Origin of the sequence: Kitasatospora sp. NPDC057015, assembly GCF_042673745.1 — a bacterium.
Taxonomy (GTDB): Bacteria; Actinomycetota; Actinomycetes; order Streptomycetales; family Streptomycetaceae; genus Kitasatospora.
Genome location: NZ_JBHUSG010000002.1, coordinates 1 through 56684 on the forward strand (window position 1 = coordinate 1; position 56684 = coordinate 56684).

Consider the following 56684-nt stretch of genomic DNA (forward strand, 5'->3'; position numbering starts at 1 on the left):
GCGACACCCCGGTGACGCAGGCCGTGGCCACCCTCGGCTGAGCCCTCAACACACGTGTCCGGAACGGCCGCGGGCCCCCCCCCCCCCCGGGGGCGGGGGGGCGGGCCCCCGGGGCCGGGGGCGGCCGGCGGGGCGGCGGTGCGGGGCGGACCGGCCGAACGGAGCCGGTCGGCGGTACTGGACGGGTCGGCGGTACTGGACGGGCTTGGACATGGGCCCTCCCTCTGCACTCGGACACTGTTGCGGGTGCCCTCGGACGCTGTTCCGGGCCTGGTGCCCGGGCCGTGCCACCGCGCCCCGGACCGGCGGCACGGCGGACGGCACCGACGACCCGGAGGACCCGGGTGACCGGCGGTCGAGAACCTACACAGCGTCACTGACAATCGACCGAGAGCGACCGGCGCAGGTGCGTCGGGAGGCCGGCGGGCCGGCCGGGGTGCCCGAAGCGCCCCGAGTTGTCGGTGCCGGGGGTTAGGGTCGTGGACCATGCGACTCCTGCATACCTCCGACTGGCACCTCGGGCGCTCCTTCCACCGGGAGAGCCTGCACGACGCCCAGCGCGCCTTCCTCGACCACCTGGTGGCGGTGGTCGAGGCCGAGCGCGTCCAGGCCGTGCTGGTGGCCGGCGACGTCTACGACCGCGCGCTGCCCGGGCTGGAGGCGGTCGCCCTGTTCGACGAGGTCCTGCACCGGCTGGCCGCGCTCGGCGTCCCCACCGTCTTCATCAGCGGCAACCACGACTCGGCCCGCCGGCTCGGGGTCGGCGCCGGCCTGATCGACCGCGCCGGCATCCACCTGCGGACGGACCCGGACGGCTGCGCGACGCCCGTCCTGCTCGCCGACGAGCACGGCCCGGTTGCCGTCTACGGCCTCCCCTACCTGGAGCCGGCCCTGGTGCGCGAGCGCTTCGGCCTGGACCGCGGCGGCCACGCGGCCGTCCTGGGGGCCGCGATGGAGCGGGTCCGGGCCGATCTGGCCGGGCGCCCGGCGGGCACCCGCGCGGTGGTGCTGGCCCACGCCTTCGTGACCGGTGGCGCGGCCAGCGACAGCGAGCGCGACATCGCGGTCGGCGGGGTCGCGAGCGTGCCGCTGTCGGTCTTCGACGGCGTGCACTACGCCGCCCTCGGCCACCTGCACGGCTGCCAGACCCTGGCGCCGCACGTGCGGTACAGCGGTTCCCCGCTCGCCTACTCCTTCTCCGAGGCGGACCACCGCAAGTCCCTGTGGCTGGTCGACCTGGCCGCCGACGGCTCGGTCGCCGCCGAGCGGATCGACACCCCGGAACCGCGGCCGCTGGCCCGCCTGCGCGGCCGGCTGGAGGAGCTGCTCGACGATCCCCGGCACGCCCGCCACGAGCAGTCCTGGGTGCAGGTCACGCTGACCGACCCGGGCCGCCCGGCCGAGCCGATGGAGCGGCTGCGCCGGCGCTTCCCGCACACCCTGCAGCTGCTCTTCGAGCCGGACGAGACGGAGGCCGGCCCGGCGCACTCCTACGCGGCCCGGGTGCGCGGGCGCACCGATCTGGAGATCGCCGAGAGCTTCGTCCGGCACGTCCGCCCCGGCAGCGCGCCGGACCGGACGGAGCTGGACTGGCTGCGCGAGGGCTTCGAGACCACCCGCGAGAGCGCCGACCGACGGGCGGAGCAGCCGTGACCGCTCCCGCATCCCCGCCCGCGGCGCACCGGGCGGCCACCCGCGCCGGGGCCGACCCGGCCCGGTGCCGGCGCTCCGCACCCCACCGTCGGCAGGAGCCGCCCCGATGAGACTGCACCAGCTGACGGTCACCGCCTTCGGCCCGTTCGCCGGTACCGAGCGGGTCGACTTCGACGCGCTCTCCGCCGGCGGCCTCTTCCTGCTGCGCGGCGCCACCGGCGCCGGCAAGAGCAGCGTGCTGGACGCGGTCTGCTTCGCCCTCTACGGGGAGGTGCCGGGGGCCCGCACCGCGAACCGGCTGCGCAGTGACCACGCCGATCCGCAGCAGCTGACCGAGGTCCGGTTGGAGCTGACCCTCGGCGGGCGCCGGCTGGAGATCACCCGCCTGCCCGAGCAGCTCCGCCCGAAGAAGACCAGGGCCGGCGGCCTCACCAGGGAGCGCGCCCAGACGCTGCTGCGCGAGTGGGTGGCCGACACCGGCGACGGCACCCCCGGCTGGCGGGCGGGCAGCAGGTCGCACCAGGAGACGGGCGAGGAGATCCACCGCCTGATCGGGATGAGCCGCGAGCAGTTCTGCCAGGTGGTGCTGCTGCCGCAGGGCGACTTCGCCCGGTTCCTGCGGGCGGACGCCGCCCAGCGCGCCGAGCTGCTCGGGCGGCTGTTCGACACCCGCCGGTTCGGTCAGGTCGAGAGCTGGCTGGCCGAGCGCAGGCGGGCCCAGGAGGCCGCCGTCCAGGACGGCCGGCGCCGGCTGCGGGACCTGGTCAGCAAGGCCGAGCAGGCCGCCGGCCCAACGGCCGAGCCGGCCGCCGGCTGGGTGCCCGAGGACGACGAGTCCCCGGGCGCGTCGGCGGACCTCGTCTCCGGTGTGCTGGCCTGGGCCGCGATCCTGCGCGGCGGGGCCGCCGAGCAGCTGGCCGTCGCCGACGCGGCGCTCGCCGGGGCCGAGGCCGGCCACCGCGAGGCCCAGGGCGCGCAGGAGGCGGCGGACGAGCTCGCCGAGCGCCAGCGGCGCCACCGCGAGACCGTGCTGCGCACCGCCCGGTTGACCGAGCAGGAGTCCGCGCTCGCGGGTGACCGGGCCCGGCTCACGGCCGCGCAGGCGGCCGTCGGCGTCGAGGCCGTACTGCGACTGCGGGAGGCTGCCGCGCAGGCCCACGAGGCCGCCCGCCGGGAGGAGCACCGCCACCGCGGGGAGCTCGGCCGGTTCCCCGCCGGCCGGGGCCCGGCACCGGCCGATCCGGCCGCGGTGCCCGACTCCGGCCCCGCGCTGGCCGGGGCGGAGGCCGAGGAGCTGGCGCGCTCCGAGCTCCGGCTGCGCGCCGAGGTGGTACGCCTGGAGGCCGCCGGCGCCCAGGAGCGGCGCTGCGCCGACCTGGTCCGGGAGCGGGCCGGGCTGGCCGCCGAGCGCCGGCAGGCCGAGGAACTGGCGGAGGAGGCCGCCGACTGGCTGGCCGGCTTCGACGCGCGGTTCGCCGGGCTACAGGAGGAGCAGGCCGCCGCCCGGGCGGCCGGGGCGAGGGTCGAGCAGTTGGACGTCCGCAGGGCGGAGATCACCGGTCGGCTCACCGCCGCCCGCCGCCGGGACGCGCTGCGCGAGGAGATCGGCGGCGCCGAGGAGCGGCGGTCGGGGTTGCACGGCCGGTTCCTGGACGCCCGCGAGCACAGCCAGGACGTCCGCGAGCGACGGCTGGCCGGGATGGCCGCGGAGCTCGCCGCCGGGCTGCGGGCCGGCGACCCCTGCCGGGTCTGCGGCTCGCCGGAGCACCCGGCACCGGCCCGACCGGCCGGCGGCCAGGTCCGGCCCGAGGACGAGGAGCGGGCCCGGGCCGCGCAGGGCGAGGCCGAGCAGGCGCTCGCCCTCGCCGACCAGGCCCTCACGGCGCTGCGGGTGCAGCAGGCGGCCGCGGCCGGCGCGGCCGGCGAGGAGAGCGCCGAGACCCTGCGCGCCGCCCTGACGGCCCTGGAGGAGGAGCACCGCGGCGCCCTGCGCGCGGCGGACGCCCTGGGGCAGGTGACCGGGCGGATCGAGCGGCTCTCCCGCCAGCAGGCGCAGCAGCAGGCGCAGCTGCGCGAGGCCGGTGAGCGCGGCGCCGTCCGGACGGCCCGGCTGCAGGCCCTGTGGAGCGAGCAGCAGGAGCTGGAACACCTGGTGGCCGCCGCCCGGGGCGACGCCGCCTCGGTGGCCGAGCGGTCCGCCGCGCTGGCCGGCCTGGCCCGCGCGGTGTCCGGCCTGCTGGGCGCCGCCCGGTCCGCGGCCCAGGCCGCGACCCGCCTGAAGGAGGCGGAGGAGGAGCTGGCCGGCGCCGCCGCCGCGGCCGGCTTCCCCAGCGCGCGGGAGGCCGCCGCGGTGCTGCTGCCGGCCGCCGAGCGGGAGGCGCTGCGGGCCCGGCTGGAGCGGCACCGCGACGAGCTGGCGGCCGTCCGGGAGCAGCTCGCCGCCCCGGAGCTGGTGGCCGCGGCGGCCCGGCCGCCGGCGGATCCGGCGGGTGCCCGGGCGGCGATGCGGGCGGCGACGGACCGGCTGGCCCGTGCCACCGCGGCCCGGCACGCCGCCGGTGAGCGCTGCGCGGACCTGGCCCGGATCGGGCTGCTGCTGGGCGCGCTGGCCACCTCGCTGGCACCGGTGCTGGCGGGCTACGCCCGGATCAGCAGGCTGGCGGCGCTGACGGCCGGCACCTCGACCGAGAACCGGCTGCGGATGCGCCTGGAGTCGTACGTGCTGGCGGCCCGGCTGGAGCAGGTGGCGGCGGCGGCCAGTGACCGGCTGGTCCGGATGTCGGGCGGGCGGTACACCCTGGTGCACAGCGACGACCGGACGGCCGGCGGCAAGCGCTCGGGCCTGTCCCTGCGGGTGGTGGACGCCTGGACGGGCACCGAGCGCGACACCGCGACGCTCTCCGGCGGCGAGAGCTTCTTCGCCTCGCTCGCCCTCGCCCTCGGCCTGGCCGACGTGGTGACGGACGAGGCGGGCGGGATGCCGCTGGACACCCTCTTCATCGACGAGGGCTTCGGCACGCTGGACGAACAGGCGCTGGAGGAGGTGATGGACGTGCTGGACGGCCTGCGCGAGCGCGACCGGGCCGTGGGCATCGTCAGCCACGTCGCCGACCTGCGCGCCCGGATCCCCGCGCAGCTGCTGGTCCGCAAGAGCCGGCACGGGTCGACGCTGGCCCTGGTCGGCCGCGCCGACTCCTGACGCCGCCCCCGTCGGCCGGCCCGGTGGTCAGCCCGGCGGCCGGCCCGGCGGTCAGCCCGAGCAGGCGATCCGCTGGGCCTCCTGCCAGGCGCAGACCGGGCACAGCGTGACACCGGGCCGGTCGGCCGGCAGCTCGGTGGGCTCGCCGCACAGGACGCAGTCGGCGCGCCCGCCGACCAGGTCGGGGTCGTGGGTCAGCGCCTGCAGGGTGTCGATCGGCGGCACGGCGCAGATCTGCTCGGTCTCGTCGCTCATGCCGCCTTCCTACTCCGGGCGGTCGGCCGGTGGCAAGCAGGCGCCGAGCGGCCACCGGGCACCCCGGCCGGGCCGGCTCCGCACCGGGCCGCGGCGGCCGGCCTCCCGGCGGGGCCACGGGCCACCGCGGGGCGCCGGGAGGCTCCGGGTTAGCGTGGCGCCATGCCCGTCGACCTCCACGACCGCCTGCGGGCGGCCCGCGCCGCCTCCCCCAGCTATCCGGAGGTCGGCGCGACCCGGCACGCCGCCCTGCCGCCCGGCTACGCCCACCTGCGGCGCCGGGTGCACCTGGGGCACGGCAGCGAGGTGCTGGAGCGGGCCGGCCGCTACGTCCTCGCCTGGGGCAGCCAGCTCGGCACGGGCTTCGCGGTGCATCCGGCCGCTCCGGCGGAGCCCGGCGCGACCGTCCTGATCCGGCTCGGCCTGCCGGGCCTGCGCCGGCCCCGGCTGGTGATCCCCTGCCGGGTGGTCTGGACGGTGCGGGAGGCGAACCGGATCGGCTTCGCGTACGGGACGCTGCCCGGCCACCCCGAGCGGGGCGAGGAGTCCTTCGTGGTCTCGCTGGACGAGCACGGCGAGGTCTGGTTCGAGGTGACCGCGTTCTCCCGGCTCAGTGCCTGGTACGCCCGGCTGGGCCGCCCGGTGGCCCTGCTGCTCCAGCACCTGGCGATCGAGCGCTACCTGCTCGCGGTGGCCTCGGCGGCGCGGGCCCGCTGAGCGGGTCCGCCCGGACGGGCCCGGGGCGGTACCCGGACACCGGACCCGGGGCCGGACCGCGCCCGGACCGCGCCCGGACCGAAGGAGCCGGAACCCCGCCGCACCGGCACCGGCAGGGAACGGCCGGTCGGGAGCCGCCGGTCGGGAACAGTCGGCCCGGAGCAGTCGGCGGGGACCGTCCGGCGGGCTCAGCCCAGGTAGGAGAGCCGCACGGTGCGCCGAGGGTTGTCGCCGTTGGTGTCGACCAGCACCACGGACTGCCAGACCCCGAGGGCGAGCTGCCCGCCGATCACCGGCAGGGTCGCGTGCGGTGCGACCAGACCCGGCAGCACGTGGTCGCGGCCGTGGCCGGCGCTGCCGTGCCGGTGGCGCCAGCGGTCGTCGGCCGGGAGCAGCTCGCGCAGGGTGGCCAGCAGGTCGTCGTCGCTGCCGGCGCCGGTCTCCAGGACGGCGATGCCGGCGGTGGCGTGCGGGACGAAGACGTTGAGCAGGCCGTCCCGGCCCGCCGCGTGCTCGTTAAGGAACACCGCGCAGTGCTCGGTGATGTCGAGGGCGACCTCGCGGTTGCCGGTGGTGATCTCGAAGGTCAGCGTGTGGAAGGTGTCCGCCATGGCGCCATCCTCACCCACCGCGGGCGGCCGGCCCGCACGCCGGGCGTCCGGTCGGGGAACCTTCACGCTCTTCACTCCCGGCGGGCGGACCGTCGACTACCCTTGCGCCCCGCCCGCAGCCGGGCGGGGTACCGCCCTCACCGTCCCGGGCCCGTCTCACCGGCCGGTTCCCCGGGCCGGTGCCCGGGCACGCCGAAGACCCGACGGACCAACTGGTCCATCGGGTCGGTTCCGAAGGGCGCGGGCTAGCCGCGTCCGCCGAAGAGGCTCCGTCGCAGCCGGCGCAGGGGCGCCAGCAGCGACACCCGCGCGGTGCGCCGCGGCGCGGTCGGGGTGCTGACACCGCGGGGTGCCAGCTCCCTTATCAACCCGAGCGCCTCGGCGGCGTCTGCCACCGGGAGTGCGGGCGCGCCGAGCACGGTCAGGTGGTGGTCGATCCGACGGCCGGTCGCGCCGACACCGCACTGGATCGCCGGCACCCGGGGCCGAGTCCGCACTTGCATGTGTTCCATCAGTTTCCCACCCCTACGAGGCGCCAGGGCCGTGAGGCGAAGACTATCCGTGACAGACGGCCTTCGCGCAACCGTCCCGGTGTTCCGCCACCGTATCGTGCGACGACAACTGACGCCTCACCAGGGGCTGTCGCCCCGGTCACGACTGCGCATCGATGGTGGTGCACGACCTGAACACGGGTCCGCCCGGAGCGGGGGCCCCGGCGCCCGGGCCGACGGCCGTACGCCCGGCGCGCGACCCCGGGGTCGGGGCGGGCCGGAGGGGATCGTGCCAGGCCCGACGGGGGTCCGCGGCACCGCGGCGGGGTGTCCCGGCGGACGGTCGGGCGGCGACGCGGCGCACCGGTGGCCGTCCTCGCAGTCTGTGTTTCCGACAATAGCTTCGGAAAGTGAACGCATCAGGGGGATTGACGTGGCCGAAACCTACAAGCAATATCTCTATCGGTAGGGCCGGTGAGAGATGCGCCACCCCGCCCCGTCGATTGAGTTCGACAGGTGAAGAACTTCCGACACCCGCAGTGAGTCACTGTCCGGCCGCCTCGACGCTGCGGCGGCCCGGCTCGGCGCGGTGTACGGATTGGCGGTCGGCCGCTGAGGGTCGGCCGGACCGCCACCAGGCCGCCGGTGCCGCCCTCGCACGGGCGCGGCACCGGCGGCCGCTTCTCTCCCCTCCGCTCCCCTCCGATCCGCCCGCCCCGAAACTCCTGGCCATCGCCCTGTACTGGGTAGAGTGTGCTCGCCGGGTGGCCGGCGCCGGACCCGCCCGCACCTCCCCCAGGCCGTGTCTGACACGGCCCAGCAACCCCCGGTCCGGCCGGAGCGCCGGGCCCTCTCGCGGAGCGCGGAGCCAACGAGCGTGACAGTCCTCCTCAGCATCGTGCTGCCAGTCCACGGCGTGGAGCGGTTCCTCCCGCGCTGCCTCGACTCGATCCTCGGCGGCCCCGACGACGGACGCCTCGAGGTGATCGCGGTGGACGACAGGTCCCCCGACCGCTGCGGCGAGATCCTCGACGAGTACGCGGCCCTGGACTCCCGGCTGCGCGTCCTGCACCTCGCCGAGAACCAGGGCCTCGGCGGCGCCCGCGAGGCGGCCCTCCCCGAGGTCCGGGGCCGCTACGTCTGGTTCGTGGACAGCGACGACTGGCTGCCGGAGGGCTCCCTCGACGCGATCACCGCCGAACTGGAACGGGAGCTGGAGCGCGAGGAGCAGCACCGGGCGCCGGCCGACATCCTGCTCACCGGCTTCACCCACGTCTATCCGGACGACTCCACCGAGCCCAACCCGTGGCGCCACCTGCTGGCCGGCTCGCCCCTGGTGGACGGCGCGACCCTGCGCGAGCACCCGGCGCTGCTGCGCGCGGTGATGTCGGTCTGGAACAAGGTCTTCCGCCGGGAGTTCCTGGAGGGCCTCGGCGTGGCCTTCGGGCGCGGCTTCTACGAGGACATCTCGGTCACCTACCCGGCCCTGCTGGCGGCCGGGCGGATGCGCTACCTGGACCGCTCGTGCTACTACTACCGCCGCGGCCGGCCGGGGGCGATCACCAGCACCGCCTCGCCCAAGCACGCGGACGCCTTCGCCCAGTACGACGCGATCTTCGCCTTCCTGGACCGGCACGGGCTCGACGCGGCCGACCCGCTGCGCACCCTGGTCTTCGAGCGGACGGTCAAGCAGGCGCTGACCGTCTACGACTCCCCCGGGCTGGTCCCCACCTCGATGCGCAAGGAGTTCTTCCGGCGCACCACCGAGCACTTCGCGCGCCACCGCCCGGCCGGCTACCGGTTCCCCGGCGGGGCGACCGGCCTGCAGTACCGGCTGGCCGCCCGGGGCTCGCGCCTCGCCTACGACGAGCTGCGCCGCACCGGCCGGCTGCCGCGCGAGCTGAAGCGCGGGGCCAGGGCGGTGGCCCCGGCGGTGCGCCGCACGGTGCGCAGCAGCGCCCGCTTCACGGCGTACAACGCCTTCCGCCGGCTGCCGCTGGACGAGCACCTGGCGGTGTACGCGGCGTACTGGCACCGCGGGTACGGCTGCAACCCGGCCGCGATCTACGAGAAGGCCCGGGAGCTGGCGCCGGAGATCCGGGGCGTCTGGGTGGTGGAGACCCGGGCGCAGGCGGCCACGCTGCCCGCCGGGGTGCCGTACGTGCTGCTGAACACGCCCGCGTACCTGAAGGCGATGGCGACCGCCAAGTACTTCGTGAACAACGTCAACTTCCCGCACACGATGGTCAAGCGGCCCGGCACGGTGCACGTGCAGACCCAGCACGGGACCCCGCTGAAGATGATGGGCATGGACCTGCGGGACCACCCGGTCGCCGCCGACGGGATGGACTTCGACCGGCTGCGCGAGGCGGTCGGGCGGTGGGACTACCTGGTCTCCCCCAACCCGCACACCACCGAGCACTTCGCCCGGGCGTTCCCGGGCCGCTACGAGATGCTCGACACCGGGTACCCGCGCAACGACCGGCTGGCCACCACCACGCCCGCCGAGGTCGCCGCGATGCGCGAGCGCTTCGGCCTGACCGAGGACCGTACGGCGGTGCTGTACGCCCCGACGCACCGGGAGGGCCGGGGATCGTTCCTGCCGCTGGACGTGGCCGAACTGGCGCGGCGGCTCGGCCCCGAGTTCACGCTGCTGGTGCGGGCCCACTACTTCCTCACCGGCGGGGCGGGCGACCTGGCCGCCGGCGAGGACGCCGCGACGATCGTGGACGTCTCCGGCCACCCGGCGGTGGAGGACCTCTACCTGGCGGCGGACGTGCTGGTCACCGACTACTCGTCGATGATGTTCGACTTCGCCGTGCTGGACCGGCCGCTGGTCGTCTTCGCCCCGGACTGGGAGCAGTACCGGCAGGTGCGCGGGGTGTACTTCGACCTGTTCGCCGAGCGCCCGGGCGCGGTGACCACGGACCTGGACGGGCTGACCCGGGCGATCCTCTCGGGTGACTCGGAGCCGGACTCGCGGGCGCGGTTCCGGGAGCGGTTCTGCCCCTGGGACGACGGCGGCGCGGCCGAGCGGGTGGTGCGCCGGGTGTTCCCGGTCCGCGGGGCCTGACCGGCCCGCCGCGGCGGCGCACCGACGACGCGAGGGCCGGCCCCGGGGCTCCGGGGCCGGCCCTCGCGCGCGGACTCAGCGCTGACGCGAGGCCCAGAACTCCTCGAAGGTGAGCAGGCCGTCGTTGTTGGCGTCGGCGGCCTTGATCACGGACTCGGCGACCGCGACGGAGACGTGCGGGTCGCCGAGCTCCGCCATGACGCGGGAGTACTCGGTGGCCGAGATGAGGCCGTCGCCGTTGATGTCGAAACGCTCGAAGGCCTGACGGGCCGCCTCGATGTCTGCCATGGGATGTGTCCCCTCCTGTGGGTGGTGCTGACTGGCGTACAGTACCGGCCCGCCCGCGCGGCCCCGCCCCGCCCCCTGGTGCACCCTCCCGGGCACCCCCGCGCGCACCGCGCAGGGTGCTCCGGCCGCCGGTCAGCGGCCCTGCGGCGCGACAGGCCGGGGGCGGCGGGAGTGGACGGGCCACGGGGTTGATGTCGTACTCTGCGATCTGATCTCGGCCCGCCGACGAGCCGATCTCCGCCACGCTCACTCCCGGGTGCACGGCCCGGTCATTCGTCCAGGGAGGGACCATGATCAACCTACTCACCAAGCTGGTGCTGAAACCCCTCGCACGTGCGGTCTACCGCCCGGTGATCGAGGGCCTGGAGAACGTCCCGCGCAAGGGCGGGGTGATCCTGGCGAGCAACCACCTGTCGTTCATCGACAGCGTGGTCATCCCGCTGACCGCGCCGCGCCGGGTGCACTTCCTGGCCAAGGCCGAGTACTTCACCGGCACCGGCCTCAAGGGCGCGCTCTCCCGCGGCTTCTTCGAGGCGATCGGCGCCGTCGCGGTCGAGCGCGGCACCTACCGCTCGGCCCAGGCCTCGCTGCAGTCGGCGCTGGAGATCCTGGAGGCGGACAAGGCCTTCGGCATCTACCCCGAGGGCACCCGCTCGCTGGACGGCCGGCTGTACCGCGGCAAGACCGGTGTCGCCTGGCTGGCGCTGACCGCCGGGGTGCCCGTCGTCCCGGTGGCCCTGGAGGGCCCGGAGGAGATCCTGCCGGTCGGCCGGCGCATCCCCCGCGTCCGCAAGGTGACCGTCCGCTTCGGCGAGCCGCTGAGCTTCACCGAGCTGCACGGCCAGGCCCGCTCGGCCCAGGCCCGCCGACAGGTCACCGACGAGGTGATGCGGGCGATCCAGGAGCTGTCCGGCCAGGAGGTCGCGGCGGCCTACAACGAGCTGCCCAAGGCCGCCTGAGCCGGCGTCCTCCCCACCGGCCCGGCGCCGCGCGCCCAGCCGTCCTCCCCTCCCGGGACGGCCGGCGCCGCGGGGTCGGGCCTCAGCGGCGACCGGCCGCGCTGGGCTCCCGGACCCCCACCGGGGCCTCCCGCCGCAGCAGTGCGGCGTAGTGGCCGCCGGCCTCCACCAGCTGGTCGTGCGTCCCCAGCTCGACGACCTCCCCACGGTCGAGCACCACGATCTGGTCCGCCGAGCGGACGGTGGAGAGCCGGTGGGCGACGGTGATGGTGGTCCGCCCGGCCGCCAGCGCGTCGATCGCCTGCTGGACGGCCAGCTCGGTGCGGTTGTCGAGGGCGCTGGTCGCCTCGTCCAGGATCAGCACCGGCGGGTTGCGCAGGATCGTCCGGGCCAGCGCGAGGCGCTGCTTCTCGCCGCCGGAGAACCGGTAGCCGCGCTCCCCCACCAGCGTGTCGTAGCCGTCGGGCAGACCGGCGATCATGTCGTGGATCTGCGCCGCCGCGGCGGCCGCCACCAGCTGCTCGTCGGTGGCGTCCGGCTTGGCGAAGCGCAGGTTGTCGGCCACCGAGGCGTGGAACAGGTAGGTCTCCTGGGAGACCACCCCGACCGCACGGGACAGCGAGTCGAAGGACAGCTCGCGCACGTCGGTGCCGTCGATGGTGACCCGGCCGCCGGTGACGTCGTAGAGCCTCGGCACCAGGTAGCTGAGCGTGCTCTTGCCGGAGCCGGTCTCGCCGACCACCGCCAGCGAGCCGCCGGCCGGCACCCTGAGCTCGATCCCGGCCAGCGTGGGCCGCTCCTGCGCCGGGTCGTACCGGAAGTCGACGCCCTCGAAGTGCACCTCCCCGGCGATCCGCTCCAGGTGGACGGGGGTCGCCGGTTCGGCGATCTCCACCGGCAGGTCGAGGTACTCGAAGATGCGCTGGAACAGCGCCAGTGAGGTCTGCACCTGGACACCGGTGGAGAGCAGGCTCACGGTCGGGCGGAACAGGCCCTGCTGGAGCGAGACGAAGGCGACCAGGGTGCCGATCGAGACGATCGGGGCGCCGCCCGCCGCGGCCATGCCGGCGGCCCAGTAGATCACCGCCGGCATCGCGGCCATCACGATCTGGATGGTGTTCATCCGCCAGCGCCCGGCCATGCTGGCGCGGACCTCCAGGTCGGCGAGCCGGTCGGACTGCTCGGTGAACTCCTGCGAGAGCGATCCGGAGCGCCCCATGGTGCGGCCGAGCAGGATCCCGCTCACCGAGAGCGACTCCTGGACGGCCGAGGACATCAGCGCGAGCTGCTTCTGCCGCTCGGTGGTGATCTTCTTGCGCTCGCCGCCGACCCGCCGGCTGATCCAGACGAAGAGCGGGAGCAGCAGCAGCGAGACCAGGGTGAGGCGCCAGTCCAGCGCCGCCATCGCCACCACGGAGGCGACCACGGCGGTGAAGTTGGAGACCAGGGAGGTGGCCGTGGAGGTGACGGTGGACTGCATGCCGCCGATGTCGTTGGCGATCCTGGACTGCACCTCGCCCGTCCTGGTCCGGGTGAAGAAGGCCAGCGACATCCGCTGCAGGTGCGAGTAGACCGCGGTGCGCAGGTCGTGCATGACGCGCTGGCCGACGGTGGTGGAGAGCAGGGTCTGCAGGACGTTGAAGATGCTGTTGACCACGGCCGCCGCGATCATGCCCAGGACCAGCAGGCTGAGCAGGCCGGTCCGGCCCTGCGGTATCGCGGTGTCGAGCACCGCGCGCAGCAGGAAGGGCGAGACCACCGAGACCACGGCGGAGGCGCCCACCAGCAGGCCGACGACGCCGAGCCGGCCCCGGTACGGGCGGAACAGCGCGAGGATGCGGCGCAGCTGCGCGGGCGGTCGCGGCTCGCCCTCGGGGCGGGCGGGCGGGGTCCAGCCGGTGGTGTCGGGCCTCAAGCGTCGGCCTCCTGGGGGCGCGGGCAGGGTCACGGGGCGATCCGGGACTCAGCATACAGAGAAGAGCTCATAGTTAGCCCAGCTAATAATGAGCCTCGATCTATTCCTGCCGATCCGGCTACCGGTCCGCCTGCCGTCCTACCCGCCCTACCCCCGCCCCGCCCTCGCCGTCACTCCTTGCCGTAGGTCCGCGCCGCCTTCGAGGACACCCCGCCGAGCGCGCCGGACGGCAGCATCCGGGCCAGCGCCACCGCCACCTTGTAGCGCTTGCCGGGGACGGACAGCGACCGCCCGCGGGCGAAGTCGCGCATCGCCTCGTTGACCACCCGCTCGGCGGACAGCCAACCCCAGGACGGGATGTCCGAGGTGCCCATCCCGGCCCGCTGGTGGAACTCCGTCCGGGTGAACCCGGGGCAGAGCGCCAGCATCCGCACCCCGGAGTCGCCGAGGTCACGGGCCACGCCCTGGGTGAAGCTCACCACCCAGGCCTTGCTCGCCCCGTAGGTGCCGCGCGGCAGGAAGGCCGCGACCGAGGCCACGTTGATCACCCCGCCGCGACGGCGCTCGCGCATGCCCGGCAGCGCGGCCGCGGTCAGTCGCAGGACGGCCTCGACGTGCACCTTCAGCATGTCCAGGTCGCCCTGGAGCGGCACGGTCAGGAAGGCGCCCTTGTTGCCGAAGCCCGCGTTGTTGACCAGCAGGTCCACCGGTCGGGAGGCATCGGAGAGGCGCTCCTCGACGGCGCCGATCCCCGCCTCGGTGGCGAGGTCGGCGGTCAGCGCCTCGGCCTCGACGCCGTACTCGGCGGACAGCTTCTCGGCGTACTCCGCCAGCCGCGGGGCGTCCCGGGCGACCAGGACGACGTTGTGTCCGGCGCGGGCGAGCTTGACGGCGAACGCCGCGCCGATGCCGGCGGTGGCGCCGGTGATGAGGGCAGTGGTCATGACCCCGACGGTACCGACTCGGCGGCTCGAAGACACCGACATCCGACCGTGGTCGCCGCTCCCGGGCAGGTCGCCGACTCCGCCGGCCGCCCGGCACGGCGTACCGGACGGCCCGTCAGACGTGCGGCGGCTCCGGACGGGCGCCCTCTCCCGGCGCCGTCCGGAGCCGCAGCCCGACCGCTACTCCGCCGTGCCCGACCCCGCCGACCGGGCTGCCGAGTCGGCCTCCCCGCCGGCCCCGACCGGCCGCAGCCTGGTGTTCGCGGTCGCCCTCAACTGCGGTGCCAGCCTGGCGATGTCGCGCGAGCCGACGGCCGCGATCAGACCCGGCAGGACGGAGCGGACCGGCTGCATGGCGCGCAGCCAGGCCTGGGCGTAGACGTGCGCCGAGCGGCGGGCGATCCCGGCCACCAGGCGGTCGACCGCCGGTTCGAGCGGGTAGGTCTTGTTCGCCGGCCAGGGCAGCCGGGAGCGCATCTGCCGCAGGACGAGGTCCTGGTCGGCCCCCCGCACCATGTCGGTGTCCGTCCAACTCAGGTACCCGACACCGACCCTGACCCCCTGGTGGGCGACCTCGGCCCGCAGCGCGTGGGCGAAGGCCTCCACCCCGGACTTGCTGGCGCAGTAGGCGCTCATCAGCGGCGCCGGCGTCATCGCCGCCAGCGAGGCGATCTGCAGCAGGTAGCCGCCGCTCTCGGCGAGTGCGGGCAGGAAGGCCCGCGCGGTGGCCACGCTGCCCAGCAGGTTGACCTCGATCACCCGGGTGAACGCCCGGTGGTCGCTGTCCAGCAGCGGCCCGCCGATCGCGATCCCGGCGTTGGCGACCACCGTGTCGATCCGGCCGTAGCGGTCCTGGATCGCCCTGGCCGTCGCGGTCATCGCCTCGATGTCGGTGACGTCGGCCTCCCAGGAGGAGGCGTGCGGACCGCAGAGCTCGGCGGCGGCCTTGAGCTCGGCGGGCTCCAGCCCGACCAGGGCCACCTTCGCCCCCCGGGCGGCCAGCTTGCGGGCCAGGGTGGCGCCGACTCCCCGGGCGGCTCCGGTGACGACGACCACCTGGGCGGCGAGCGGCGGTGCGGTGCTCATGCGGCGGTACTCCTCTCGACGGGGGTGATCCGGTGGGTGGTGGCCAGGCGGCGGATCTCGGCCGCGACCTCGGCCGGCCGCTCGACCGGCGCCATGTGGCCGACGCCGGGCAGCAGCAGCAGGCCCTGCGGGTCGCGGAGTCCGGCCACGATCCGGTGCGCGAGCACCGGCGGTGTCAGCCGGTCGTCGGTGCCGACGATCACGGCGGTCGGCGCGGCCAGCGCGGCCAGTCCCTCGCGGACGTCCAACTCGCCGAGCACTCCCGCCCAGCCGGCGCGTACGGGGGTCGGGCAGGCGTGCACGATCCGGGCCGTGGCCTCGACCCGGCCGGCGGGCGTGGCGGGGCCCATGGTGGCGTACCTCAGCACCGAGCGGCCGACCGCGGTGACCGGACCGAGCGGCAGCCGGGAGCTCAGGATCCGCTGGTGCAGGAAGCGCCGCAGCCCGGGGCTGCGGACGGCGTCCGGCGCGACCCGCAGCTCCGCGACCAGGTCGGCCGCGCCGGTGCTGACCAGCAGGGCGGCGGCCGTGCGGTCCGCCACCTCGGCCCGGCCGCCGGCCGCCATGATGGTCATGCCGCCCATGCTGTGCCCGGCGAGCACCGCCCGCCCGCCCGCCGGAACCACCCGGGTGAGCACGGCCTCCAGGTCGTCGGCCAGGGCCCGGGTGCTGTACCCGGCCCGGTCGCGCGGGACGGCGCTGCGCCCGTGCCCGCGCTGGTCGTAGGCCACCAGCCGGTACTCGCCGGCGAGCCGGCGGATGACCGGGGCCCAGAAGGCGATCGAGCAGGTCCAGCCGTGGGCGAGCAGGACGGTCGGCGCGCCGGGCTCGCCGTGCACCTCGGCGTGCAGCTCCGTTCCGTCCGCCGAGCGGATCCGCAGCACCTCCACGGGGGTGGGCGGCACGCAGTCGTCGGGGATCGCGGGGCTCATGCGAGGACCTCCTGCGCTCGGGTGGCGGGCTCGGGGGCGGTGCGCTTGATCAGCTCGTACTCCGCCAGGTCGACCCGGCGGGTGGCCCGGCGGAAACCGGTGGTGGAGCCCGGCCACAGCACGGTGTTCTTGCCGCCCTCGTCCAGGTACCAGCTGTTGCAGCCGCCGGTGGACCAGACGGTGCGCGACATCCGGTGCTGGAGGGTGAGGTTCCACTGCCGCTGGGCGCGGGCGGTGGGCTGCATCGCGGTGGCGCCGACGGACTCCAGGGTGGTGAGCGCGTCGATCAGGTAGTTCAGCTGGGACTCGATCATCAGGATCATCGAGCTGTTGCCCAGGCCGGTGTTCGGCCCGATCACGAAGAACAGGTTGGGGAAGCCCCGGACGGTTGAGCCGCGCAGCGCCTCCATCCCCTCCTTCCACTCCTCGGCGAGGCTGCGGCCGTCGGCACCGAACACCCGGGCGCCGATGGGCATGTCGGTGACGTGGAAGCCGGTGCCGAAGACGATCGCATCCACCTCGTGCTCGCTGCCGTCGGCGGCGACCAGGGTGGAGCCGCGCACCTCGGACAGACCCGCGGCGACCACCTCGGTGTTGGCCGCGGCCAGCGCCGGATAGTAGGTGTTGCTGAGCAGGATGCGCTTGCAGCCGATCCGGTAGTCGGGCGTCAGCCGGGCCCGCAGCTCCGGGTCGGGGACGCCGGCGGCGAGGTGCCAGGCGGCGAGTCGCTGGATCACCCGCAGTGCGCCGGGCCGCCGGACGAAGGCGTCCACCTGGAGCTCGCGCAGGGCGAACAGGGCGCCCCGGCGGAGCCGGGCGGTGACGGGCAGGCGGTCGTGCAGCCACTTCTCGGCGGCGGTGATCTCGCGGTCGCGGCGCGGCAGGACCCAGGCGGGGGTGCGCTGGAACACCGTCAGCCGGCCGACCCGGGGCTGGATGTTGGGGACGATCTGGGCGGCCGAGGCGCCGGTGCCGACCATCGCGACCCGCTTGCCGTCCAGCTCGTAGTCGTGGTCCCAGCGGGAGGAGTGGAAGATCTTGCCGGGGAAGGCGTCCAGACCGGGCAGGTCGGGGATCTGCGGGTCGGCGAGCGGTCCGGCGGCGGAGACCACGGCGTCCGCGGTCCACTCGCCGGCGGTGGTGGTGATCCGCCAGTGGGCGGCCTCGTTCACCCAGCGGGCCTCCGTCACCTCGGCGTTGAAGCGCAGGTGCGGTCGCAGGCCGAAGACGTCGGTGACCTTCTCCAGGTAGGCCCGGATGTCCGGCTGGCCGGAGAAGCTGCGCGGCCAGTCGGGGTTGGGGGCGAAGGAGAAGGAGTAGAGGTGCGAGGGCACGTCGCAGGCGCAGCCCGGGTAGCTGTTGTCCCGCCAGGTGCCGCCGACCGAGTCCGCGCGTTCCAGGATGACGAAGTCGGTGATCCCGGCCCGGCGCAGCCGAACGCCGGCGCCGAGGCCGCCGAAGCCGGAGCCGATCACGGCGACCCGCACGTGGGGGGCGGCGGGGGCCGGCGGCTCGGCGCGCTTGGGGGTGGATGCCATGCGGCGTCCCTCCTGAGGGTGGGGGGTGGAAGTGCGCACGTCCATTAAATCCGCGCCAGTAATCACTGGCACGATTGGCAGGGTAGCTCTTGTTGACAGTTGATGGAAGAAGCCCGGCAGCACCGGTTACCCGTGCCGCGCGCCTATGCTGAGCGCCGTGGAGAAGCTCCGGTCAGCACCAGCGGCGACAGCGCAGCGCGAGTACCGGGTGGAGGAGCTGGCCGAGGCGGCCGGGATCACCACCCGCACCCTGCGGTTCTACCGCGAGCGCAAGCTGCTCCAGCCCCCGCGCAAGGAGGGCAGGATCGCCTGGTACGGCGAGGCGCACCTGGCCAGGCTGCGGGTGATCGCCGAACTCCTGGAGCGCGGCCACGCCCTGGGCGGGATCGCCGAACTCATCGGCGCCGGCGAGAGCGGGCGCGACGTGGCCGAGCTGATCGGCCTGGAGGCCGCGATCGTGGCCCCGTGGTCCGACGAGACCCCCGTCGACCTCGACTGGGACGAGCTCAGGGCCGCCTTCGGCGACCAGCTGACCGAGGCCAACACCGCCGAGTCCGTCGCCCAGGGCTACATCACCGTGCGCCCGGACGGCATCACCCACATCAGCCGGCGCCTGATGGACGCCACCACCGCACTCGTCGCCGAAGGGGTCCCGCTCGCCGTGGTGCTGGAGGCCAGCCGCCGCACCCAGGAGCACGTGGACGCGATGGCCGAGGTGTTCGTCGGCCTGGTCCGTGAGCACCTGCTGGGCGCCCTCGCCGACGACCGGCCGCTGCCCCCGGGCGAGGCCGCCCATCTGACCGAGCAGATCCAGCGGGTCCGGCCGCTGGCCCGTACGGTGGCCGACGCCCAGTTCGCCCTGGCCATGGACCGCCGGGTGCACGCCGAGTACGACGAGGTGCTGCGCCAGCGCAGACAGGACGGCGCCGAGGAGCCGCCCGGCCGGCGCGACCCGGGCCCCGCCGCCTGACGCGGACGGCCCCGCCACCCCGCCACGGATGCTCCAAGTCCGGTGCGCCGGCGCGGGTCCGGCCCTCCACCGGACCGGGCCCGGCCTCCCCCGCCCGACCGCCCGCCGGCCCCCGCGACGCCGTCGCCCGCACCCGGCTTGGCCGGTCCTCCAAGCCCGTCGGCGACCGCCGGGCGAGCGCGCTGGGTGATCGCACGGTTACCCGTTCGTAGCACCGGACCGTACGGTCGAGACTCACCCGCAGGTCCGTTTCCTGGTTGGGCCGGCGGAGGGAGGCGGGCGCCCGGACCGGCCCGGTAGGGTGCGACCGTGGCCTTGGTGGAGAAGTTCCGTTCGACGATGGAGTTGACGGGGCGTTCGGTACTGCTCTGGTCCCTGCTGGGGCGGCTGCCGCACGCGATGTGTTCGATCGGCTCCCTGCTGCTGGTGACCGAGAACACCGGCAGCGTCTGGCGCGGTTCGGCCGCCACCGGGGCGCTGGCGATCGGCCTGGGCATCGGCGGCCCGCTGGTCGGCCGGCTCGCCGACCGGCGCGGTCAGCGCCAGGTCGGGCTGACGGCGGCCGCGGTGAACACGGTGGCGATCCTCGCCCTGGTGCTCGCCTCCGAACAGGACGCGCCGATCGGCTGGCAGATCGCGCCGGCCGCGCTGATCGGCCTCTCGGCCCCGCTGGTGGGGCCGCTGTCCCGCAGCCGGTGGATCCGACTGGCCGACGGCAAGCCCGAGTTGACGTCCTCGATGATGTCGCTGGACGGGATCGTCGACGAGATCAGCTTCACCACCGGCCCGGCCCTGGTCGGGCTGCTGGCCACCCTGGTCGATCCGGCCGCCGGCCTGCTGCTCGCCGCCGCGCTGGTCGGCGTCTGCGCCACCCTGTTCGCGCTGCACCCGAGCGCCCCGCCCGGCACGGGAACCCGCAGGACCCGCTCGGCCGAACCGCTGCTCACCACCCCGTACGTGCTGCTACTCGCCGGGATGGCCCTGCTCGGGGCGTTCTTCGGCTCCGTCCAGGTCGGTGTCACGGCGAGCACCGAGGCGCTCGGACAGCCGGGCGCCGCCGGGCTGTTGTACGGGTTCCTCGGGTTCACCAGTGCCTTCGCCGGAGTGGCCACGGCCGCGCTGCCGGCCCGGCTGGGCCTGCCGCTGCGTCTGCGGGCGGGCACCGCGCTGCTGTTCGCCGGCTCGCTGCTGCTGCTCTTCGCGGGGGGCACGATGGCCGCGCTGACGGCGGCGATCGGATGCGTCGGGGTGGCCATCGCCCCGCAGATGATCACGATGTTCGGCCTGGTCGAGCGGACCGTCCCGGCCGGCCGGCTGGGCGAGGCGATGGCCGCGCTGGTCAGCAGCATCACGCTGGCGCAGTCCGCCGGGACGCTCGCCAGCGGCTGGGCCGCCGAACGGTACGGGCCGGGCGCGCCGTTCCGGGTGACGGCGCTGGCCGCCGGCGCCGCCCTGCTGCTGGCCGCCCTCACCGCCACCGACCGGCGCTACCGCCGCCGCGCCGCGGCCACCGCGCCGGCCGTCGAACTGGAGCCGGCCGGCACCTGAGCGGCGCCCGCCGGGGCCGCGCCGCTCAGGCCGGCGGCAGTTCCAGCCGGCGCACCCGCTCGGCGTCGGCGGTGCGCGGGCAGGTGAGGCAGGCCTCGGCGGGCCGCACCGCGTAGTACAGGCAGCAGCCGAGCCGGGTGCGGGTCAGGTGCTCGCGCCCCGCGCTGCCGGGCAGGGTGCGGAACCCGGCGGCGCCGGGGAACGGCGCGGTGTCGCCGGGCAGCACGGCGCCCGCCGCGTCGACGGCGGCCTGCTCCTCCCCGAGCATCCGCCCCAGGTACCAGATCCCGGACACCAGGTCGTCGGTGACCATGCCCCACAGGGCGCGCGGGCCGCGCTTCAGCGGGCCCTGGAACGCCGCGAGCACGGGGGCGACGTGCTCGGCGACGACCGCCCTCAGCTCGGCCCGGAGCTCGTCCTCGCCGGCGATCACCCGGGCGCCGGGCCGCCCGGCGGCGGGGTCGTCGGGCAGGCAGGCGAAGTCGCCGGGGCGCAGCGCCAGGTCGCCGGTGGCGGAGTCGATCCAGACGTCCTCGGGCCGGATCCCCGGCACCCGGCGGTCCAGGTACCAGGGGCCGCTGACGAGCAGGCAGAGGGACCACAGGTAGTGGTGCAGCAGGCGGGAGGCGGCGACGTGCTCGCGCGGTGCGCAGTCGTGGGCGGCCAGGATGCGGGCGCTCTCGCCGGCGATCAGCCGGTCGCGGTGCTCGCCGAACGCGGCCGCCCCGACCCAGTCGCGGCCGGCCGCCGGGGCCGGGCCCGCGGGGGCCGTCAGGGTGAGGCTGAGCGTCGGGCAGAGTCCGGTGAGGCGCCGGTACGTCCCGTCGAGCAGCTCCGCGGCACTCGGCCGGATCACCCGCGTGTCGGGCATGAGGGCTCCAAACATCCACCGCTACGAACTGAGGTTAGGCTCACCTTATAGCCACGGACGGGGAGCTGCCGCCACGTCAACTTCGGCACGAGGGCTCGATTTGACGGAGTTAGGTAGACCTAACCTAGCATGACGCCTCGTGTGGAAACCCGACCGTGCGTACGCGCCACGCCCCCGCCGCCCGCGACCGCCCGGTGCCCGTGCCGGGGCGGCCGACCGACCTTCACCCGGACGGCCCACCCCCGAACGGCCCACCGCGCGCGGCCCGGCCCGCCCCTGACCCCGGCCCGGGCTGAGCCGCGGAGCGGCACGGCCTCCGGCCTTCGCCCGGTACCGCCGTCCGGCCGCGGTGTTCAATGGACGGAGGAACCGACCCTCCGCCACCGGCCCCGACCCTCCGCCACCGGCCGCCGGCCGGCCGCCCGGCAGTGCCCGCAGCCCGCCGCGCCGGGCCACACCACCAGCACGCCCACGACCACCGGGGAGGACCCTCCACCATGCGGCTGTACCTGCTCGCGCTCAACACCACCGACTCCGTCACCGAGGGCTTCCTCCCGGCCGCCGCACGGCTCGGCCTGGAGGTCACCGTCCTGACGGACGCCGCCGAGCAGCACCGCCTCGCCTACGCCGGGTCCGCCGCCGCCCCCGAGGTCCTGGCGTGCGACGTCCGGGACTTCCGCGAGGTGGTCGGCCTGATCTCCCGTCACCACCCGGCGGACGCGGTCTTCACCAACAGCGACCACCTGCAGACCCAGGCCGCCCTCGCGGCCGACTACTTCGGGCTGCCCGCGAAGGACTGGCGGGCCACCCTGCGAGCCAAGAACAAGGCCGAGATGCGCCGCCACCTCGCCGCCGCCGGAGCGGACACCGTGTGGTCGGCCGAACTGCCGCCCGAGAGCCACCCCGGCGGGCCGGAACAGGCCGGCATCCCGTTCCCCTGCGTCGTCAAACCCCGTGAGGGCGTGGCCAGCGAGGACGTCGCGCTGGCCGAGGACCTGCCCGGGCTGATCCGGCTCTGCGAGCAGATCCGGCTGCGGCGCCCCGGCGCGGCCCTCGTCCTGGAGGAGTTCCTGGGCGGCGAGCTGCGGACCCTCGAGACGCTCGGCGACGGGACCACCCGGCACGTGCTCGGCGGATTCCGCACCCGGCTCGCGCCGCCGCCCGGATTCGTCGAGCAGGCCCTGGACTTCGTCCACGCCCACGACCGGCCGGTGGTGGACCAGGTACTCGCCCAGCTGGACGCGCTGGGGGTGGGACTCGGCGCCTGCCACACCGAGTTCGTCGTCCAGCCGGACGGCCGCGCCCGGATCATCGAGGTCAACTACCGCGCCATCGGGGACCGCGCCGACCTGGCCCTGGCCCGGATCCTCGACATCCCGTACTTCGAGCACGTCCTGCGCACCCACCTGGGCGTGCCGCTGCCGGCCGAACTCGGCGCCCGGACGGACGTGTTCGGCCACAACCTGGCCGTCTGCGCGGACCGCCCCGGCACCCTCGTCGCGGCTCCCGGGCCGTGCGACCTGGTCACCGACGGCGTCGAGCTCTGCTACCGCCCGCTGCGCGGGGTGGGCGAACGCCACCCGCACTACCGGACCAACCGCGACTACCTCGGCCTGATCTGGGCCTTCGGCCCGGACCCGGAGGCGGCCCGGCAGGCGTCGCAGCGGTTCGCCGCGGCCAACCGCTGGGAGATCGCCCAGTGAGCGCGGGACGCCCCCGGGGCGCCCGCGCGGCCGGACCGGACGCCCCGGACGCCCCGGTCAACGCCATCCGTGCCGGGGCCGAGCGGCGGCTGACGCTGCGCGTGCTCTCCGCGCTGCTGCGCGAGGACGTGCTCGGCCTGCGCACCCGCGGCGTCCCGGAGCAGCGCCCGGACGGACCCTGGCTGGGCCGACGGATCGGGGCCACCGAACTGCTGCTCCCGGTCGCCCCGGACGGCTTCCAGTGCGAGTACCGCGCCCGGCTCCCGCTGGTCGAGGCCGACGGGCGGGCCCTCACCCGGCTCGACCGGATCGTCGGCGCCCTGCGCGCCCTGGCCGACCCCGAGGACCGGGCCGGCTACGACGCCTTCGCCGAGGAGTGCCGGCAGACCCTGCTCACCATGGCGCTGCACGACACCGCGCAACCCGGCGTGCTGGCCGCCCTGGCCCGGCGGTACGGCGCCGATCCCGCGCACTGGACCGGCCCGGCGGGCGCCCTCGCCCAGGACACCCTGGCGGCCTACCTGGACCACCCGGTCTACCCGACCGCCCGCGGCCGGGCCGGCCTGGACGAGGACCAGATCATCGGCTGCGCACCGGAGTTCCACCCGTCCTTCGCCCTGCACTGGGTGGCCGTGCCCGAGCGGCTGGTGGCCGGGCACGCCCTCGCGCCGCTGCCGCACTGGTGGCCCCGCCCCGAGGACGTCGACCTGCCCGAGCTCGGCCCGGGCCACCTCCTGCTGCCCGTCCACCCGTTGACCGCCGGCGCGCCGCTCGTGGAGGCGCTGGCGTCGGCCGGCCTGACCGGGCTCGCCGTGCCGGGCCGCCGCCGCTACCTGGAGGTCGTGCCCACCCTGTCGACCCGCACCGTGGCCGTCGTCCGCGACCCGCGCCACCACCTCAAACTCCCGCTGGCCACCGCCACCCTGGGCCTGCGCAACCGGCGCACCATCAAGGCCGGCGTGCTGCCGGACGGCGCCGCCGCCGAGCGCCTGCTGAAGGCGGTGATCCGCCGCGAGCCCCGCTTCGCCGCCGCCGTGCTGCCGGCCGGTGAACAGCGGTACGCCGAAGGCGGGCACGAGCTGCTGGCCTTCCTGCTGCGCGAACTCCCCGAGGGGCTGGACGAGGCGGTGACCCTGCCGCTGGCCGCGCTCACCGCCACCGCGCCGGGCGGCCGGCTGGTCGTCGACCACCTCTCCGACCGCTTCTACGGCGGCGATCCGCTGGCGCTCTACGACGCGTTCCTGACCCTGCTGCTGGACTGGCAGTGCACCCTGCTGCGGTACGGGATCGCGCTGGAGTCGCACCAGCAGAACATCTCACTGGTGCTCGACCGGGCCGACGGCGCCACCCGGCTCCGCCTGTTGCTCAAGGACAACGACGGGCTGCGGATCAACGGTCCGCGGCTCGGCGCGGCGCTCGGTGAACAGGCCCGGCAGGAGGCCCGGTTCGACGACCCCAGGATCGTCGGTACCGGCGACCGCGCCCTGACGGACCTGTTCACCACCATCACCGTGCACCTCTGCGCCGCCTCGCCGGCGTTCGACCTGGCCGCCCACGGCCGGGTGCCGCTGGAGACCTCGCTCGGTGTGCTCCGCGCGCGGCTGACCGAGGCGGCCGGCCGGCTCGGCCCGGACGGCTCCCTGCTGCGCGCCGCCCTGCTGGAGGCGGACCGGCTCCCGGTGAAGGCCATGGTCACCGCGGGAACGCTGCTCAGCAAGGAGCGTTCCGGCGCCGCGGACGTCAACAAGCACTACACCAGCGGTCCCAACTACCTCCGTCGGGCGAGAATGGTCTGATGACCGCCGACACCCCGACGGACGACGGGCGACGGCCCGTCACCCGGGGTGCCGCAGCCCGCGCCGGGCGCCGGCGGCCGGCGGCCTCCGCGCCCCGGCCGACACCCGCAGACCCGCCGCCGCACCGCGCGCCGCCGCCACCTCCGCGGCCACAACCCTCGCCCCCGCACCCCGTTGGAGTCGTCGATGCCCCTACCCGCCCCGGAGTCACCCCCACCGGCCGACGGCCTGCCGTGCGCCGAGCACGCCGTGGCGCACACCCTGCTCAACTGCCTGCTGCGCGAGGTGTCCGGCCCCGAGCGCCAGAGCGCGGTCGCCGACGGCCGGCTGCTGATCCGGCTGCCCCGGCGCGGCGTGCTGCTGCGGGTCGCCCTGCGGCGCACCTCGCTGATCGGCGCGCACCGGTTCGTCGGCCCGGTCAGCGAGGAACGCGCGGGCGGCTGGGCCGAGTTGGGCTGGCGGGAGCTGGCCGAGCACGTCGAGCAGGAGTTGACGCTGCGCAGCGGGGTGGGCAACGAGGAGTTCCTCGACCAGCTGGCCTCCAGCCACGAGGGCGTCCGCGGCGCACTGTCCGCCCGGGGTGCGGCCGGCGGCGACCGCTACCTGGAGTCCGAGCAGGCCCTGCTGTTCGGCCACCGGTTCCACCCCGCCCCGAAGTCCCGCTCGGAGGACCCGGCCGCCTGGTCCGCGTACGCCCCGGAGGCCCGCGCCGCGTTCCGGTTGCGCCACCTGGCGGTGCGGGCGGAGCTGCTCGCCGAGGAGAGCCTCGACCCGGCGGCCACCGAACTGCTCGACGCGATGCGCGAAGTACCGCCCGGGTACCGGCTGTTGCCCGCGCACCCGTGGCAGTACGAGCTGCTGCGCGAGAACCCCGCACTGCGGGCGGCGCTCGGGCGCGGCGACGTGCTGGACCTCGGCCGCGGCGGCGAGGCGTTCACCGCCACCGCCTCGGTGCGCACCCTGCACGGCGCCGGTGCCTTCCTGAAGTTCAGCCTCAACGTGCGGATCACCAACTGCCTGCGCAAGAACGCCGCGTACGAGCTGGCCGGCGCGGTCGCCCTGACCCGGCTGCTGGCCCCCGCGCTCGGCGAGCTGGCCGGGCGGTTCCCGGACGCCGCCGTGCTGCGCGAGCCCGCCTTCCGCACGCTGGCGGTGCCCGGCCCGGACGGCAGCCCCGACCTCGGCCTGTTCGAGGGCCTCGGGCTGATCGTCCGGGACGGCCTGGAGGGCGCGTTGCGTCCCGGGGTCACCCCGCTGCTGGCGGCGGCCGTGGCCGACGAGTACCCCACCAGCTCCGCGCACGTCTCCCGGCTGCTCGCCGGAGCCGGACCGGCCGCGGCCCTGGACTGGTGGCGGGCGTACCTGCGGCTGCTGCTGCCGCCGGTGCTGGCCGCCTACTTCGACCACGGCCTGGTGCTGGAACCGCACCTGCAGAACGTGCTGATCGGCGTGGACGGCGAGGGCCGCCCCGTCCAGGTGCTCTTCCGCGACCTGGAGGGCGCCAAGCTCGTCCCCGAGCAGAACGCCGGGCTGCTGGCCCGGTTGCCGCCCGAGGTCGCCGCCCCGATGGCCTACGACGCGCAGCGCGGCTGGGACCGGGTGGTCTACTGCCTGCTGGTCAACCACTGCTCCGAGCTGCTCGCCGCGCTGGCCGACCTGCATCCGGAGCTGGAGGGGGCGCTCTGGGAGGCCGTCCGGGACACCCTGCGCTCCTACGCCGACGAGTACGGCTGCCCGCCCCGGCTGAGCGCGCTGCTGGCGGGCGTACCGCTGCCCGCCAAGGCGAACCTGCTCACCCGCTGGGAGCGCAGGGCGGACCGCGAGGCCGGGTACGTCCGGCTGGCGTCCCCGCTCGGCGAGGCCGTGCTCACCGAGGCCGCCCGGGCGTCCGCCGCCATGGCCGCCCTCGCCCCGCCCGGGCCGGCGCCCGCCACGGCCGGCGGCCCCGAAGCCGTCCGTTCGCCCGTCCTCGTCCCCGCCCGGAGCACCCGATGACCGCCACCCCCCTGGTCCGCGACCACGTCTCGGCCCTGACCCCGGACGAGCTGCCGGCGTACGTGTACGACCTCGCGCTCCTGCGCGGTCACGCGGCGGCCGTCCGGGCCGCCCTGCCGGACCGGGTGGAGCTGTACTACGCGGCCAAGGCCAACCCGGAGCCGGCCGTGCTGGCCGCGCTGCGCGACGCGGTGGACGGCTACGAGGTCTCCAGCGGCGGCGAGTCGGAGCACGTCCGGGCGGCCGTACCGGGAGCGGCGCTGGCCTTCGGCGGCCCGGGCAAGACGCCGGCCGAGATCGCCGCGGCCGTCCGGCTCGGCGTGCACCGCTGGCACGTCGAGAGCGAGCAGGAGCTGTACCGGCTGGCCGACGCCCTGGCCGGCGCGCCGGACGCGGTGGTCGACGTCCTGCTGCGGGTGAACCTGCCGGTCGCCCCGGGTGCGCTGGACTCGGTCGCGCTGGCGATGGGCGGGCGCCCCACGCCGTTCGGGCTCGACCCGGAGCGGGCCGAGGAGTGCCTGGCCCTGCTCGCCGGGCCGCTCGGGCGGCGGATCCGGCTGCGCGGCGTGCACGCCCACCTGGCCAGCGGCCTGGACGCGCCGGCCCAGCTGGTGCTCGCCGAGCAGGTGGTGGCGTGGTCGGTGCGACTCGCCCGGCGGCACGGGATCGCCCTGGACGAGGTCAACGTCGGCGGCGGCATGGCCGTGGACTACGCGGACCCGGCCGCCCGCTTCGACTGGGGCGCGTTCGGCACCGGCCTGGAGAAGCTGCTCGGCCGTCATCCCGGACTGACCCTGCGGATCGAGCCCGGGCGGGCACTGACCGCGTACTGCGGCTGGTACGCCACCGAGGTGCTCGACGTGAAGCAGAGCCACGGCGAGGACTTCGCCGTCGTCCGCGGCGGCACCCACCACCTGCGCACCCCCGCCACCCGGGGCCACGACCAGCCGTTCGACGTCCTGCCCGTGGCGGGGTGGGAGCACCCCTGGCCGCGTCCGGCCACGACCACCGGGCGGGCCACCCTGGCCGGGCAGCTCTGCACCCCGAAGGACGTCCTGGCGCACCGGGCCCCGGTGGACGGGCTGCGCGCCGGCGACCGGGTGCTCTTCGCGATGGCCGGCGCCTACGCCTGGAACATCTCGCACCACGAGTTCCTGATGCACCCTCGCCCGGGGTTCCACTTCTTGGGCGGCGGGCCCGCCGCCTGACCCCCGGGGCGGCGGCGGGGTAGCGGGCCCGGCGCCGCACCGTCGCCACCGACGACCGGCCGCCACCGGGCGCCGGCGAGGGGGCTGCCGCAGGTCCGAGTGGCACAGGCGTGCGAGAGTGGTGTCAGCGAAGGGAGCGGCACGTGCTGATGGAGAAGGTGGCGGAGATCCTCGCGGAGGCCTCCGCCGAGGTGGTCCTGCCGCGCTTCCGGGCGCTGGCCGCCGGCGAGGTGATGGAGAAGGCCCCGGGCGAGGTGGTCACCGTCGCCGACCGAGAGGCCGAGGTGATCATCGCCCGGCGACTGCGCGAGCTGCTGCCCGTCCCGGTGGTCGGCGAGGAGGCCGTGTCCGCCGACCCGGAGCTGGCCCACGCCCTCACCACCGAGCCCGCCGTCTGGCTGGTCGACCCGGTGGACGGCACCTCCAACTTCATCGCCGGCCGTCCGGACTTCGCCGTGATGGCCTCGCTGGTCCGTTCCGGGCAGACCGTCGCGGCCTGGATCTGGCAGCCGATGACCGCGACCGCGTACGCCGCCGAGCTGGGCGCCGGCGCGTGGCGCAACGGCGAGCGCCTCACCCGCACCCCCGCCTCCGACCGACCGGGCGACTGGCGCGGCTCGGTCAAGAGCCGGTTCGTCGACCCCGCGGAACGGATCCGGCTGCGGGCCAACGCCGCCGCCTTCGGCGAGGTCACCCCCGGCCGGCACGCCGCCGGCGTGGAGTACCCCCAGATCGTCGACGGCGAGCAGGAGTTCGTCTACTACTGGCGCACCCTGCCGTGGGACCACGCCCCCGGCTCGCTCCTGGTCACCGAGGCCGGCGGGGTCTCCGCCCGGCTGGACGGCTCCACCTACCGGCCCGACCCGCCCGGTGGCGAGGACGGCCTGCTGGTCGCCTCCGACCCCGCCACCTGGGAGCGGACCCGCGAGCTGCTGATCGGCACCCGGGCCTGACCCCTGCCCGGACCGGGGGCCGGCCCCGGCCCGGACCGCCGCGGGCCGCCGAGCGGCCGGGAGCGGCCCGGGCCGGCCGGCGGCTACCAGATCACCGGCAGCCGCTCCGGCAGCCGCTTGATGAACCCCGGGCGCCAGGCGAGCTGCTCCACCGGCAGCGCCAGCCGCAGCCCCGGCAGCCGCTCCACCAGCGCCGTCAGCGCGATCTCGGCATGGGTGCGGCCGAGCGCGGACGCCGGGCAGAAGTGCCGGCCGGCACCGAAGGAGAGGTGCGGGTTGCTCTCCCGGTCGAAGTCGATCCGCTCCGGGTGCGGGAACACCTCCGGGTCGAAGTTGGCGCCCTCCACCAGGACGAGGACCAGCTCCCCCGCCTTCACCAGCACCTCGCCCAGCCGGACGTCCGCCGTCGCCAGCCGCGGCAGCGCGTCGCCGATCGAGAGGTTGACCCGGAGCAGCTCGTCGACGGCGCGGCCGATCACGGCCGGCTCGGCACGCAGCCGCTCGGCCAGCTCCGGCTGCCCGGCCAGCGCGATGATCGCGTGCAGCAGGAAGGCCGAGGTGGACACCGCACCCGCGCCGAACAGCGAGAGCGCCACCGTGGCCAGCAGCTCGTCACCGACCCGGTCCGAGACGTCCGGCGAGCGGCGCAGCTCGGCGAACCGCCCGAGCAGCCCCTCGGTCGGCGCGGGGTCGGCGTTGAGCTGCGCCGTCATGTAGCCGAGGTCCTTGTACCAGTTCGGCGCCGAGCCCTCGAACGGCGCCGGGCTGGTGACGAAGGCGAGGTCGATGCCGGACATCAGCCGGCGCCAGTCCGCGGCCGGTATGCCCAGCAGCCGGCAGTGCAGGGCCGCCGAGTAGGGCTCGGTGAAGCCGTCCCGCAGCTCGCCCGGCGCGCCGTGGGCGACCAGGGTGTCGAGCAGCCGGTGCGCCTCGGCCTCCAACCAGCCGTCCAACTGCCGGTCCGCGCGCGGCGAGAGGGTCTTCATCACGGCGTTGCGCAGGCCCGCGCTGTTGATGTTGCCCATGTTGTTGACCACCTCCGGCGGGATGGTCAGCGCGTACTGCCGGGGCACGCCCGGGTTGGCGGTGTCCTTGAGGCTGAAGCGCTCGTCCTCCAGCACCTGCCTGGCCAGCGCGTGGCTGCTGACCAGCCAGGCCTCGTCGCCGGTCATGGTGCGGACCTTCGCGACCGGCTGCTCCTCGCGCAACCGGATCGCCTCCTCGGGCAGCACGTCACCGCGCCTGGAGAGGGGGAAGACGGCTTCGCGCCGGGCACTCGTGGTCATGGCGGGAACTCCTGAGGGTTTTTCGACGGTGGGTCGGGACGGCGGCGGGGCCGCCACCGAGGGGGTCATGCGGCGGCCGGCGGGGCGGAGCCCGGCACGGCCGCCCGGCGGACCACGGCGTACGCCTGCCCGGGGGCCGCCCGCAGGCCGGATTCGCGGCCGAAGAGGACAGGGGTGAGCGGCAGTTGGACGTGATAGCAGCTGACCGAGGAGGGCACCGAGAGCAACGCCGGGGTGTCCAGGAAGAACGGCAGCTCGGCGGCTATGTACCGCAGGCCGGCGGCCAGTTGGTCCGCGGTCGGCGGCAGCCCCTCGCCCAGCCGCGCCGACAGGAAGGACCGGGCCATCCCCTCGGCCGCCTCCCTCAGCACCTCGTCGGTGCGCAGCGCCTCCAGAACGGAGCCGTGCAGCCGCCGGTAGCCGGGGTCGTCCAGGAAGGACGAGAGCGGGTGGACGCCCACGCCCGGCCGGCCGGCCTCCTCGACGCCGCGCCGGATCCGGCGGGCGGTGGCCTTGACCTCCTTGGCGGCCCGGCGCAGCGCGTGCTCGGGCGGGTGGCCGAACGCCTCGTACTGGGCCTCGACGTGCAGGTCCGCGTACACGATGTCGACGGAGTCGAAGAACTCCGACGCCCAGCCGACGAGTTCGCGAATCCGCTGGTGTCCGAAGTAGCTGTTCCCGGGGCTGACGCCGATGAGCAGGTGGTCGCCCCGTCGCCAGATCGCCTGGCAACGGGGGGAGAAGGGCTGCGCCTCGAACAGGGTCGGGGCGGAGCCGAGGAGCGTTTCGCTCATGCCGGGGCCTTCGCGCTCGCAGGAATGAATCACGGTGCTCTGAAAGGGGTTTCGGAACATGGCCGAGCCATGGTCGGGGCCGTCTGGGAATGCCCGCCGTCGGCACCGGAACCCGCCCGGGCCCGGTTCACCCGGGCAGGTCGGAATTCACCGGTTGCGGCGGTGGATCGGGCGCGGGTGACGTCGGCGCGCGCGGCCGGGCACGATGGGTCGCCGGCCGGGCGGGCCGCGCAGCGGGAGGCCGTCCGGTGGGGCGGCCGGGGCGGGGTCACGCACGGGTGCACAGGTCACGGCGTCCGGGAACAACGCGGGCGCGTGTGGTGGATCCCCCTTGTGCCGCTAGTCCCGGGGAGCCGTGTGCTCCTGGTGTGGCGGCGACTACAAGAAGTTACCGCCGTTGTTCGGGCGGTCCGCAAGGCCTGTCGGGGGGTTGGCGGAATTCCGTCGGCGAGTGACCGGAATCGGCCTGTACGACTCCGGTATTGGTATGTCCACGGAGACTTGTCCCCGGCTGATTCAGGGGCGTCCGCATGCGCATCCGACGGCCTGTCGCACCAGTGTACATTCCTCCAACGTCACCGCCGGAAAAGCACCGTGACGTTCATTCAGGGAACGATTCGCGACCGGGGAGGCACGGTCGATCACCGGTCGGGCAGCCGGCCCGGCGGCCGGTCCTTCAGCCCCCGCCGCCGGTCCGCTCGGCCTCCCGGCCCGCCCGGACCACCGCGCGCAGCAGCTCGCCCGCCTGCTCCGGGCGGGTGTTCGGGTTGAGCAGGGTCAGCTTCAGCCGCACCCGGCCCAGGCCGCCGCCGGGCAGTTCGGTCCGGCCGACGACCGCGCGGCCCTCGCGCAGCAGGACCCGGCGCACCTCGGCGTTGATCCGGTCGGCCTCGGCGGGGTCGGCGGCGCCGGCCGGGAGGTAGCGGAAGACCACCGTGGTGAGCACGGGCGGGCAGAGCAGTTCGAGCGCGGGCTCCGCGCGGACGGCCTCCGCGGTGGCCAGCGCCAGCTCGTGGCAGGCGTCCACCAGCCGGCCGAGACCGGCCCGGCCGAGCGTGCGCAGGGTGACCGCCAGCTTGAAGGCGTCGGCCCGGCGGGTGGTGCGCAGCGAGAGGCCGAGCAGGCTCGGATAACCCGCCTCCTCGTCGTCGGCCGGGTTGAGGTAGGCGGCCCGGCGCAGCAGCGAGACGTAGGTCTCGGCCCGCCGGGCCAGGAAGACCCCGGCGGCGGCGGGCTGCCAGCCCAGCTTGTGCCAGTCGAGCGAGACCGAGTCGGCCCGGGAGACGCCGTCGAGCAGCGGCGCGAGGCGGTCGGAGAGGAGTGCGCCGCCCCCGTACGCGGCGTCCACGTGCAGCCAGGCGCCGTAGCGGGCGGCGAGGTCGGCGGCCGGGTGCAGCGGGTCGACCGCGCCGGTGTCGGTGGTGCCGGCGGTGGCGACCACGGCGAGCGGGGTGGCCCCCTGCCAGACGGCTTCGGCCATCGCCAGGGCCAGCGCAGCCGGGTCCATCCGCAGCCCGGCGTCGACCGGCACGGGCACCACGGCCCGCTCGCCGAGGCCGAGCAGGGCGGCGGCGCGCTGGACCGAGAAGTGGGCGGCCTGCGAGGCGAAGATCAGCGGCCGGACCCCGGCCGGCAGCCCGTCCACCTCCACGATCCCGTCGAGGATCTGGTCGCGGGCCAGCATCAGGCCCATCAGGTTGGACTCGGTGCCGCCGGAGGTGAGCACTCCGGTGGCGCCCTGCGGGAAGCCGACCAGGGCGGCGAGTTCGGCGATCAGCACGGTTTCCAGGGCGGTGGCGGCGGGCGCCTGGTCCCAGGAGTCCTGGGAGGGGTTGAGGGCGCTGACCGCGAGGTCGGCGGCGACGGCGACGGCCAGCGGCGGGCAGTGCAGGTGCGCGGCGCAGGCCGGGTCGGCTGGGTCGGCGCTGCCGTGGGCGAGGAGTTCGGTGAGTCGGGCGAGGGCGTCCCCGTCGGCCCCCGGCCGCCGGAACTCGGCGTCGACCAACCGGGCCAGCCGCTCCGGGGTGCCGGCCGGCACCGGCCCGGCCCGCCGCGCGGCGCCCGCCTCCAGGGCGGCGAGCACGGTGTCGAGCAGCGGCCGGAGCGCCCGCGGGCCGTCGGCGCCGCCGGACAGCGCCGCCGGGGCGGGGGCGGGCTCCGCGGAGGCCCGGCGGAGCCCGCGGTCGGGCGCCCCGGCCGGTCCGACCGTGTTCACGACCCGGCCCCGGGCGCGGAGGCGGCGCGGACGGCGTCGGCGAGCCGGTCGAGCACCGCCTCGACCTGCTCGTCGGTGATGGTCAGCGGCGGCAGCAGGCGCAGCACGGCGTCGTGGCGCCCGCCGAGCTCGACGATCAGCCCGCGGGCCAGGCAGGCCTCCCGGACCCGGACGGCCAGCTCGGGCGCGGCCGGCTGCGCGCCGCAGGCGTCCGGCTCCGCGGCCGGGTCGACCAGCTCGATCCCGATCATCAGGCCCCGGCCGCGGACGTCGCCGATCACCGGCAGCTCGCCGCGCAGGGCTCCGAGCCGGGCGGTCATCCGGGCGCCGGTGGTGGCCGCGCGCTCCACCAGCCCCTGCTGGGCGACGAAGCGCAGGGTGGCGGCGCCGGCCGCCATCGCGAGGGTGTTGCCGCGGAAGGTGCCGGTGTGGGCGCCGGGCTGCCAGCCGTCGTACTCCTCGCGGTAGACCACCACGGCGAGCGGCAGGCTGCCGCCGATGGCCTTGGAGAGCACCATCGCGTCCGGGACGACGCCGCTGTGCTCGACCGCCCACATGGCGCCGGTGCGGCCGACGCCGGTCTGCACCTCGTCGACGATCAGCGGGATGCCGCGTTCGGCGGTGATCCGGCGCATCTCGCGCAGCCAGCCGTCCGGTGCGGGCACCACGCCGCCCTCGCCCTGGACGGCCTCCAGGATCATCGCGGCGGGCCTGACCACGCCGCCGGCCGGGTCGTCGAGCAGCCGCTCGGTGAAGGTCGCGGCGAGCTCCGCGCCGGCCGCGCCGCCGACCCCGAACGGGCAGCGGTAGTCGTACGGGTACGGCAGGCGGGTGACGTCGCCGCCCCCGGGCAGCGGGGCCTTGACGGCGACGTTGCCGGTCACCGCGAGGGCCCCGGCGGTCATGCCGTGGAAGGCGCCGGTGAAGGCGAGGGCGCCGCGCCGCCCGGTGGCGGTCTGCATCAGCTTGAGGGCGGCCTCGACGGCGTCGGTGCCGGCCGGGCCGCAGAAGTGCACCCGGGAGCGCTCGCCGAAGCCGGGCGGCAGGCTGGCGAAGAGGGCTTCGGTGAAGTCGTCCTTCTCGGCGGTGGCGAGGTCGAGCAGGTGCAGCGGGGCGCCGCTGTCGAGGGTGCGCCGGATGGCCTCCAGCACCACCGGGTGGTTGTGGCCGAGCGCCAGGGTGCCCGCACCGGAGAGGCAGTCGAGGTAGCGGCGGCCGTCGGCACCCTCGACGGTCATCCCGTTCGCGCGCACCGGCACGATCGGGAAGTGCCGCGCGTACGTCCGGGCGGCCGACTCGCGGATGCGCTGGCGGCGCAGCACCGCGTCCCCCGGGGGGAGCGCGGGTGCGGCGGGCTCGGCGGGCTCGACGGTGACGGTCACAGGCAGACTCCCATAAAGTTAGGTAAGCCTAACTTTACTGGATGGCGCCGTTCCGGTCGTCCCGACCGGCCACGATCACCCGTACGGGTGAAGTGCGCCGGACTGACCAACGAGTCGGCCCACGGAAGGTCACGCACCGGAATCCGGGCATTCGTCAGCCGGGCCGACCGGTCTAAGCTGACCCGCGATCACCGAGGGAGCCACAGATGCCGAAGCAGCCCGACCGCAGCGCCGCGGACACCGGCGACGCGGACGCCGCATCCGCCGCCCACGACGCCGAACTCGCCCGCACCCGCGAGTTCTTCGGCGCCCGCGCCGCGGGCTGGGACGCCAAGTTCCCCGACGACGGCCCGCGCTACGCCGCCGCCGTCGCCGAACTCGGCCTGCGGCCCGGGCAGTCCGTGCTCGACGCCGGCTGCGGCACCGGCCGGGCACTGCCCCTGCTGCGGGCCGCCGTCGGGCCCGACGGCACCGTCATCGGCGCCGACGTCACCCCCGAGATGCTCCGGGAGGCCGCCGTCCACCGCGCGGACGCCACCCTGCTGCTCGCCGACTGCGCCCGCCTCCCGCTGCCGGACGCCGGGCTCGACGCGGTGTTCGCCGCGGGCCTGGTCTCGCACCTGCCCGCGCCGGCGCTCGCCCTGGCCGAACTCGCCCGGGTCACCGCGCCGGGCGGCCTGCTCGCGCTCTTCCACCCGATCGGCCGCGCCGCGCTCGCGGCCCGCCACGGCCGGCAGCTCACCCCGGACGACCTGCGCGCGGAGCCCCGGCTGCGCCCGCTGCTGGCCGGCGCGGGCTGGCGGCTCGTCTCGTACACCGACGCCGACGACCGCTACCTCGCACTCGCGCGGCGCGCGGGCTGAGCCGGGACCGAGCCGCCGGCGGCCCCGGCCGCTGCGGCTGCCGCCGCCGCTACGGCGTGCCGGCCGCGCGCCAGCGGTAGCACAGCTCCGGCCGGCCGACCTGGCCGTACTGGGGCTCGCGGTCGGCGAGGCCGGTGTCGACGAGGTGTTCGAGGTAGCGGCGGGCGGTGATCCGGGAGACCCCGGCGGCGCTGCCCGCGGCGGCGGCGGACAGACCGGTGGCGGCCTCGCGCAGGACGCCGGCCACGGTCTCCAGGGTGGGGGCGCTGAGGCCCTTGGGGAGGGTGCTGCGCTCGGCGGTGCGCAGCACGGCGAAGGCGTGGTCCACCTCGTCCTGGCCGGTGGCCTCGCCGGCGCGGCCCAGCGTCTCGCGGTAGCGGGCGTAGCGCTCCAGCCGGTCGAGCAGCGCGGCCCGGCCGAAGGGCTTGAGCAGGTACTGCACGACGCCGGCCGAGACGGCCTGCCGCACGGTCGCGAGCTCGCGGGCGGAGGTGACGGCGATGATGTCCGCCGGGTGCCCGGCGGCCCGCAGGGAGCGGCAGAGCTGGAGACCGTGGCCGTCGGGCAGGTGGAGGTCGAGCAGGACGAGGTCCACCGGTGTGCCGGCCTCCCGGGCCCGGTCCAGGGCGCGCAGCGCGTCCGCGCAGCCGTGCACGGTGGCGACGGCCCGGAAGCCCGGTGCGCGGTCCACGTGCAGGGCGTGCGCGGCGGCGGCCACCGGGTCGTCCTCGACCACCAGGACGCCGATCGGGCCGGGCGCGGGGCGGGCGGTCGGGCCGGGCGCGGGGCGGGTCATCGGAGCGCCTCCCCGGTCCGCTGCAGCGGCAGCCGGACGGTGAGCACGGCGCCCCGCTCGCGGCCGACCTCGACGGTGCCGCCGTTGCGGCGGGCGGCCTGGGCGACCAGGGCCAGGCCCAGGCCGTGGCCGCTCTGCTTGGTGGTCCAGCCGCGCCGGAACACGTCCTCGACGGCGCGCGGGTCGATGCCGGAGCCGGTGTCGGCGACCCGGAGCAGCAGCCGGCCGTCCTCCACCCGGGCGGTGACGGTCACCTCGGGCGCGTCGCCGTGGCCGGCGGCGCCCTCGACGGCGGCGTCCACGGCGTTGTCGAGCAGGTTGCCGAGCACGGTGACCAGGTCGCGGGCGGGCAGTCCGGGCGGCAGCACGCCGTCGTCGATCCTGCTGTCCTCGGTGAGGGTGAGCTCCACGCCGCGCTCGGCCGCCTGGGCGGCCTTGCCGAGCAGCAGGGCGGCCAGCACCGGTTCGCCGACGGCCGCCACCACCCGGTCGGTGAGCCGTTGGGCGAGGGCGAGTTCGGCGGTGGCGAACTCCACCGCCTGTTCGTGGCGGCCGAGTTCGATCAGCGAGACGACGGTGTGCAGGCGGTTCGCGGCCTCGTGCGCCTGCGCGCCGAGCGCCTCGGAGAACCCGCGCACCGAGTCCAGTTCGCCGGTCAGCGCCTGGAGTTCGGTGTGGTCGCGCAGGGTGATCACGCTGCCGAGGCCGGCGCCGATGGCGGAGGTGTTGAGCACCACCACCCGCTCGGCGGTGAGGTGGACCTCGTCCCGGGCGGGCTCGGGCCCGAGGACGGCCTCGACCAGTGACTCGGGCAGGTCGAGCCCGGCGACCGGCCGCCCCTCCACCTCGCCCGCCAGACCGAGCAGTTCGCGGGCGGCGTCGTTGCAGAGCACCACCCGGTGCTCGCGGTCCAGCAGCACCAGGCCCTCGCGGACGGAGTGCAGAGTGGCCTGGTGGTACTCGTACAGGTGGCTCAGTTCGGCGGCGCCCATGCCGTGGGTGTGCCGGCGCAGCCGGGCGCCGACCAGGTAGCTGCCGAGCCCGCCGAGCGCGAGGGCGGCCAACGCGACGCCGGCCAGCGCGAGCAGCGGGTCGCGCAGCTCCGCGCTGATGGACCGGACCGTGATGCCGACGCTGACCAGCCCGGTCACCCGGTGCCCGTCGTCCAGCACCGGTGTGACCACCCGCACCGAGGGGCCGAGGGTGCCGGTGTAGGTCTCGGTCGAGGTCTGCCCGGCCAGGGCCCGGTCGATGTGCCCGAGGAAGGGCCGGCCGATCTGGGCCGGGTCGGGGTGCGTCCAGCGCACGCCGTGGGTGTCCATCACCGTGACGAAGGAGACCCCGGCGTGCTCCAGCACCTGCTGCGCGTACGGCTGGAGCACCGCCGACGGGTCGGGGCCGGTGACGGCGGCGCGGACGGACGGCGAGTCGGCCATCGCGCGGGCGACCGCGACGACCTGGTTGCGGGCCGCGTCCTCGGCGCGGCCGGCGGTGAACAGGTACGCCAGGACGGCGCCGCCGGCCACCACGGCCGCGACGATCACGACCTGGAGGACGAAGAGCTGCCCGGCGAGGCTGCGCACCCGCCGGCGCGCGGAGGAGGGCGGGCGCTCGGACATGCCAGCCAGTGTGCCCTGCCGAACGGCGGGCCGGACAGGGCGGTGAGCCGGGCCGGGTGTGAACTCTATGAACGCAAACGTGACCCGCGTCACGGCGGCGCCCATAGTCGGAGCGGCCCACCACCCGGGGCCGCCAGGACAGCAGGGCGAAGGAGCCGCAGATGACGATCACCGGGGCAGGACCCGCGAGACGACGGGACCGTACGCACTACCTCTACCTCGCGGTGGTCGCGGCGGTGGTCGCGGGCATCGCCGTCGGGCTGCTCGCGCCCGGCTTCGCGGTCGAGCTGAAGCCGATCGGGACGGGCTTCGTCAACCTCATCAAGATGATGATCAGCCCGGTGATCTTCTGCACCATCGTGCTGGGCATCGGCTCGGTCACCAAGGCGGCCAAGGTCGGCCGGGTCGGCGGGCTCGCCCTCGGCTACTTCCTCGCCATGTCGACCGTCGCCCTGGGCATCGGCCTGGTGGTCGGCAACCTGCTGGAGCCCGGCTCCGGCCTGCACCTCACCCAGGCGCTCAGCAAGGCCGCCCACGCCCAGGCCGCCGCCGGCGAGGCCCAGCACACCACCGACTTCCTGCTCGGGATCATCCCGACCACGATGGTCTCCGCCCTCACCGAGGGCAAGGTGCTGCAGACCCTGCTGGTCGCCCTGCTGGCCGGCTTCGCCCTCCAGGCGATGGGCCCGGCCGGAGCGCCGGTGCTGCGCGGCGTCGAGCACGTCCAGCGGCTGGTCTTCCGGGTGATGTCGATGATCATGTGGGCCGCCCCGGTCGGCGCCTTCGGCGCGATGGCGGCGGTGGTCGGGGCCACCGGCACGGCCGCCCTGAAGAGCCTCGCCGTCATCATGATCGGCTTCTACCTGACCTGCGCGCTGTTCGTCGTGGTGGTGCTCGGCCTGCTGCTGCGCCTGGTCGCCGGGGTGAACGTGTTCGCCCTGCTGCGCTACCTCGGCCGGGAGTTCCTGCTGATCCTCTCCACCTCCTCCTCGGAGAGCGCGCTGCCCCGGCTGATCGCCAAGATGGAGCACCTCGGGGTCAGCCGCCCGGTGGTCGGCATCACCGTCCCCACCGGGTACAGCTTCAACCTGGACGGCACCGCGATCTACCTGACGATGGCCTCGATCTTCATCTCCGAGGCCATGGACAAGCCGATGTCGATCGGCCAGCAGCTCTCCCTGCTGCTCTTCATGGTGATCGCCAGCAAGGGCGCGGCCGGGGTCACCGGCGCCGGCCTCGCCACGCTGGCCGGCGGGCTGCAGTCGCACAAGCCCGAGCTGGTGGACGGCGTCGGCCTGATCGTCGGCATCGACCGCTTCATGTCCGAGGCCCGGGCGCTGACCAACTTCGCCGGCAACGCGGTCGCCACCGTCCTGATCGGCCACTGGACCGGGGAGATCGACCACGGGCGGGCCCGGGAGGTGCTGGCCGGCCGGCTGCCCTTCGACGAGACGACCCTCGTCGACAGCCACGCCCCCGACCCGGCGGCCCAGCTGCCGACCCAGGGCGCCGCGCCCGGCCGGGAGCAGCTCAGCGCCTGAGCCGCCCCGCCCGCGACTCCCCGGCCCGTCGCCGCCTCCCACCCCCGGGCGGCACCGGGCCGGGGCCGTGCGCGACCGCCGCCCGGCAGGCTGAACCGGGCGGCGGTCGCGCTCACTCCACGTCGTCGCCGCTGACCGCCCAGCTGAGGCCGGTCGCCGGATCCTCCAGGGCGACGTGCAGGTAGCGCAGCTCGTCCGCCGGATCGCACCAGGTGAAGCAGCGCAGCCGGGCCACCAGCGCGTTCACCTCGGCACGGTCGGCGCCGCCGGCGCCGGTCATCGCCACCAGGGCCCGCCAGACCACCAGCCGGCCCCGCGCCACCCCGTGCGCCCGGACCCCGGCCCCGGCCTGGACGAGCACCGGGTACGCGGCGGCGAACGGGACGTACCCGCCGGTCACCCGGCGGGCCGGGGCGAACTGCGCGGCCGCCGCCGGAGCCGGGCCGCGCACGCAGGCCACCTGGGCCCAGTCGGCCAGGGCGGCGAACTCCCGGGTCGCCGGCTGCCCGGCGAGGCGCTCCCGCCGCAGCGGCAGGTCGACCGGGCCGAGCCCCTCCCGGGTGGCCGGCAGGGCCAGCAGGGAGCTGCGCGAGCCACCGGACCGCAGGTAGTCGCGGACCCGCCCGCTGTCGCCCCAGCCCGCCACCTCCCAGGACTCCAGCACCAGCGGAACGCCGTCCGGATCGGGCTCCGCGCCGTAGGAGAGGTCCTCCCCGACCAGCACCCTGGTGTGCGCGACCAGGCGGCGCACCGGCGCGGGCCCGAGCAGCGGGGCCAGCCGCAGCCAGGAGTGACGGGTCGCCAGCACCTCCCAGAGCGGCCCCGAGTCGTGGTCACCCACCCCGGCCGCGGTGCCGGGCCCGCCGTCCTCGTCGAACAGCCGGACGGCCACCTCGGGCGGCGCGCCGTGCGCGATCAGGTGGCCCAGCGGGGCCGTCTCGGCCGCCGCACCCGCCTCGCCCGCCCGCACCGAGGCCGCGGCCCTGACCTGCCGGTAGATGCCGAGCAGCTCCGGCCAGCGGCCTTCCTCGGCCAGCGCGTTCAGGCTGCGGTCCTCGTACGTGATCACTTTTGCAGCGTACGTGGCGCCGGCCCGCATCAGCTGACACCGCGTCAGGCCGGTGCGTCGCCGCCCGGCGCTCCCCCGGCCGCCGACCCGTCCCGGTCCGCCCGGGGCCCGCCCGCGAACCGTCCGTGAACCCGCCACCGGCCGGCGCGGGCCCCGGGCGGACGGCTCACCCGCCGACCGCGCCGCGCGGCGCCGCGTCCAGGTGCTCCCCGAACCGGCGGACCAGCCGGCCCATCTCGTACGCGATCAGCCCGAGGTCGGCCTCGGTGGAGGTGAGGACGGCCAGGCAGCTGCTCTCACCGGCGGCGGCCACGCAGAGGAACCCGTGGTCCAGCTCGACCATGGTCCGGCGGACCTCGCCCGCCTCGAAGTGCCGGCCGGTGCCCCTGGCCAGGCTGTGCAGGCCGGAGGCGACCACGGCCAGCTGCTCGCCGTCCTCCCGGCCGAGCCCGGTCGAGGCGCCCATGGCCAGGCCGTCACCGGAGAGCATCACGGCGTGCGTGACCTGGGGGATCCGCGAGACCAGCTCGTCCAGCAGCCAGTCGGGCCCGCGCGCGGGACGGACGGTGCCGATCATCGCGTCCTTCTTCCGGACGAGGGGCGGTCGGCCGACGGGGTTCCGGGGGCGGACGCCCGCGGGGCGCCTGACGCGGTCGGCGGTGCGGTGCGCGACGGTCCGCGGCGTGCTCGCATGGGGAGACCTTCCTGTGGGAGTGGCGGTACCGGGAGGTGCCCGCACGGGTGGTGGAGGCCGTCAGCCGGCGCGGCCGGCCGGCTCGACGGGGTGGAACTCCTCGATCGTCAACTCGGTCGCCGCCGCGTAGGCGGCGCCCTCCTGGGTGGTCGGGGAGAGGGCGACGAAGGCGGCGGTGAGGAGGAGGAAGGAGCCGAGCCCGACGACGAGCGGGAAGACGAACTCCATCGGCGAGGCCCCGCCGAGGTCGGTGCGGGCCGGCTCCAGATGCACCTGGACGGCGGCCATGCCGGTGTAGTGCATGCAGCTCACCGCGATGCCCATCAGCAGGGCGGCGCCGGCCGCGGCGACCAGGTGGCGGATGGTGACGGCGGCCCAGAGGGCGGCGGTGGCGGCGCCGACCGCGATCAGCACGGAGAGGGCGACGGTGCCCGGCCGGTACTCCAGACCGCCGTGCAGGCGGACGGCGGCCATGCCCAGGTAGTGCATGGCCGCGACGCCGAGGCCGGTGGTGAGCCCGCCGAGCAGCAGCGCGCGGCCGCGGTGGCGCCCGCGGCCCACCGCGAACACGCCGAGCCCGGTGACCAGGACGGCGACCAGCAGGCTGAGGACGGTCAGCGGCACGTCGTAGCGCAGCTCGCTGCCGTCGACGGTGAAGCCGAACATCGCCACGAAGTGCATGGTCCAGATGCCCGAACCGATCGCGGCGGCGGCGGTGAGCAGCCAGTTCCGGCGGGAGGGGCCGGTGGCGGAGAGTGCGCGCAGGGTGCAGCGCAGGCCGAGCGCGGCGCCGGCGCAGGCCACGGCGAAGGAGAGCGCGGGGGTCAGCCAGCCGAAACTGAAGTGGTGCATGGTGCCCATGGGACCTCCGGTGGACCGGTCGGGCCCGGGCGACCACTGCGCACCCGGGCTTCACCTCGACCACGCGGTCTGCGGCGGATCGCCGGACGGCGTCCTCGACATATGCCGTCCGCACGTGCGCTTTCGGTCTCGGATGCGACGGACGCTACCGAGCGCCCCGAACGGTCAGGCGAAGATGGGAAAAGCGGCCCACTTCGCGCAGGCCGTGTGCTCGAATGGAATCGTCCCCTGTGTTCGAGCCGGCAGGCCCCCGGAGCCGACTCGACGAGGCGGTCCGCACCCGCGCCGACCCGCCGACCGCCCTGACGCTGCGCCACCGCACGGCCGCCCGTACCGGAGACGGCCGGGGCCGCCGGGGCGAGGTCACCCGCCCGGCGGCCCCGTCCGGTCAGAGCCCGCCGTTGACGATGGCGCTGGAGACGGCCCCGGGCCCGACGTTCCACTTGGCCAGCACCTTGCCGTAACCCCCGTTCCGGATCAGCTGGTCGAGGGCCTTGGCCAGGACGTCGCGCAGCTGCGCGTTCCCCCGGTCCAGCGTGATCCCGTACGGACCGGACTGCACGAAGTGCCCGCTGGTCAGCTGGAACCTGCCCCCGCGATCGGGCGCGGTGGTGTTGTACACCGCCACCGGGTAGTCGTTCAGGCCCGCCACCGCCACACCGCCGCCGACCTCGGCGAGGGCCTGGTCGTCGTTGGTCAGCGCGTGCACCTGGAGGGGCTTGGCCAGCTTGGCGCAGGCCACCGTCTGCCGCGCCATGATCCCGTCCTGGAGGGTGCCGCGCTGCACCGCGACGGTGTGGCCGCAGAGGCTGTCCAGGGTGTTGATGCCGGCCGGGTTGCCGGTCTTGACCACGATCGAGGTGCCGCTCATGAAGTAGTCGACGAAGTCGACGCCCGGATCGGCCTGCCGCCCGTCGTCGTCGGTGCCGGTCTGCCGCTGGCGGGTGTCGATGACCGCCGACATCGCCAGGTCGACCTGCTTCGACTGGACGGCCGGGATCAGCTTCTCGAACGGCATGTCGACGAACTCGGCCCGCAGGCCGAGGTAGCCGGCGAGCGCGTCGGCGAGGTCCGGGTCGAGCCCGGCGGGCCTGCCGTCCGGGCCCTTGAAGTCGACCGGCACGTAGTTGAGGTACGAGCCGATCCGCAGGACGCCGGCCGCCTTGACCGACTGCGGGAGCCTGCCGCGGAGATCGGCGCCGGTACCGGCCGCCGGAGCGGGGTCGGCGGCGCAGCCGGCCAGCAGCAGGCCGCCGACACCGACGGCGGCGAGGGCCCGGGAGGGCGTGTGGAGGGCTCTTGTGGGCGCGAGAGGGCATGCGGAAATGAGGGTGCGAGACATGGTGGTGCTTCGTTCCTGAGGGAGGAGGGGAGAGGGCGCCACCGGAAAGGCTGCCGGGGTGTTCGCAGCGCGGGCCTCTCCCGTTGCCCAGCCGGCCGCCACGGGGTGGGTGGGCAGCCGTCGGTCGAGGCCCGCCGTCGGGGGCGGAAGGCGATCCTCCCATCCCCGACCGCGGTCCCCTCCCCCCAGGGGGCGTTCCGGGACGTCGGGAGGCCCGCAGGCGCGGGCCCCCGGGCCCCACGGGATCCCGGCGAAACACCTACGGCCGTCGGCCCCGACCCCTCCGGGGCCGACCCTTCGCAGCCGACCTACTCGTACTCCGTGCCGCCCTTGCGGGTCAGGTAGGCGCCGCTGACCACCTTGGCGATCGCCCGCCCGCCCAGCAGCGGGCTCCAGCGCTCCTCGACCGGACGCACCACGACGCCCTCGCGCAGGTGCAGCTCCCGGCCGGAGACCGTCTCGCGGCCCTCGGCCAGCTCCAGGACGGTGGCCGGGTCGAACGGACCGCGCCACAGCTCGGGCACCAGCGGCAGCTCCCCGGCCAGCAGGTCGGCCGCGTCCAGCCAGCGCAGCTGCCCGTCCACCACCGCCGAGACGTCGAAGGCCGCGTACCCGGGCAACTCGGTGCGGCCGGACTCGCCGTAGGTCAGGTCCTGCACGCCCGCACCGAACACCTCGCCGAACACGCCCACCCGCTCGGCCCCGAGCCGCTCCGCCAGCCGGGCCGCCACGGCCGGGATGCCGTGCGCCCGTACGGCGCGCCAGTAGAGGTTGCGGTCGTCCTCCTTCAGCGCCAGCCCCTGGGCGCCGATGCCCTTGGACGAGACCTGCACCTCGCCGGTGGCGGCGTGGTAGGTGACCAGGCAGCAGCTTCCGTGCAGCTTCTCGGTCAGCACCACCGGCTCACCGGGCTCGAAGACCTCCGGGAACCGCTTGAGGTTCTCGATGTCCACCCAGGGCAGCAGGTCCGGCGCGCGCTCGACGTCGCCGTTCAGCGCGGTCGGGATCGGCGGCACCCACTTGACGATGCCCAGTGCCTCGGCGAAGTCCTCGCCCTGCTCGGCGGCGGCCGCCAGGTCGGCGTCGGCCAGCGCGGCGGGCCGGCAGACGATGCCCTGGGAGAGCTCGCCGCGCAGCCGCACCGCGCGGACCCGGTTGGCCCGTGCCCCGGCCAGCCGGCCGGTCAGCCCCAGCTCCTCGATCAGCCCGGCGGGCAGGACGGCCTGCTCGGGGATGTACAGGGCCAGCTCGCCCGTCCGGTAGGCGCCCTTGGCGACGACCGCCCGGTAGAGGCCGACCTGCGCCAGCTCCAGGGCGTCGGCGTTCGGGTGCTCCAGGATGGTGAGCCGCTCGGCGGTCACCCGCAGTGTGGACATGGTGGTACCTCCCCCTCGGTCGGGCGGCGGGCGCCCGGGCCGGACGGCGCCGGGTCCGCGGCCGGACCTGCTGATCGAACGGCGACCACTCTCGCGGGTCCCCGCCCCGCCGGCGAGGCATTTTTCGACGGGGCGGTTACGCGTGGGTTTGAGCCATCGCACAGCCGGGCAGCAACCTCGCTGGTCGGCCGCCTGTGCGAAGGAACAGCGGACGGCCACCTCGCATTTGCGGCATTATGATCGCCACAAGGACCGCACCTGCGAGGCCGCCAGGCTTCCTGGCGCACCGTCCGGGGCCGCCCCCTTCCGTCTCACCGCCGCGACGGACCGGTCCACCATCCACGCAGCCCGCGCCCCTTCCGGCGCGCCAGGAGGGGAACACCTCATGACCACCAGTACCCGCAGACTCGTCGTCGCTGCCGCAGCGGCCCTCGCTCTCAGCCTCGGGGTCACCGCCTGCGGCAGCGACGGCGGAAAGTCCGGCGACGCCTCGACGGCCGCCGCCACGGCCGCGGGCTCCTCCCCCGCCGCCGCTCCGAAGCTGGCCGGCGAGGTCAACGTCTTCGCCGCCGCCAGCCTCACCGGGACCTTCACCGATCTCGGCAAGAAGTTCGAGACGGCCTACCCGGGCGTCAAGGTCAAGTTCAACTTCGGCGGCAGCTCGGCACTCGCCCAGAGCATCAACTCCGGCGCCCCCGCGGACGTGTTCGCCGCCGCCAGCACCAGCACCATGAAGACCGTCAGCGACGCGGGCGGCGTCAACGGCACCGCGGCGAACTTCGTCCGCAACACACTGACCATCGCCGTGCCCAAGGGCAACCCCAAGCACATCGCCGCGCTCAAGGACCTCGCCGCCCCGGGCCTCAAGGTCGCGCTCTGCGCGAAGGAGGTGCCGTGCGGCGCCGCCGCCGTGAACGCCCTCAAGGCGGGCGCGGTGGACCTCACCCCGGTCACCCTGGAGCAGGACGTCAAGGGCGCGCTCACCAAGGTCGAGCTCGGCGAGGTGGACGCCTCACTCGTGTACCGGACCGACGTGAAGGCCGATGCTGCGAAGATCGACGGCGTGGACTTCCCCGAGGCCGACAAGGCCGTGAACGACTACCCGATCGCCGCCCTCGCCAAGGCGCCGAACAAGGACACCGCCGCCGCCTTCGTCGCCTACATCCAGTCGGCCGAGGCCAAGCAGGTGCTGACCGCGGCGGGCTTCCAGACCCCGTGAGCACCCGCACCACCCCGCCCGTGAGCTCCGCCGGCGCGGACGGTCCCTCCCCGGGCCGTCCGCGCCGGCGGCGCGGCTCGCGCATGCCCGTCGCCCTGCTGCTGCCCGCCCTGCTCGGCCTCGCCTTCCTGGTGCTGCCACTGGTCGGGCTGCTGGTGCGGGCACCGTGGAGCTCGCTGCCCGAGCAGCTCACCAGCACCGAGGTGTGGGAGGCCCTGCGGCTGTCGCTGTTCTGCGCGACGGCGGCCACCGGCGTGTCCCTGGTGCTCGGAGTGCCGCTCGCCTGGCTGCTCGCCCGCACCGAGTTCCCCGGACGGCGGCTGGTGCGCGCCCTGGTGACGCTGCCGCTGGTGCTGCCGCCGGTGGTCGGCGGCGTGGCGCTGCTGCTCGTCCTCGGCCGCCGGGGCATCGTCGGCCGCTGGCTGGACTCCGCCTTCGGCATCACCCTGCCTTTCCACACCTCCGGCGTGGTGCTCGCCGAGGCCTTCGTCGCGATGCCGTTCCTGGTGATCAGCGTGGAGGGCGCGCTGCGCGCCGCCGACCCGCGCTACGAGGAGGCGGCCGCCACCCTGGGCGCCTCCCGGCTGACCGCGTTCCGGCGGGTGACCCTGCCGCTGATCGCGCCCGGCATCGGCGCGGGCGCCGTGCTGGCCTGGGCCCGGGCGCTCGGCGAGTTCGGCGCGACCATCACCTTCGCCGGCAACTTCCCCGGCAAGACCCAGACCATGCCGCTCGCGGTGTACCTGGCCATGGAGCGCGACCCGGAGGCCGCGATCGCACTGAGCCTGGTGCTGCTGCTGGTCTCCGTCGCCGTCCTGGTCGGCCTGCGGGACCGCTGGATGTCGACCCCGTGACGTGCCGCCGGACGGCGCCCGGAGCGTCGCCGCGGAGGGCGGGCCGGCCGGCCCGCCCCCACCTGTGCCTGTGCCTCTGCCCCCGCCGCTGCGTCTGGACGCCCACGCCATGAACTCCCGCGCCGAACCCTCCCCCGAGCACCCGAGCGCGCCCGCCCGCGCCGGCTCCGACGCGACCGGCACCGCCCTGGACGCCCGGCTGCTCGTCGAGCGCGCCGCCTTCCGGCTCGACCTGGCACTCACCGCCGCCCCCGGCGAGGTGATCGCGCTGCTCGGCCCGAACGGCGCCGGCAAGTCCACCGCGCTGCGCGCCCTGGCCGGACTGCTGCCGCTGACCGGCGGTCACCTGCGGCTGGACGGGCGGACCCTGGAGGATCCGGCCCGGCAGCTGCACACCCCGGCCGAGGAGCGCCCGGTCGGCGTGGTCTTCCAGGACTACCTGCTCTTCCCGCACCTCAGCGCCCTCGACAACGTGGCGTTCGGCCCGCGCTGCCAGGGCCGGCCGAAGAAGGAGGCCCGGGCCGAGGCGGCCGGCTGGCTGGAGCGGATGGGCCTGGCCGACCACGCCACGGCCAGGCCGGGCAGCCTCTCCGGCGGCCAGGCCCAGCGGGTGGCCCTGGCCCGTGCCCTCGCGGTGCGCCCCCGCCTGCTCCTGCTGGACGAGCCGCTGGCCGCCCTGGACGCCCGGACCAGGCTCGACATCCGCTCCCAGCTGCGCCGCCACCTCGGCGAGTTCGAGGCGGTCGCGGTGCTGGTGACGCACGACCCGCTGGACGCCATGGTGCTGGCCGACCGCCTGGTCGTGATCGAGGAGGGCCGGCAGGTCCAGGCCGGTACGCCGGCCGAGATCTCCCGTCACCCGCGCACCGACTACATCGCCCGGCTGGTCGGCCTGAACCTCTACCAGGGCACCGCCGAGGGCCACCGGGTGACCCTCGCGGACGGCCAGGTGCTCAACACCACCGAGGAGCTCTCCGGCCCCGCCTTCGTGGCCTTCCCGCCCTCCGCCGTCACCCTGCACCCCGGCCGCCCCGAGTCCAGCGCCCGCAACGTCTGGCAGCTCGTCGTCGCCGGCCTCGACCTGCACGGCGACCAGGTCCGGGTCGACCTGACCGGTGAACTCCCGCTCGCCGCCGACCTCACCCCGGCCGCCGCCGCCGAACTCGACCTCGCGCCCGGCGGCACGGTCTGGGCCTCGGTCAAGGCCGCCCAGACCCACGCCTACCCGGCCTGAGGACACTGCGGCCCCGCCCGGACGGGCCGTCGGCCGCCACCTCAGCGGGAGGCCGACACCAGGCCCGTCTCGTAGGCGATGATGACTAGGTGGACCCGGTCACGGGCGTCGAGCTTGGCCAGCAGCCGGGTCACGTAGGTCTTCACGGTGGCCACGCTGAGCACCAGTTCGGCGGCGATCTCGCTGTTGGAGCGGCCGCTCCCGACCAGCGTCAGCACCTCGCGCTCCCGGCCGGTGATGCCCTCCGCCGGCCGCGGCGGCGCCGGGGCGGGGGCGGGGGCCGGGCGGTCCGCGAACTCCGCGATCAGGCGCCGGGTGACGCTCGGGGCGATCAGGGCGTCCCCCGCGGCGACCACCCGGACGGCCGCCAGGATCTCGTCCAGCGCCATGTCCTTGACCAGGAACCCGGACGCTCCGGCTCGCAGCGCCGCGTACACGTAGTCGTCGTCGTCGAAGGTGGTCAGGACGACGACCCGGGTCGCACCGGCTCCGGCGGTGACCAGCCGGGTGGCCTCGATCCCGTCCATGCCGGGCATCCGGATGTCCATCACCACCACGTCGGGAGCCAGCTCCCGGACCAGCCGGACGGCCTCGGTGCCCGTCCCGGCCTCGCCGACCACGTCGAGGTCGGGGGCGTCGGTGATGACCATCTGCAGGGCGGCGCGCACCAGCGGCTGGTCGTCCGCGAGGACGACGCGGACGGTCATCGGACCACCGCCCGGACCGGCAGCCGCACCGCCACCCGGAACCCGCCGCCCGGCTGCGGACCCGCCGCGAACTCACCGTCCAGCAGGGCGACCCGCTCGCGCATCCCGACCAGGCCGTAGCCGCCGGCCCCGGCGCCGGCGCCCCGGCCCCGGTCGACCACCTCGATGGACAGCACGTCCTCCCGCTGCTCGACGGCGACCCGGCAGTGGCCGGTCCGCGCGTGCCGCACCACGTTGGTCACCGACTCCTGGATGATCCGGAAGGCCGACAGGTCGACCTCGGCCGGCAGCGGTCGCCGGTCGCCGAGCCAGCTCACCTCGACCCGCACGCCCGCCGCCGTCGTACTGGCGGCCAGCTGCTCCACGTCCGCGAGTCCGGGCGCCGGGTGCAGCGGCGCCGCGGCGCCTCCCTGACCTCCGCCGTCCTGACCCCTGCCGTCCTGGCCGCCCGCGCCCTGACCGTCCAACTCGGCCTGGCGCAGCGCCCCGAGCATCCGGCGCAGCCCCGACAGGGTCTCCCGGCTCGCGGCCTCGACCGCGCGCAGCGCGGCCCGCGCCCGGTCCGGCTGGGTGTCGAAGACCCGGTGGGCGGCGCCGGCCTGCAGCGCCACGATGCCGATGCTGTGCGCGACCATGTCGTGCAACTCCCGGGCGATCCGGAGCCGTTCGTCGGAGACCGCCTGCGCCGCGGCCCGGGCGCCCAACTGCTCGGCGTGCCGGCGGGACTGCCGGGTCGAGTTCCCGACGAACCACGCCACCACGGCCGTCAGGGCCACCGCGAGTTCGGTCGAGGTGCCGATCCGGAAGCCGATCAGCAGGCGCACCACGCCGAACACCACCAGGGTGAGGATCGCCAGCACGAGGGCGGCGAGCGAGACCCGGCGCGGGCGGGCGGCGGCGATGACGCAGAGCGCGACGTCCACGGGCAGGAACTGGACGAGGTTGATCTCCGAGGAGTTCAGTGCCATCGCCCCGGCCGCCGAACCGGCCAGCAGGAGGACGGCCGCCACCAGCGCGTACCGGCGCAGCAGCCGACTGCCCACCGCGGTCAGGGCGGCGGCCGGGATCAGGAACACCCACTGCGAGCGCAGCGGCAGCCCCAGGTCGACCGGGAACCCGTGCGGCGCGCCGCTCTCGCCCGGCAGCCGCACCAGCACCAGGAAGGAGTAGGCGGTGCCCGCGCACCACGCGAGCGCCGTCCACACACCGGGCGGTACCCGTCTGATCAGCGGAAGCGGCGGCGAGGACATGCGCCGATGGTAGCCGCGCCGCCCGGGCCCGGGCATCGGACCACGGGTGTACAACCACGGTCGACACCGCCGCCCGCCGACTGCCACCGGTGGGCCGATGCCCCGCCGAGGCCGCCCACGGCACCGTTGGCCGGGTGATCGAAGTCAACGGACTGACCAAGCGATACGGCGGGACCACCGCCGTCGACGACCTGACCTTCACCGTGCGTCCGGGGCGGGTCACCGGGTTCCTCGGCCCCAACGGCGCCGGCAAGAGCACCACCCTGCGGATGATCCTCGGCCTCAACGCGCCGACCGGCGGGAGCGTCACCGTGGACGGGCAGCCGTTCCGGGGCCGCCCGCGCGGGCTGCGGCACGTCGGTGCGCTGCTCGACGCGGCCGACGTGCACGGCGGCCGCAGCGCCGCCGCGCACCTCGCGGTACTGGCCCGCAGCAACGCGATCCCGCGCGAGCGGGTGGCGCAGGTACTGCGGGAGGTCGGCCTCGCCGAGGCCGGGCGGCGCCGGATCGCCGGATTCTCCCTGGGCATGAAGCAGCGGCTGGGCATCGCCGGCGCGCTGCTCGGCGACCCGCCGGTGCTGCTCTTCGACGAACCGCTGAACGGGCTCGACCCGGAGGGCGTGCGGTGGGTGCGCGGCCTGTTCCGGCAACTCGCCGGCGAGGGGCGGACGGTGCTCGTCTCCAGCCACATGATGCGGGAGATGGAGAACACCGCCGACCACCTGGTGGTGATCGGCCGGGGCGCCCTGATCGCCGATCAGAGCCTGGCCGAGTTCGCCGGACGGGGCGCCCGGCCGAGCGTCACCGTCCGTACGCCCGAGCCGGACGCGCTGACGGCCCTGCTCACCGCCCAGGGCGCCGCGGTGCGGCCCGACGGGGAGGGAGCCCTCGCGGTGACCGGCCTGACCGGGCCCCGGATCGCCGAACTCGCCTTCGAGCGCCGTCTCCTGCTGACCGAACTGACCCCTCGCGGCCTCTCGCTGGAGCGGGCGTTCATGGAACTCACCGCCGACCACGCCGACCACCTCGCCGGAGACCCCCGATGACCACCTCCGCGGCCCCGTTCCGCCGCCCACCGTCCACCCCCGCGCCGCGCGACCGGTTCGGCGACCTGCTCGCCGCCGAGTGGCTCAAGCTCTGGTCGCTGCGCTCGATGCGCTGGGCCTTCCCGTTGAGCGCCCTGACCCTCGTCCTGCTGAACGTGAACGCGGCGGTCGCCGACTACCAGAACTGGCCGCGCTACGACGAGCGGACCAAGGCGGACTTCGTCCCGTTCGGCGCCTACAACGACGCCTTCACCAACAACACCGGGATCACGCTGATGCTGGTCGCCGGCAGCCTGGGCGCGATCACCATCGTCGGCGAGTACTCGACCGGCCTGATCCGCACCAGCTTCGCGGCCGTACCCGCCCGCCGCGCCCTCGTCTCGGCCAAGCTGGCCGTCGTCACGGCGGTGATGCTGGTGTACGGCGCCCTGGTCGCCGGAACCTCCTTCGGGGTGTCCCAGGCGATCCTGTCCGGGCGGCACATCGGCCTCCCGATCGACTACCCGGGTGCCTGGCGCGGAGTGCTCGCCTCCGCGTTGCTGGCGCCGGTGTGCGCCCTGACCGGCTTCGCCCTGGGCGCCCTCGTCCGGCACAGTGCCACCACCATCGTCGCGGTGGTGTCGGTGCTCCTGCTGGTGCCCAACTTCCTCAGCCCCGACCGCCACTGGACCGCGGTTCTCTACCACCTGTTCCCGTTCCGCGCCTGGCAGCGACTGGGGGAGCTCGAATCGACGAGCGGCGGCTGGCGGGAGGCCTATCCGTCGACGACCGGCGGGGCCTGGCTGGTGTTCCTGCTCTGGCCGCTGGTGTCGGTGCTGGTCACCCTGGTGGTGGTCGACCGCCGCGACGTCTAGACCCGGCCCGGCGCGGCCGGAGTTCGTCGCCGGGGCCGGCCCCGGCGACGAGCCGTCGTCAGGCACCGTCGGGCGCGACGAACCCCGACTCGTAGGCGGCGATCACGGCCTGGGTGCGGTCCCGGGCCCCGAGCTTCGCCAGCACGCTGCTGACGTGCGTCTTGACGGTCTGCACGCCCAGGAAGAGCTGCTCGGCGATCTCGCCGTTGGAGAGCCCGCGCGCCACCAGCCGCAGGACTTCGGCCTCCCGCTCGGTCAGCGCCGCGCGGGTCATCGCCTGCCGGGCGGGGAGGTTGCCGTGCCCGGCGGCGAGCCGTCGGATCGCGGCCGGGAACAGCAGCGACTCCCCCGCCGCCACCAGCCGCACCGCGTGCGCGATCTCCGCCGGGCGCGAGCGCTTGAGCAGGAACCCGTCCGCGCCCGCCCGCAGCGCCTGGTAGACGTAGTCGTCGTTCTCGAAGGTGGTGACCACCAGGATCTTCGGCGGCTCCGGGCAGCCCTCGATCAGCCGCCGGGTGGCGGTCAGCCCGTCCATGTCGGGCATCCGGACGTCCATCAGCACCACGTCGGGGCGCAGCGCCCGCGCCAGCTCCAGGACCTGCGAGCCGTCCGAGGCCTCGCCGACCACCCGCAGGTCGCCCTGGGCCTCCAGCACGGCCCGCAGGCCGGCCCGGACCAGCGCCTCGTCGTCGACCACCAGGATGTCGATCATCACACCCCCAACCTTAGGGGCAGCCGGACCGACAGCACCCACTCGTCGTCCTGCCGGCCGGCCGAGGCCTCGCCCCCGAGCAGGGCGGCCCGCTCCCGGATGCCGCGCAGGCCCTTGCCGCCGCTCGCCCGGGAACGGCCGGGCCCGGTCGTCGCGTTGACGCAGCGAAGCTCCAACTCGCCGTCGCGGACGGCGATCCGGACGGCGATCGGCTCACCCGGCGAGTGCCGCAGCAGGTTGGTGACCGCCTCCTGGACGATCCGGTAGGTCTCGCGGGACAGCACCCCCGGCAGCGCCCCCCTCGGGACGTCGATCCAGGCCTCGACCGGACTGCCGGCCGCCCGGGCCGCGTCGAAGAGCTGCGGAAGCCGCTCGATGCCGGGCTGCTCGGTGGCCGCGCCGCCGGGCCGGTCGCGCAGCAGCACGAGCGTGCGCTCCAGGTCGTCCATCGCCCGCCGGCCGGTCTCCTCGATCACCTCCAGCGCCTTGGCCACGAAGGCCGGATCGCCGACCTCGCGGGCCGCCCCGGCCTGCAGCACGGTCACCGTCAGCGCGTGGCCGATCGAGTCGTGCAGTTCGCGGGCCAGCCGGTTGCGCTCCAGCAGCCGCTCCGCGCGCAGTTCGGCCTCGGCCAGCCGCTCGGCCGGCGAGGGGCCCAGCAGCCGCACGGCCATCGCCAGTTGCAGCCGCCCGGCCCAGACCAGCGCCCAGCCCGCGCCGAACAGCAGGACCGGCGCGAGCAGCGGGTACCAGGGGTCGCCGCCGGCCGGGAGCGCATGCCCGTACAGCACCAGCGGGGTGTCCCGGTACGGGCTGCCGATCAGCAGGGTGGAGACGGTGAGGGTGTTCACGCTCAGCAGTCCGACGGCCATGCCGAGGGCGACCCGGGCGATCAGCCAGGTCGCGGTCCGGCGCCGGTCGGCCCAGCCGCGCGAGCGCTCGACCCCGATGTCCTCCTCGCGGGCCGGCATCAGCAGCAGCCGGGCCTGCACCCCCTCGGCCCGCCGCATCGCCGGGACGAGCGCCGCCAGGGCGAGCAGCACGCTGTCGAGGGCGGCGGCGGAGGTGACCAGCCGGAGCCAGCCGACGCCCTCCTCGATGCCCGGATAGACCATCAGCACCATCCCGGCGAAGACCATGCCGACCAGCAGGTGCAGCCACCTGGCGTAGGTGGTGGCGGCGAACAGCGGGGCGATGATCGTGGGCACCCCGCCATCGTGCCAGTCCGCCCCGGCGGCCTGCCTCCCTCGCGGGAGGGAGGCAGGTCCCCTCCCCGGCGGGATCCGCCGGCCCGGCCCGAACCGGTGGAATGGAGCCCGGCCGCCAACGAGTCGGGGAGACAGTGATGATCGAGGTCCAGGGCCTCAGCAGGACGTACGGGCAGACCCGCGCCGTCGACGACCTCGGCTTCGAGGTCAGGCCGGGGGTGGTGACCGGGTTCCTCGGGCCGAACGGGGCCGGCAAGACCACCACCATGCGGATGATCCTCGGCCTGGACCGGCCCACCGCCGGCCGGGCCCTGATCGCCGGCCGCCCGTACACCGAGCTGGCCGACCCGCTGCGCCAGGTCGGCGCCCTGCTGGACGCCCACGCCGTGCACGGCGGCCGGACGGCGCGCGGCCACCTGCGCTGGCTGGCGCACAGCAACGGCCTGCCGGACTCCCGGGTGGACGCGGTGCTCGCCCAGGTCGGGCTGGCGGACGTCGGCCGGCGGCGGATCAGGGGCTTCTCGCTGGGGATGCGCCAGCGGCTCGGGGTGGCCGCCGCGCTGCTCGGCGACCCGCCGGTGCTGATGCTGGACGAGCCGGTCAACGGCCTCGACCCGGAGGGCATCCGGTGGATCCGGACCCTGCTGCGCGGCCTCGCCGCCGAGGGCCGGACGGTACTGGTCTCCTCGCACCTGATGTCCGAGATGGCCCTGACGGCGGAGCACCTGGTGGTGATCGGCCGCGGCCGGCTGCTGGCCGACGCGAGCACGGCGGACTTCATCGCCCGGCACGGCCGCACCCGGGTCCGGGTCCGCGCCGTCGACCCCGACAAGCTGGCCCGCCTGCTGCGCGGCCCGGGCTCCGGGCTGAGCGCCGAGCCGGTCGAGGACGGCGCCTGGGAGATCACCGGCGCCGAACCCGAGCGGATCGGCGCGCTGGCCGCCGCGAACGGCGTGGTGCTGTACGAGATCGCAGTCCAGCAGGACTCGTTGGAGGAGGCCTTCATGCGGATGACCGCCGACAGTGTCGAGTACCGGGCGGTGACGGCATGAGCACCGCGACCGCCCTCACCCGCCCCCCGCGCACGGGGGCCCCGCAGCGGCTCACCACCGTGCTGCGCTCCGAGTGGACCAAGCTCACCACCCTGCGCTCGCAGTGGATCACCCCGCTGATCGGGGTGGCCCTGACGATCGGCGTCGGCTACGCCGTCAACGCCGCCTACGGCAAGGACGACGCCTCGCTGCTGGACGACCCGAGCGTCGGCATCTACTTCGGCCTCAACTTCGGCCAGGTGGCGATCGCCTGCTTCGGCATCCTGCTGCTCGGCCAGGAGTACGGCTCGGGCACCATCCGCACCTCGCTCACCGCGGTGCCCGACCGCGGCCGGCTGTACGGCGCCAAGCTGCTGCTCGGCGCCGGGGTGGGGCTGCTGCTGGGCCTGGTCTCGACCGCCGGGGCCCTCCTCGCCGCCGGCGCCACCGTGGACGTCGCCCTGGACGCCCCGGCGACCGCCCGGAGCATCGTCGCGGGCGTGCTCTACCACCCGCTGCTGGTGGTCATCTGCTTCGGCGTCACCGCCATGCTGCGCAACCTGACCGCCGCGATGGGCCTGCTCACCCCCGCCGTCTTCCTCGGCACCACCTGGCTGGCCGCCATCCCCGGGGTCCGCGAGGTCGGTCAGTTCCTGCCCGACCGGGCCGGCCAGTACGCGCTGCGCCACCAGGACGCCCCGGGCGTCCACTACGGCCACTGGACCGGTCTGCTGATCATGGCGCTGTGGGCCGGCGCCGCGGCCTACGGCGGCCTGCGCGCGATGCGCCGGCACGACGCCTGAGCGGGTGCCGACGATGACCGTCACCGCCGCCACCGTCCTCCGCTCCGAGTGGACCAAGCTCACCACCCTGCGCGTCACCTGGGCGGTGCCACTCGCCGGAACCGCCCTCGGCGTCGCCGTCGGAGCCGTCACCTGCGCCCTGATCGGGGACGTCCAGCCGCTGCTGATCGAGGACCCGAGCGTCGCCCTCTACTACGGCCTGACCGTGTTCCAGACGGTCTTCGTCTGCTTCGGCGTGCTGCTGATCGGCCAGGAGTTCCACTCCGGCACCGTCCGCACCGCACTCACCGCGGTACCCGACAGGGCCCTGCTGTACGGCGGCAAGCTCGCCGTCGGCGCCGGCTACGCCCTGGGCCTGGGCCTGGTGCTCGCGGTCGGCTCGTTCGCCGCCGGCCGGGCCCTCCTCGACCACCCGCCGGGCTGGACGGACCCGGGCGTGCCGCGCAGCCTGGTGGCCGCCGCGCTCCACCCGCCGCTGATGACCGTGCTCTGCCTCGGCGTCACCGCCATGCTCGGCAACCTGACCGTCGCGATGGGCCTGCTGGTGCCCACCGTGCTGTTCGGCACCAGCCTGCTCGGGGCCCTCCCCGGCGGCCGCGCAGTGCACCCGTACCTGCCCGACCAGGCCGGCCTGTACGCGATGCGCCTCGCCGTGGACGCGGACGTCCCGTACCCCCACTGGGCCGGGACGGCGGTGCTCGCCCTGTGGGCGGGCCTGGCGGCCCACGGCGGCCTTCGCAGGTTCCGCCGGTACGACGCCTGAGGCCAGGAGGAACGAGGAACGGGAGTCCGGGGGGCATTCCCCGGACTCCCGTGGGACGGGACCACCGCCGTACGTCCCCCGTCGGGGCCCGTCCCGTTGTACCCGGCGGGCCGCCGAACGCCGTCCCGGAGTCGTCCCCCGTCCCCCGGACCGCGCCTGGTCGGCCCGCCCGAGCCGCACCTCCATCCTCGACCGCGGCGGGCCCGGCCACCAGCTTCGATCTGCACACCGGGGCGGCCGGGAGGTAACACCCCGCCCAGTCACCGGGCCGGCGGAGTCGCAGTCCCGTCCCGCCGGCCCCCGATACCGCCCGCCCGTCACCGCCCGCCCGTCACCGCCCGTCGGATCCGGCGGGCAGCGGCGCGGAGCGGGCGGCGGACAGGGTGAGCGCCCGCTCCGCCAGCCACAGGTCGTACTTGGCACTGGGCGATTCGAGCAGCGAGCGCCCGAGCAGCTCCTC

48 protein-coding genes (1 of these 48 running past the window's edge) are annotated in these 56684 nt (G+C 75.6%); 22 read left to right on the forward strand and 26 right to left on the reverse strand.

Annotation, left to right across the window (positions count from 1 at the left end; genetic code table 11):
- Positions 1–486 precede the first annotated feature (486 nt).
- On the forward strand, positions 487–1653 hold the full coding sequence (locus ACFTWP_RS01960) for an exonuclease SbcCD subunit D (protein WP_380261625.1): 1167 nt from the start codon (positions 487–489) through the stop codon (positions 1651–1653).
- 106 nt (positions 1654–1759) lie between these two features.
- Positions 1760–4852 carry an AAA family ATPase gene (locus ACFTWP_RS01965; RefSeq protein WP_380261627.1) on the forward strand — a complete coding sequence of 1031 codons (3093 nt, stop codon included), beginning with the start codon at positions 1760–1762 and terminating at the stop codon, positions 4850–4852.
- 51 nt (positions 4853–4903) lie between these two features.
- Here the strand turns inward: ACFTWP_RS01965 and ACFTWP_RS01970 are convergent, their stop codons facing one another.
- Complete coding sequence (locus tag ACFTWP_RS01970) at positions 4904–5107, reverse strand: hypothetical protein (protein WP_380261629.1); 204 nt, start codon at positions 5105–5107, stop codon at positions 4904–4906.
- 162 nt (positions 5108–5269) lie between these two features.
- On the opposite strand from ACFTWP_RS01970, the gene ACFTWP_RS01975 reads away from it, so the two are divergent.
- Positions 5270–5824, forward strand: a complete 555-nt coding sequence (locus ACFTWP_RS01975) for a DUF1990 family protein (RefSeq protein ID WP_380261631.1) — start codon at positions 5270–5272, stop codon at positions 5822–5824.
- A 188-nt stretch (positions 5825–6012) separates the two neighbouring features.
- On the opposite strand, the gene ACFTWP_RS01980 is transcribed toward ACFTWP_RS01975, so the two are convergent.
- Both ACFTWP_RS01980 and ACFTWP_RS01985 read right to left on the reverse strand, forming a co-directional pair.
- Positions 6013–6435 (reverse strand): YjbQ family protein, encoded by a 423-nt coding sequence (locus ACFTWP_RS01980; protein ID WP_380261633.1) that lies wholly within the window; start codon positions 6433–6435, stop codon positions 6013–6015.
- A gap of 245 nt (positions 6436–6680) precedes the next feature.
- On the reverse strand, positions 6681–6947 hold the full coding sequence (locus tag ACFTWP_RS01985) for a hypothetical protein (RefSeq protein ID WP_380261635.1): 267 nt from the start codon (positions 6945–6947) through the stop codon (positions 6681–6683).
- A gap of 856 nt (positions 6948–7803) precedes the next feature.
- On the opposite strand from ACFTWP_RS01985, the gene ACFTWP_RS01990 reads away from it, so the two are divergent.
- A complete protein-coding gene (locus ACFTWP_RS01990) occupies positions 7804–9999 on the forward strand; it encodes a CDP-glycerol glycerophosphotransferase family protein (protein WP_380261637.1) in 2196 nt (731 codons plus the stop codon).
- A 75-nt stretch (positions 10000–10074) separates the two neighbouring features.
- Here the strand turns inward: ACFTWP_RS01990 and ACFTWP_RS01995 are convergent, their stop codons facing one another.
- Positions 10075–10287: an EF-hand domain-containing protein gene (locus tag ACFTWP_RS01995; RefSeq protein WP_380261639.1), complete on the reverse strand. Its 213-nt coding sequence runs from the start codon at positions 10285–10287 to the stop codon at positions 10075–10077.
- Between the two features lie 290 nt (positions 10288–10577).
- On the opposite strand from ACFTWP_RS01995, the gene ACFTWP_RS02000 reads away from it, so the two are divergent.
- Positions 10578–11246: a lysophospholipid acyltransferase family protein gene (locus tag ACFTWP_RS02000; RefSeq protein WP_380261641.1), complete on the forward strand. Its 669-nt coding sequence runs from the start codon at positions 10578–10580 to the stop codon at positions 11244–11246.
- An 82-nt stretch (positions 11247–11328) separates the two neighbouring features.
- On the opposite strand, the gene ACFTWP_RS02005 is transcribed toward ACFTWP_RS02000, so the two are convergent.
- From ACFTWP_RS02005 to ACFTWP_RS02025, 5 genes are all read right to left on the reverse strand, one after another.
- Positions 11329–13161, reverse strand: a complete 1833-nt coding sequence (locus tag ACFTWP_RS02005) for an ABC transporter ATP-binding protein (RefSeq protein WP_380261643.1) — start codon at positions 13159–13161, stop codon at positions 11329–11331.
- A 170-nt stretch (positions 13162–13331) separates the two neighbouring features.
- Positions 13332–14105 carry an SDR family NAD(P)-dependent oxidoreductase gene (locus ACFTWP_RS02010; protein ID WP_380261645.1) on the reverse strand — a complete coding sequence of 258 codons (774 nt, stop codon included), beginning with the start codon at positions 14103–14105 and terminating at the stop codon, positions 13332–13334.
- 180 nt (positions 14106–14285) lie between these two features.
- Positions 14286–15191, reverse strand: coding sequence for an SDR family oxidoreductase (locus ACFTWP_RS02015; protein ID WP_380261647.1), 906 nt, complete (start codon positions 15189–15191; stop codon positions 14286–14288).
- Positions 15188–16123 carry an alpha/beta fold hydrolase gene (locus ACFTWP_RS02020; RefSeq protein ID WP_380261649.1) on the reverse strand — a complete coding sequence of 312 codons (936 nt, stop codon included), beginning with the start codon at positions 16121–16123 and terminating at the stop codon, positions 15188–15190. Before ACFTWP_RS02020 ends, ACFTWP_RS02015 begins: the two co-directional genes overlap by 4 nt.
- The gene (locus ACFTWP_RS02025) at positions 16120–17661 is read right to left on the reverse strand and encodes a flavin-containing monooxygenase (RefSeq protein ID WP_380261651.1); all 1542 of its coding nucleotides are present in this window, start codon (positions 17659–17661) and stop codon (positions 16120–16122) included. The genes ACFTWP_RS02020 and ACFTWP_RS02025 overlap by 4 nt, the downstream gene beginning before the upstream one ends.
- 157 nt (positions 17662–17818) lie before the next feature.
- On the opposite strand from ACFTWP_RS02025, the gene ACFTWP_RS02030 reads away from it, so the two are divergent.
- The gene (locus ACFTWP_RS02030) at positions 17819–18631 is read left to right on the forward strand and encodes a MerR family transcriptional regulator (protein ID WP_380261653.1); all 813 of its coding nucleotides are present in this window, start codon (positions 17819–17821) and stop codon (positions 18629–18631) included.
- Positions 18632–18940: 309 nt separating this feature from the next.
- Positions 18941–20179, forward strand: a complete 1239-nt coding sequence (locus ACFTWP_RS02035) for an MFS transporter (protein WP_380261655.1) — start codon at positions 18941–18943, stop codon at positions 20177–20179.
- 25 nt (positions 20180–20204) lie between these two features.
- On the opposite strand, the gene ACFTWP_RS02040 is transcribed toward ACFTWP_RS02035, so the two are convergent.
- Complete coding sequence (locus tag ACFTWP_RS02040) at positions 20205–21050, reverse strand: (2Fe-2S)-binding protein (protein ID WP_380261657.1); 846 nt, start codon at positions 21048–21050, stop codon at positions 20205–20207.
- Positions 21051–21547: 497 nt separating this feature from the next.
- On the opposite strand from ACFTWP_RS02040, the gene ACFTWP_RS02045 reads away from it, so the two are divergent.
- The 5 genes from ACFTWP_RS02045 to ACFTWP_RS02065 all read left to right on the forward strand — a co-directional run bounded on the left by ACFTWP_RS02045 (position 21548) and on the right by ACFTWP_RS02065 (position 28705).
- Positions 21548–22753, forward strand: coding sequence for a siderophore biosynthesis protein (locus tag ACFTWP_RS02045; protein ID WP_380261659.1), 1206 nt, complete (start codon positions 21548–21550; stop codon positions 22751–22753).
- A complete protein-coding gene (locus ACFTWP_RS02050) occupies positions 22750–24549 on the forward strand; it encodes an IucA/IucC family protein (RefSeq protein WP_380261661.1) in 1800 nt (599 codons plus the stop codon). Before ACFTWP_RS02045 ends, ACFTWP_RS02050 begins: the two co-directional genes overlap by 4 nt.
- A 186-nt stretch (positions 24550–24735) precedes the next feature.
- A complete protein-coding gene (locus tag ACFTWP_RS02055) occupies positions 24736–26544 on the forward strand; it encodes an IucA/IucC family protein (RefSeq protein WP_380261663.1) in 1809 nt (602 codons plus the stop codon).
- Entirely contained in the window at positions 26541–27752 is a 1212-nt protein-coding gene (locus ACFTWP_RS02060; RefSeq protein ID WP_380261665.1) for a type III PLP-dependent enzyme, read from the forward strand. Before ACFTWP_RS02055 ends, ACFTWP_RS02060 begins: the two co-directional genes overlap by 4 nt.
- Positions 27753–27901: 149 nt before the next feature.
- Positions 27902–28705, forward strand: coding sequence for an inositol monophosphatase family protein (locus tag ACFTWP_RS02065; RefSeq protein WP_380262120.1), 804 nt, complete (start codon positions 27902–27904; stop codon positions 28703–28705).
- A gap of 83 nt (positions 28706–28788) precedes the next feature.
- Here ACFTWP_RS02065 and ACFTWP_RS02070 read toward each other — a convergent pair whose 3' ends face one another.
- The 4 genes from ACFTWP_RS02070 to ACFTWP_RS02085 all read right to left on the reverse strand — a co-directional run bounded on the left by ACFTWP_RS02070 (position 28789) and on the right by ACFTWP_RS02085 (position 34388).
- Positions 28789–29991 carry a cytochrome P450 gene (locus tag ACFTWP_RS02070; protein WP_380261667.1) on the reverse strand — a complete coding sequence of 401 codons (1203 nt, stop codon included), beginning with the start codon at positions 29989–29991 and terminating at the stop codon, positions 28789–28791.
- A gap of 65 nt (positions 29992–30056) precedes the next feature.
- The gene (locus tag ACFTWP_RS02075) at positions 30057–30785 is read right to left on the reverse strand and encodes a tRNA-dependent cyclodipeptide synthase (RefSeq protein WP_380261669.1); all 729 of its coding nucleotides are present in this window, start codon (positions 30783–30785) and stop codon (positions 30057–30059) included.
- Positions 30786–31461: 676 nt separating this feature from the next.
- Positions 31462–33000 carry a pyridoxal phosphate-dependent decarboxylase family protein gene (locus tag ACFTWP_RS02080; protein WP_380261671.1) on the reverse strand — a complete coding sequence of 513 codons (1539 nt, stop codon included), beginning with the start codon at positions 32998–33000 and terminating at the stop codon, positions 31462–31464.
- Entirely contained in the window at positions 32997–34388 is a 1392-nt protein-coding gene (locus ACFTWP_RS02085) for a diaminobutyrate--2-oxoglutarate transaminase family protein (RefSeq protein WP_380262122.1), read from the reverse strand. The genes ACFTWP_RS02080 and ACFTWP_RS02085 overlap by 4 nt, the downstream gene beginning before the upstream one ends.
- Before the next feature lie 200 nt (positions 34389–34588).
- Between ACFTWP_RS02085 and ACFTWP_RS02090 the strand changes: the two genes are divergently transcribed.
- Positions 34589–35245 carry a class I SAM-dependent methyltransferase gene (locus ACFTWP_RS02090; protein WP_380261673.1) on the forward strand — a complete coding sequence of 219 codons (657 nt, stop codon included), beginning with the start codon at positions 34589–34591 and terminating at the stop codon, positions 35243–35245.
- Positions 35246–35294: 49 nt separating this feature from the next.
- Here ACFTWP_RS02090 and ACFTWP_RS02095 read toward each other — a convergent pair whose 3' ends face one another.
- Entirely contained in the window at positions 35295–36041 is a 747-nt protein-coding gene (locus ACFTWP_RS02095; RefSeq protein ID WP_380261675.1) for a response regulator, read from the reverse strand.
- The gene (locus ACFTWP_RS02100; RefSeq protein WP_380261677.1) at positions 36038–37660 is read right to left on the reverse strand and encodes an ATP-binding protein; all 1623 of its coding nucleotides are present in this window, start codon (positions 37658–37660) and stop codon (positions 36038–36040) included. The genes ACFTWP_RS02095 and ACFTWP_RS02100 overlap by 4 nt, the downstream gene beginning before the upstream one ends.
- 161 nt (positions 37661–37821) lie before the next feature.
- Between ACFTWP_RS02100 and ACFTWP_RS02105 the strand changes: the two genes are divergently transcribed.
- Positions 37822–39201, forward strand: a complete 1380-nt coding sequence (locus tag ACFTWP_RS02105; protein ID WP_380261679.1) for a cation:dicarboxylate symporter family transporter — start codon at positions 37822–37824, stop codon at positions 39199–39201.
- 112 nt (positions 39202–39313) lie between these two features.
- Here ACFTWP_RS02105 and ACFTWP_RS02110 read toward each other — a convergent pair whose 3' ends face one another.
- The 5 genes from ACFTWP_RS02110 to ACFTWP_RS02130 all read right to left on the reverse strand — a co-directional run bounded on the left by ACFTWP_RS02110 (position 39314) and on the right by ACFTWP_RS02130 (position 44543).
- On the reverse strand, positions 39314–40270 hold the full coding sequence (locus ACFTWP_RS02110; RefSeq protein ID WP_380261681.1) for a hypothetical protein: 957 nt from the start codon (positions 40268–40270) through the stop codon (positions 39314–39316).
- A gap of 166 nt (positions 40271–40436) precedes the next feature.
- Complete coding sequence (locus ACFTWP_RS02115; RefSeq protein WP_380261683.1) at positions 40437–40847, reverse strand: roadblock/LC7 domain-containing protein; 411 nt, start codon at positions 40845–40847, stop codon at positions 40437–40439.
- 177 nt (positions 40848–41024) lie between these two features.
- Positions 41025–41825: an MHYT domain-containing protein gene (locus ACFTWP_RS02120; RefSeq protein ID WP_380261685.1), complete on the reverse strand. Its 801-nt coding sequence runs from the start codon at positions 41823–41825 to the stop codon at positions 41025–41027.
- A 388-nt stretch (positions 41826–42213) separates the two neighbouring features.
- Complete coding sequence (locus ACFTWP_RS02125) at positions 42214–43167, reverse strand: ABC transporter substrate-binding protein (protein WP_380261687.1); 954 nt, start codon at positions 43165–43167, stop codon at positions 42214–42216.
- A gap of 308 nt (positions 43168–43475) precedes the next feature.
- Positions 43476–44543 (reverse strand): RNA ligase (ATP), encoded by a 1068-nt coding sequence (locus ACFTWP_RS02130; RefSeq protein ID WP_380261689.1) that lies wholly within the window; start codon positions 44541–44543, stop codon positions 43476–43478.
- 385 nt (positions 44544–44928) lie between these two features.
- Here ACFTWP_RS02130 and modA point away from each other — a divergent pair, with 385 nt between their 5' ends.
- From modA to ACFTWP_RS02145, 3 genes are all read left to right on the forward strand, one after another.
- Positions 44929–45762 (forward strand): molybdate ABC transporter substrate-binding protein, encoded by an 834-nt coding sequence (gene modA / locus ACFTWP_RS02135; RefSeq protein ID WP_380261691.1) that lies wholly within the window; start codon positions 44929–44931, stop codon positions 45760–45762.
- A complete protein-coding gene (locus ACFTWP_RS02140) occupies positions 45759–46616 on the forward strand; it encodes an ABC transporter permease (protein WP_380261694.1) in 858 nt (285 codons plus the stop codon). Before modA ends, ACFTWP_RS02140 begins: the two co-directional genes overlap by 4 nt.
- 109 nt (positions 46617–46725) lie before the next feature.
- Positions 46726–47850, forward strand: a complete 1125-nt coding sequence (locus ACFTWP_RS02145) for an ABC transporter ATP-binding protein (RefSeq protein ID WP_380262124.1) — start codon at positions 46726–46728, stop codon at positions 47848–47850.
- A gap of 41 nt (positions 47851–47891) precedes the next feature.
- Here the strand turns inward: ACFTWP_RS02145 and ACFTWP_RS02150 are convergent, their stop codons facing one another.
- Positions 47892–48557: a response regulator gene (locus ACFTWP_RS02150; RefSeq protein WP_380261696.1), complete on the reverse strand. Its 666-nt coding sequence runs from the start codon at positions 48555–48557 to the stop codon at positions 47892–47894.
- Positions 48554–49807 carry a sensor histidine kinase gene (locus ACFTWP_RS02155; protein ID WP_380261698.1) on the reverse strand — a complete coding sequence of 418 codons (1254 nt, stop codon included), beginning with the start codon at positions 49805–49807 and terminating at the stop codon, positions 48554–48556. Before ACFTWP_RS02155 ends, ACFTWP_RS02150 begins: the two co-directional genes overlap by 4 nt.
- A gap of 134 nt (positions 49808–49941) precedes the next feature.
- Here ACFTWP_RS02155 and ACFTWP_RS02160 point away from each other — a divergent pair, with 134 nt between their 5' ends.
- Both ACFTWP_RS02160 and ACFTWP_RS02165 read left to right on the forward strand, forming a co-directional pair.
- Positions 49942–50853, forward strand: a complete 912-nt coding sequence (locus tag ACFTWP_RS02160; RefSeq protein WP_380261700.1) for an ABC transporter ATP-binding protein — start codon at positions 49942–49944, stop codon at positions 50851–50853.
- The gene (locus ACFTWP_RS02165; RefSeq protein ID WP_380261701.1) at positions 50850–51707 is read left to right on the forward strand and encodes an ABC transporter permease; all 858 of its coding nucleotides are present in this window, start codon (positions 50850–50852) and stop codon (positions 51705–51707) included. The genes ACFTWP_RS02160 and ACFTWP_RS02165 overlap by 4 nt, the downstream gene beginning before the upstream one ends.
- Before the next feature lie 58 nt (positions 51708–51765).
- Here ACFTWP_RS02165 and ACFTWP_RS02170 read toward each other — a convergent pair whose 3' ends face one another.
- On the reverse strand, positions 51766–52419 hold the full coding sequence (locus tag ACFTWP_RS02170; RefSeq protein ID WP_380262126.1) for a response regulator: 654 nt from the start codon (positions 52417–52419) through the stop codon (positions 51766–51768).
- Complete coding sequence (locus ACFTWP_RS02175; protein ID WP_380261703.1) at positions 52419–53627, reverse strand: sensor histidine kinase; 1209 nt, start codon at positions 53625–53627, stop codon at positions 52419–52421. The genes ACFTWP_RS02170 and ACFTWP_RS02175 overlap by 1 nt, the downstream gene beginning before the upstream one ends.
- A gap of 137 nt (positions 53628–53764) precedes the next feature.
- Here ACFTWP_RS02175 and ACFTWP_RS02180 point away from each other — a divergent pair, with 137 nt between their 5' ends.
- Genes ACFTWP_RS02180 through ACFTWP_RS02190 form a run of 3 tightly spaced genes read left to right on the forward strand, consistent with a single transcriptional unit; the run spans position 53765 to position 56224 of the window.
- Complete coding sequence (locus tag ACFTWP_RS02180; protein WP_380261705.1) at positions 53765–54679, forward strand: ABC transporter ATP-binding protein; 915 nt, start codon at positions 53765–53767, stop codon at positions 54677–54679.
- A complete protein-coding gene (locus ACFTWP_RS02185) occupies positions 54676–55461 on the forward strand; it encodes a hypothetical protein (protein ID WP_380261707.1) in 786 nt (261 codons plus the stop codon). The genes ACFTWP_RS02180 and ACFTWP_RS02185 overlap by 4 nt, the downstream gene beginning before the upstream one ends.
- 13 nt (positions 55462–55474) lie before the next feature.
- Complete coding sequence (locus tag ACFTWP_RS02190) at positions 55475–56224, forward strand: hypothetical protein (protein WP_380261709.1); 750 nt, start codon at positions 55475–55477, stop codon at positions 56222–56224.
- 331 nt (positions 56225–56555) lie between these two features.
- On the opposite strand, the gene ACFTWP_RS02195 is transcribed toward ACFTWP_RS02190, so the two are convergent.
- On the reverse strand, positions 56556–56684 hold the final stretch of the coding sequence (locus ACFTWP_RS02195; protein WP_380261711.1) for a PucR family transcriptional regulator. The gene runs 1539 nt beyond the window's last position; 129 of the gene's 1668 nt are visible here — the last part of the coding sequence; the start codon falls outside the window, past its right edge; the stop codon is at positions 56556–56558.

Coding starts and splice junctions, on each gene's coding strand:
- ACFTWP_RS01960 (WP_380261625.1), top strand. CDS start 487: ATGCGACTCCTGCATACCTCCGACTGGCACCTCGGGCGCTCCTTCCAC.
- ACFTWP_RS01965 (WP_380261627.1), top strand. CDS start 1,760: ATGAGACTGCACCAGCTGACGGTCACCGCCTTCGGCCCGTTCGCCGGT.
- ACFTWP_RS01970 (WP_380261629.1), bottom strand. CDS start 5,107: ATGAGCGACGAGACCGAGCAGATCTGCGCCGTGCCGCCGATCGACACC.
- ACFTWP_RS01975 (WP_380261631.1), top strand. CDS start 5,270: ATGCCCGTCGACCTCCACGACCGCCTGCGGGCGGCCCGCGCCGCCTCC.
- ACFTWP_RS01980 (WP_380261633.1), bottom strand. CDS start 6,435: ATGGCGGACACCTTCCACACGCTGACCTTCGAGATCACCACCGGCAAC.
- ACFTWP_RS01985 (WP_380261635.1), bottom strand. CDS start 6,947: ATGGAACACATGCAAGTGCGGACTCGGCCCCGGGTGCCGGCGATCCAG.
- ACFTWP_RS01995 (WP_380261639.1), bottom strand. CDS start 10,287: ATGGCAGACATCGAGGCGGCCCGTCAGGCCTTCGAGCGTTTCGACATC.
- ACFTWP_RS02000 (WP_380261641.1), top strand. CDS start 10,578: ATGATCAACCTACTCACCAAGCTGGTGCTGAAACCCCTCGCACGTGCG.
- ACFTWP_RS02010 (WP_380261645.1), bottom strand. CDS start 14,105: ATGACCACTGCCCTCATCACCGGCGCCACCGCCGGCATCGGCGCGGCG.
- ACFTWP_RS02015 (WP_380261647.1), bottom strand. CDS start 15,191: ATGAGCACCGCACCGCCGCTCGCCGCCCAGGTGGTCGTCGTCACCGGA.
- ACFTWP_RS02020 (WP_380261649.1), bottom strand. CDS start 16,123: ATGAGCCCCGCGATCCCCGACGACTGCGTGCCGCCCACCCCCGTGGAG.
- ACFTWP_RS02025 (WP_380261651.1), bottom strand. CDS start 17,661: ATGGCATCCACCCCCAAGCGCGCCGAGCCGCCGGCCCCCGCCGCCCCC.
- ACFTWP_RS02040 (WP_380261657.1), bottom strand. CDS start 21,050: ATGCCCGACACGCGGGTGATCCGGCCGAGTGCCGCGGAGCTGCTCGAC.
- ACFTWP_RS02045 (WP_380261659.1), top strand. CDS start 21,548: ATGCGGCTGTACCTGCTCGCGCTCAACACCACCGACTCCGTCACCGAG.
- ACFTWP_RS02055 (WP_380261663.1), top strand. CDS start 24,736: ATGCCCCTACCCGCCCCGGAGTCACCCCCACCGGCCGACGGCCTGCCG.
- ACFTWP_RS02060 (WP_380261665.1), top strand. CDS start 26,541: ATGACCGCCACCCCCCTGGTCCGCGACCACGTCTCGGCCCTGACCCCG.
- ACFTWP_RS02065 (WP_380262120.1), top strand. CDS start 27,902: ATGGAGAAGGTGGCGGAGATCCTCGCGGAGGCCTCCGCCGAGGTGGTC.
- ACFTWP_RS02070 (WP_380261667.1), bottom strand. CDS start 29,991: ATGACCACGAGTGCCCGGCGCGAAGCCGTCTTCCCCCTCTCCAGGCGC.
- ACFTWP_RS02075 (WP_380261669.1), bottom strand. CDS start 30,785: ATGAGCGAAACGCTCCTCGGCTCCGCCCCGACCCTGTTCGAGGCGCAG.
- ACFTWP_RS02090 (WP_380261673.1), top strand. CDS start 34,589: ATGCCGAAGCAGCCCGACCGCAGCGCCGCGGACACCGGCGACGCGGAC.
- ACFTWP_RS02095 (WP_380261675.1), bottom strand. CDS start 36,041: ATGACCCGCCCCGCGCCCGGCCCGACCGCCCGCCCCGCGCCCGGCCCG.
- ACFTWP_RS02100 (WP_380261677.1), bottom strand. CDS start 37,660: ATGTCCGAGCGCCCGCCCTCCTCCGCGCGCCGGCGGGTGCGCAGCCTC.
- ACFTWP_RS02105 (WP_380261679.1), top strand. CDS start 37,822: ATGACGATCACCGGGGCAGGACCCGCGAGACGACGGGACCGTACGCAC.
- ACFTWP_RS02115 (WP_380261683.1), bottom strand. CDS start 40,847: ATGATCGGCACCGTCCGTCCCGCGCGCGGGCCCGACTGGCTGCTGGAC.
- ACFTWP_RS02120 (WP_380261685.1), bottom strand. CDS start 41,825: ATGGGCACCATGCACCACTTCAGTTTCGGCTGGCTGACCCCCGCGCTC.
- ACFTWP_RS02125 (WP_380261687.1), bottom strand. CDS start 43,167: ATGTCTCGCACCCTCATTTCCGCATGCCCTCTCGCGCCCACAAGAGCC.
- ACFTWP_RS02130 (WP_380261689.1), bottom strand. CDS start 44,543: ATGTCCACACTGCGGGTGACCGCCGAGCGGCTCACCATCCTGGAGCAC.
- modA (WP_380261691.1), top strand. CDS start 44,929: ATGACCACCAGTACCCGCAGACTCGTCGTCGCTGCCGCAGCGGCCCTC.
- ACFTWP_RS02145 (WP_380262124.1), top strand. CDS start 46,726: ATGAACTCCCGCGCCGAACCCTCCCCCGAGCACCCGAGCGCGCCCGCC.
- ACFTWP_RS02150 (WP_380261696.1), bottom strand. CDS start 48,557: ATGACCGTCCGCGTCGTCCTCGCGGACGACCAGCCGCTGGTGCGCGCC.
- ACFTWP_RS02155 (WP_380261698.1), bottom strand. CDS start 49,807: ATGTCCTCGCCGCCGCTTCCGCTGATCAGACGGGTACCGCCCGGTGTG.
- ACFTWP_RS02165 (WP_380261701.1), top strand. CDS start 50,850: ATGACCACCTCCGCGGCCCCGTTCCGCCGCCCACCGTCCACCCCCGCG.
- ACFTWP_RS02170 (WP_380262126.1), bottom strand. CDS start 52,419: ATGATCGACATCCTGGTGGTCGACGACGAGGCGCTGGTCCGGGCCGGC.
- ACFTWP_RS02180 (WP_380261705.1), top strand. CDS start 53,765: ATGATCGAGGTCCAGGGCCTCAGCAGGACGTACGGGCAGACCCGCGCC.
- ACFTWP_RS02185 (WP_380261707.1), top strand. CDS start 54,676: ATGAGCACCGCGACCGCCCTCACCCGCCCCCCGCGCACGGGGGCCCCG.
- ACFTWP_RS02190 (WP_380261709.1), top strand. CDS start 55,475: ATGACCGTCACCGCCGCCACCGTCCTCCGCTCCGAGTGGACCAAGCTC.